The 57,449-nt window shown below is 68.4% G+C and carries 50 protein-coding genes, 2 pseudogenes and 1 riboswitch; of the genes and pseudogenes, 24 read left to right on the plus strand and 28 right to left on the minus strand.

Annotation, left to right across the window (positions count from 1 at the left end; translation table 11 throughout):
• Window positions 1-393: pseudogene (locus tag Q9R22_RS01590) on the plus strand (hypothetical protein); the annotation flags it as partial.
• Window positions 394-484: 91 nt separating this feature from the next.
• Here the strand turns inward: Q9R22_RS01590 and rraA are convergent.
• Both rraA and Q9R22_RS01600 read right to left on the minus strand, forming a co-directional pair.
• The gene (gene rraA / locus Q9R22_RS01595; protein WP_131332197.1) at window positions 485-952 is read right to left on the minus strand and encodes a ribonuclease E activity regulator RraA; all 468 of its coding nucleotides are present in this window, start codon (window positions 950-952) and stop codon (window positions 485-487) included.
• 122 nt (window positions 953-1,074) lie between these two features.
• The gene (locus Q9R22_RS01600; RefSeq protein ID WP_131332196.1) at window positions 1,075-2,544 is read right to left on the minus strand and encodes an XRE family transcriptional regulator; all 1,470 of its coding nucleotides are present in this window, start codon (window positions 2,542-2,544) and stop codon (window positions 1,075-1,077) included.
• Window positions 2,545-2,909: 365 nt separating this feature from the next.
• Here Q9R22_RS01600 and aceA point away from each other — a divergent pair, with 365 nt between their 5' ends.
• Window positions 2,910-4,196, plus strand: coding sequence for an isocitrate lyase (aceA, locus tag Q9R22_RS01605; protein WP_064846502.1), 1,287 nt, complete (start codon window positions 2,910-2,912; stop codon window positions 4,194-4,196).
• A 268-nt stretch (window positions 4,197-4,464) separates the two neighbouring features.
• Here aceA and Q9R22_RS01610 read toward each other — a convergent pair whose 3' ends face one another.
• Window positions 4,465-4,947, minus strand: a complete 483-nt coding sequence (locus Q9R22_RS01610) for a hotdog fold thioesterase (RefSeq protein WP_098053542.1) — start codon at window positions 4,945-4,947, stop codon at window positions 4,465-4,467.
• Between the two features lie 184 nt (window positions 4,948-5,131).
• On the opposite strand from Q9R22_RS01610, the gene paaZ reads away from it, so the two are divergent.
• On the plus strand, window positions 5,132-7,258 hold the full coding sequence (gene paaZ, locus Q9R22_RS01615) for a phenylacetic acid degradation bifunctional protein PaaZ (protein WP_131332195.1): 2,127 nt from the start codon (window positions 5,132-5,134) through the stop codon (window positions 7,256-7,258).
• 81 nt (window positions 7,259-7,339) lie between these two features.
• Here paaZ and Q9R22_RS01620 read toward each other — a convergent pair whose 3' ends face one another.
• The 3 genes from Q9R22_RS01620 to Q9R22_RS01630 all read right to left on the minus strand — a co-directional run bounded on the left by Q9R22_RS01620 (window position 7,340) and on the right by Q9R22_RS01630 (window position 9,946).
• Window positions 7,340-7,960, minus strand: coding sequence for a TetR/AcrR family transcriptional regulator (locus Q9R22_RS01620; RefSeq protein ID WP_131332194.1), 621 nt, complete (start codon window positions 7,958-7,960; stop codon window positions 7,340-7,342).
• Window positions 7,961-8,193: 233 nt separating this feature from the next.
• Window positions 8,194-9,531: an AMP-binding protein gene (locus Q9R22_RS01625; RefSeq protein WP_131332193.1), complete on the minus strand. Its 1,338-nt coding sequence runs from the start codon at window positions 9,529-9,531 to the stop codon at window positions 8,194-8,196.
• 4 nt (window positions 9,532-9,535) lie between these two features.
• Entirely contained in the window at window positions 9,536-9,946 is a 411-nt protein-coding gene (locus Q9R22_RS01630) for a PaaI family thioesterase (protein ID WP_131332192.1), read from the minus strand.
• A gap of 255 nt (window positions 9,947-10,201) precedes the next feature.
• Here Q9R22_RS01630 and paaA point away from each other — a divergent pair, with 255 nt between their 5' ends.
• The 9 genes and pseudogenes from paaA to Q9R22_RS01675 all read left to right on the plus strand — a co-directional run bounded on the left by paaA (window position 10,202) and on the right by Q9R22_RS01675 (window position 19,560).
• Window positions 10,202-11,239: a 1,2-phenylacetyl-CoA epoxidase subunit PaaA gene (gene paaA / locus Q9R22_RS01635; protein WP_131332191.1), complete on the plus strand. Its 1,038-nt coding sequence runs from the start codon at window positions 10,202-10,204 to the stop codon at window positions 11,237-11,239.
• Between the two features lie 2 nt (window positions 11,240-11,241).
• A complete protein-coding gene (paaB, locus tag Q9R22_RS01640; RefSeq protein ID WP_131332190.1) occupies window positions 11,242-11,538 on the plus strand; it encodes a 1,2-phenylacetyl-CoA epoxidase subunit PaaB in 297 nt (98 codons plus the stop codon).
• Window positions 11,535-12,371, plus strand: coding sequence for a 1,2-phenylacetyl-CoA epoxidase subunit PaaC (gene paaC, locus Q9R22_RS01645; RefSeq protein ID WP_206398733.1), 837 nt, complete (start codon window positions 11,535-11,537; stop codon window positions 12,369-12,371). The genes paaB and paaC overlap by 4 nt, the downstream gene beginning before the upstream one ends.
• Before the next feature lie 71 nt (window positions 12,372-12,442).
• Window positions 12,443-12,958 (plus strand): 1,2-phenylacetyl-CoA epoxidase subunit PaaD, encoded by a 516-nt coding sequence (gene paaD / locus Q9R22_RS01650; RefSeq protein ID WP_311254036.1) that lies wholly within the window; start codon window positions 12,443-12,445, stop codon window positions 12,956-12,958.
• 2 nt (window positions 12,959-12,960) lie between these two features.
• On the plus strand, window positions 12,961-14,160 hold the full coding sequence (paaE, locus tag Q9R22_RS01655) for a 1,2-phenylacetyl-CoA epoxidase subunit PaaE (RefSeq protein ID WP_311253952.1): 1,200 nt from the start codon (window positions 12,961-12,963) through the stop codon (window positions 14,158-14,160).
• A 111-nt stretch (window positions 14,161-14,271) separates the two neighbouring features.
• Window positions 14,272-15,045 (plus strand): enoyl-CoA hydratase/isomerase family protein, encoded by a 774-nt coding sequence (locus tag Q9R22_RS01660; RefSeq protein WP_311253953.1) that lies wholly within the window; start codon window positions 14,272-14,274, stop codon window positions 15,043-15,045.
• Window positions 15,046-15,223: 178 nt separating this feature from the next.
• Window positions 15,224-16,084 carry a formate/nitrite transporter family protein gene (locus Q9R22_RS01665; protein ID WP_311253954.1) on the plus strand — a complete coding sequence of 287 codons (861 nt, stop codon included), beginning with the start codon at window positions 15,224-15,226 and terminating at the stop codon, window positions 16,082-16,084.
• A 304-nt stretch (window positions 16,085-16,388) separates the two neighbouring features.
• Window positions 16,389-17,390 (plus strand): annotated as a pseudogene (locus Q9R22_RS01670) (serine hydrolase).
• Between the two features lie 172 nt (window positions 17,391-17,562).
• Window positions 17,563-19,560: a M13-type metalloendopeptidase gene (locus Q9R22_RS01675; protein WP_311253955.1), complete on the plus strand. Its 1,998-nt coding sequence runs from the start codon at window positions 17,563-17,565 to the stop codon at window positions 19,558-19,560.
• A gap of 60 nt (window positions 19,561-19,620) precedes the next feature.
• Here Q9R22_RS01675 and Q9R22_RS01680 read toward each other — a convergent pair whose 3' ends face one another.
• Window positions 19,621-20,064 (minus strand): DUF4190 domain-containing protein, encoded by a 444-nt coding sequence (locus Q9R22_RS01680; RefSeq protein WP_186317142.1) that lies wholly within the window; start codon window positions 20,062-20,064, stop codon window positions 19,621-19,623.
• 181 nt (window positions 20,065-20,245) lie between these two features.
• Here Q9R22_RS01680 and Q9R22_RS01685 point away from each other — a divergent pair, with 181 nt between their 5' ends.
• From Q9R22_RS01685 to Q9R22_RS01695, 3 genes are all read left to right on the plus strand, one after another.
• Window positions 20,246-20,638 carry a YidH family protein gene (locus Q9R22_RS01685; protein WP_064846485.1) on the plus strand — a complete coding sequence of 131 codons (393 nt, stop codon included), beginning with the start codon at window positions 20,246-20,248 and terminating at the stop codon, window positions 20,636-20,638.
• A complete protein-coding gene (locus tag Q9R22_RS01690; protein WP_311253956.1) occupies window positions 20,635-20,976 on the plus strand; it encodes a DUF202 domain-containing protein in 342 nt (113 codons plus the stop codon). The genes Q9R22_RS01685 and Q9R22_RS01690 overlap by 4 nt, the downstream gene beginning before the upstream one ends.
• 279 nt (window positions 20,977-21,255) lie before the next feature.
• The gene (locus Q9R22_RS01695) at window positions 21,256-22,644 is read left to right on the plus strand and encodes an amino acid permease (protein ID WP_311254037.1); all 1,389 of its coding nucleotides are present in this window, start codon (window positions 21,256-21,258) and stop codon (window positions 22,642-22,644) included.
• A gap of 85 nt (window positions 22,645-22,729) precedes the next feature.
• Here the strand turns inward: Q9R22_RS01695 and Q9R22_RS01700 are convergent, their stop codons facing one another.
• Window positions 22,730-24,019: an adenylosuccinate synthase gene (locus tag Q9R22_RS01700; RefSeq protein ID WP_064846482.1), complete on the minus strand. Its 1,290-nt coding sequence runs from the start codon at window positions 24,017-24,019 to the stop codon at window positions 22,730-22,732.
• A 283-nt stretch (window positions 24,020-24,302) separates the two neighbouring features.
• Here Q9R22_RS01700 and Q9R22_RS01705 point away from each other — a divergent pair, with 283 nt between their 5' ends.
• The gene (locus Q9R22_RS01705; protein WP_311253957.1) at window positions 24,303-28,163 is read left to right on the plus strand and encodes a S8 family serine peptidase; all 3,861 of its coding nucleotides are present in this window, start codon (window positions 24,303-24,305) and stop codon (window positions 28,161-28,163) included.
• Window positions 28,164-28,278: 115 nt separating this feature from the next.
• Here the strand turns inward: Q9R22_RS01705 and Q9R22_RS01710 are convergent, their stop codons facing one another.
• Window positions 28,279-29,457 carry a polysaccharide pyruvyl transferase family protein gene (locus Q9R22_RS01710; RefSeq protein WP_311253958.1) on the minus strand — a complete coding sequence of 393 codons (1,179 nt, stop codon included), beginning with the start codon at window positions 29,455-29,457 and terminating at the stop codon, window positions 28,279-28,281.
• A 206-nt stretch (window positions 29,458-29,663) separates the two neighbouring features.
• On the opposite strand from Q9R22_RS01710, the gene Q9R22_RS01715 reads away from it, so the two are divergent.
• The gene (locus tag Q9R22_RS01715; protein WP_311253959.1) at window positions 29,664-31,157 is read left to right on the plus strand and encodes an amino acid permease; all 1,494 of its coding nucleotides are present in this window, start codon (window positions 29,664-29,666) and stop codon (window positions 31,155-31,157) included.
• A gap of 94 nt (window positions 31,158-31,251) precedes the next feature.
• Here the strand turns inward: Q9R22_RS01715 and ald are convergent, their stop codons facing one another.
• The 10 genes from ald to Q9R22_RS01765 form a co-directional block, all read right to left on the minus strand.
• Entirely contained in the window at window positions 31,252-32,340 is a 1,089-nt protein-coding gene (ald, locus tag Q9R22_RS01720; RefSeq protein ID WP_311253960.1) for an alanine dehydrogenase, read from the minus strand.
• 188 nt (window positions 32,341-32,528) lie between these two features.
• On the minus strand, window positions 32,529-32,951 hold the full coding sequence (locus tag Q9R22_RS01725) for a DUF3151 domain-containing protein (RefSeq protein WP_286738724.1): 423 nt from the start codon (window positions 32,949-32,951) through the stop codon (window positions 32,529-32,531).
• A gap of 111 nt (window positions 32,952-33,062) precedes the next feature.
• Window positions 33,063-34,697: an AbgT family transporter gene (locus tag Q9R22_RS01730; RefSeq protein ID WP_311253961.1), complete on the minus strand. Its 1,635-nt coding sequence runs from the start codon at window positions 34,695-34,697 to the stop codon at window positions 33,063-33,065.
• Window positions 34,698-34,756: 59 nt separating this feature from the next.
• The gene (locus tag Q9R22_RS01735; RefSeq protein WP_311253962.1) at window positions 34,757-36,151 is read right to left on the minus strand and encodes an amidohydrolase; all 1,395 of its coding nucleotides are present in this window, start codon (window positions 36,149-36,151) and stop codon (window positions 34,757-34,759) included.
• A gap of 120 nt (window positions 36,152-36,271) precedes the next feature.
• A complete protein-coding gene (gene fbaA, locus Q9R22_RS01740; protein ID WP_311253963.1) occupies window positions 36,272-37,294 on the minus strand; it encodes a class II fructose-bisphosphate aldolase in 1,023 nt (340 codons plus the stop codon).
• Window positions 37,295-37,542: 248 nt separating this feature from the next.
• Window positions 37,543-38,916: a lipase family protein gene (locus Q9R22_RS01745; RefSeq protein WP_311253964.1), complete on the minus strand. Its 1,374-nt coding sequence runs from the start codon at window positions 38,914-38,916 to the stop codon at window positions 37,543-37,545.
• Between the two features lie 85 nt (window positions 38,917-39,001).
• The gene (locus Q9R22_RS01750; protein ID WP_035960874.1) at window positions 39,002-39,697 is read right to left on the minus strand and encodes an RNA methyltransferase; all 696 of its coding nucleotides are present in this window, start codon (window positions 39,695-39,697) and stop codon (window positions 39,002-39,004) included.
• The gene (gene pyrE / locus Q9R22_RS01755; RefSeq protein ID WP_035960876.1) at window positions 39,690-40,271 is read right to left on the minus strand and encodes an orotate phosphoribosyltransferase; all 582 of its coding nucleotides are present in this window, start codon (window positions 40,269-40,271) and stop codon (window positions 39,690-39,692) included. Before pyrE ends, Q9R22_RS01750 begins: the two co-directional genes overlap by 8 nt.
• A 30-nt stretch (window positions 40,272-40,301) precedes the next feature.
• Complete coding sequence (locus Q9R22_RS01760; RefSeq protein WP_131332174.1) at window positions 40,302-40,925, minus strand: thymidine kinase; 624 nt, start codon at window positions 40,923-40,925, stop codon at window positions 40,302-40,304.
• Between the two features lie 6 nt (window positions 40,926-40,931).
• Window positions 40,932-41,558 (minus strand): hypothetical protein, encoded by a 627-nt coding sequence (locus Q9R22_RS01765; protein ID WP_311253965.1) that lies wholly within the window; start codon window positions 41,556-41,558, stop codon window positions 40,932-40,934.
• A 474-nt stretch (window positions 41,559-42,032) separates the two neighbouring features.
• On the opposite strand from Q9R22_RS01765, the gene Q9R22_RS01770 reads away from it, so the two are divergent.
• Entirely contained in the window at window positions 42,033-42,953 is a 921-nt protein-coding gene (locus Q9R22_RS01770) for an NADP-dependent oxidoreductase (RefSeq protein WP_179861228.1), read from the plus strand.
• Between the two features lie 207 nt (window positions 42,954-43,160).
• Here the strand turns inward: Q9R22_RS01770 and Q9R22_RS01775 are convergent, their stop codons facing one another.
• A complete protein-coding gene (locus Q9R22_RS01775; RefSeq protein WP_064846471.1) occupies window positions 43,161-43,919 on the minus strand; it encodes an SDR family NAD(P)-dependent oxidoreductase in 759 nt (252 codons plus the stop codon).
• A gap of 259 nt (window positions 43,920-44,178) precedes the next feature.
• Between Q9R22_RS01775 and Q9R22_RS01780 the strand changes: the two genes are divergently transcribed.
• The gene (locus Q9R22_RS01780; RefSeq protein ID WP_311253966.1) at window positions 44,179-46,092 is read left to right on the plus strand and encodes an AMP-binding protein; all 1,914 of its coding nucleotides are present in this window, start codon (window positions 44,179-44,181) and stop codon (window positions 46,090-46,092) included.
• A 75-nt stretch (window positions 46,093-46,167) separates the two neighbouring features.
• Here the strand turns inward: Q9R22_RS01780 and Q9R22_RS01785 are convergent, their stop codons facing one another.
• Window positions 46,168-46,314, minus strand: a complete 147-nt coding sequence (locus tag Q9R22_RS01785) for a hypothetical protein (RefSeq protein WP_197493124.1) — start codon at window positions 46,312-46,314, stop codon at window positions 46,168-46,170.
• Window positions 46,315-46,540: 226 nt separating this feature from the next.
• Here Q9R22_RS01785 and Q9R22_RS01790 point away from each other — a divergent pair, with 226 nt between their 5' ends.
• Entirely contained in the window at window positions 46,541-47,620 is a 1,080-nt protein-coding gene (locus Q9R22_RS01790) for a permease (protein ID WP_311253967.1), read from the plus strand.
• 147 nt (window positions 47,621-47,767) lie between these two features.
• Here the strand turns inward: Q9R22_RS01790 and Q9R22_RS01795 are convergent, their stop codons facing one another.
• Window positions 47,768-48,337: a hypothetical protein gene (locus tag Q9R22_RS01795; protein WP_311253968.1), complete on the minus strand. Its 570-nt coding sequence runs from the start codon at window positions 48,335-48,337 to the stop codon at window positions 47,768-47,770.
• A gap of 72 nt (window positions 48,338-48,409) precedes the next feature.
• Entirely contained in the window at window positions 48,410-48,703 is a 294-nt protein-coding gene (locus Q9R22_RS01800; RefSeq protein ID WP_064846468.1) for a putative quinol monooxygenase, read from the minus strand.
• A 160-nt stretch (window positions 48,704-48,863) separates the two neighbouring features.
• On the opposite strand from Q9R22_RS01800, the gene Q9R22_RS13295 reads away from it, so the two are divergent.
• Entirely contained in the window at window positions 48,864-49,397 is a 534-nt protein-coding gene (locus tag Q9R22_RS13295; RefSeq protein WP_396415656.1) for a hypothetical protein, read from the plus strand.
• A 70-nt stretch (window positions 49,398-49,467) separates the two neighbouring features.
• Window positions 49,468-49,914 carry a hypothetical protein gene (locus Q9R22_RS01810; RefSeq protein ID WP_311253969.1) on the plus strand — a complete coding sequence of 149 codons (447 nt, stop codon included), beginning with the start codon at window positions 49,468-49,470 and terminating at the stop codon, window positions 49,912-49,914.
• Window positions 49,915-49,925: 11 nt separating this feature from the next.
• Here the strand turns inward: Q9R22_RS01810 and Q9R22_RS01815 are convergent, their stop codons facing one another.
• The 4 genes from Q9R22_RS01815 to Q9R22_RS01830 all read right to left on the minus strand — a co-directional run bounded on the left by Q9R22_RS01815 (window position 49,926) and on the right by Q9R22_RS01830 (window position 53,764).
• Complete coding sequence (locus Q9R22_RS01815; RefSeq protein WP_311253970.1) at window positions 49,926-51,614, minus strand: ABC transporter permease; 1,689 nt, start codon at window positions 51,612-51,614, stop codon at window positions 49,926-49,928.
• Between the two features lie 44 nt (window positions 51,615-51,658).
• On the minus strand, window positions 51,659-52,435 hold the full coding sequence (gene modA / locus Q9R22_RS01820; RefSeq protein ID WP_311253971.1) for a molybdate ABC transporter substrate-binding protein: 777 nt from the start codon (window positions 52,433-52,435) through the stop codon (window positions 51,659-51,661).
• A 20-nt stretch (window positions 52,436-52,455) separates the two neighbouring features.
• Entirely contained in the window at window positions 52,456-52,857 is a 402-nt protein-coding gene (locus Q9R22_RS01825; protein WP_311253972.1) for a TOBE domain-containing protein, read from the minus strand.
• 124 nt (window positions 52,858-52,981) lie between these two features.
• Window positions 52,982-53,764 carry an enoyl-CoA hydratase gene (locus Q9R22_RS01830; RefSeq protein ID WP_311253973.1) on the minus strand — a complete coding sequence of 261 codons (783 nt, stop codon included), beginning with the start codon at window positions 53,762-53,764 and terminating at the stop codon, window positions 52,982-52,984.
• A 149-nt stretch (window positions 53,765-53,913) separates the two neighbouring features.
• Here Q9R22_RS01830 and nadE point away from each other — a divergent pair, with 149 nt between their 5' ends.
• Entirely contained in the window at window positions 53,914-54,741 is an 828-nt protein-coding gene (nadE, locus tag Q9R22_RS01835) for an ammonia-dependent NAD(+) synthetase (RefSeq protein WP_311253974.1), read from the plus strand.
• A 219-nt stretch (window positions 54,742-54,960) separates the two neighbouring features.
• On the opposite strand, the gene nhaA is transcribed toward nadE, so the two are convergent.
• Complete coding sequence (gene nhaA, locus Q9R22_RS01840) at window positions 54,961-56,352, minus strand: Na+/H+ antiporter NhaA (protein WP_311253975.1); 1,392 nt, start codon at window positions 56,350-56,352, stop codon at window positions 54,961-54,963.
• A gap of 207 nt (window positions 56,353-56,559) precedes the next feature.
• On the opposite strand from nhaA, the gene Q9R22_RS01845 reads away from it, so the two are divergent.
• Window positions 56,560-56,781, plus strand: coding sequence for a hypothetical protein (locus tag Q9R22_RS01845; RefSeq protein ID WP_193519108.1), 222 nt, complete (start codon window positions 56,560-56,562; stop codon window positions 56,779-56,781).
• 517 nt (window positions 56,782-57,298) lie between these two features.
• Window positions 57,299-57,432, plus strand: a riboswitch (TPP riboswitch).
• Window positions 57,433-57,449 lie beyond the last annotated feature (17 nt).

A 57,449-nucleotide genomic window follows, 5' to 3' on the forward strand; every position in this document is an offset into this window, starting at 1 on the left:
GCCAGCTACGCCGTGTACCAGAACGGTCAGGCCGTGGGGTACGTGCCGCCCAGGGAGGGCACCACGGTGGTCTCCTTCGGCCCCGCTCCCGTGCTGGGAGCTCAGGAGTGGGATCTGCGCACCAACTCCACCGTGGACAAGTACGGCAACGTGTACCTGACGGACGGCCAGGCTGTGACCGTGCTGACCCCCACCGACAAGGGGTACGACTCCCACGACACCATGCCCGCCCAGCGGGGTACGTCCAACCACCCGTTCAACTGGGCCGATCTGGTGATCGACGCGACGGGTGAGCCCACGGTCATCCAGCACGTCACGAACGAGCAGGGCAATGACTCGGGCAAGCGGGTGAACTGGACCTGGAACGGCCAGGAGTTCGTGGCCCAGAAGTAGTCACGACACCCGGCCCCCACCGGAACGACGACGGCGAACCCCGCGGGTGCGGAAGTCGCCGTCGTATATCCGTCCAGCGGAGGTAGCGGGCTCAGCGCTCCACCAGGACCCCGTCCTCGTCCGCCCACAGGGTCCTGCCCGGGCGGAAGGTCACGCCGCCGAAGGTGACGATCACGTCCACTTCCCCGGAGTCGTTGGGTTCGGACTTGCGGGGATTCGTGCCCAGCGCCTTGATGCCGATGTCCAGGGTGCCCAGCTCCACGCGGTCCCGCACGGGGGCGTTGATGATCAGCCCGGCCCACCCGTTCTCCATGGCGGTGCGGGCCACGTTGTCCCCGAGCAGCGCGCGGTTCATGGATCCCTGCCCGTCCACCACGAGCACCGCACCCTCACCGGCGGTGGCCACGAGCTTCTTGACGTCCACGTTGGACTCGAAGCAGCGCACCGTGCGGATGGGTCCGGTGAACCGGTGGACACCACCCACCGAGATGAACTGGGTGGTCACGGACTGCAGGTCCTCGCCGTGTTCGTCATACAGGTCGGCGGTCGCGAAGCTCATGGGTCACCTTTCGTGCCTACGGATCGCCGACGACGCTCGGGGCCCGGGCACGCGGCGTCCGGACACGGACGGTCCGGGCGCGTAGGGGTGGCGCGGCGTCGTCGGCGGGAACGTGATGGAGGTTACGTGAGGTCGCCGGATGAGGCAACGGGGGCGTGTCGCTGCAGGAAGCGGTAGACCTCGGTCTCGTCCACCCCGGGGAACGCGCCGGCGGGCATGGCGGCGAGCATGTGGGACGCGGGGCGGGCGGAGGGCCAGGACTGGCCGTCCCACTGCTCGGCGAGCGCCGGGGCGGGCTGTTGGCAGCACGCGGGGTCGGGGCAGGTGGAGGTGTGGCGCACCGTGGTGGCGCGGCCCCGGAACCATTTGACGTGCTCGTACGGCACACCGAAAGAGATGGAGAATTCCCCGTTCTCGGATCCCTCCACGCGGGCCGAGCACCAGAACGTGCCGTGCGGGGTGTCGGTGTACTGGAAGTGGGACAGCAACCGGTTGGTCCCCGAGAACGCCTGCCGCGCGGAGAAGAACCGGCAGGCCCTCTGCCCCTCCACCGCGCCGCTGTGGTCGGTGGGCAACTGCAACCCGTCGTTCTGCCACGCCTTGTGGATGATCCCGGAGGAGTGCACCTTCTCGAAGTGGGTGGGGATGCCGAAGTGGTGGGTCATCAAGTTGGTCATCCGGTGTGCCGCGGTCTCGTGGGACACCGCGAACGCGTCCCGTAGGTCGTCCACGGACAACTCCCGCTGGGACTTGGCGCGCCCCAGCAGGTCCACCGCGGAGGCCTCCGGGATCATCAGGGCCGCCGCGAAGTAATTCGTCTCCACGCGCTGTTCCAGGAACTCGCCGTAGTCCGCCGGGCGGTGGTGTTCAAGCAAGTGATGCCCCACGGCCTGCAACAACACCGACCACGGCGAGCCCGCCCCGGCGGTGGCCGGCAGGTAGAACCGGCGGTTGCGCAGGTCCGTGACCGAGCGCGTGGAGTGCGGCAGGTCCGGGACCTGGTGGATCTCGAATCCCACGTGCTCCACGAGCCGCGAAATGTGGTGCTCGGACAGCGGTCCGCCCGTGTGGCGGATCGCGGCGAGCAGTTCCGCGGCCATGGTCTCGATGCGTTCGAAATAGTTGTCGATCCCCCGCATGCGCGCTCGCAACTGGGTGTTGGCGCGCCGGGCCTCCTCCGGTGTGGCCGCCTGTTCCTCGAGCCGCTGGGCGAGTTGCTGCTGCAGGGCCGCGAGCGCCTCGAGGGTCTCGGTACTCGTGCCCGGCCCCACCCGCACCGTGGGCAACCCGAGGGACGCGTACATGGGTCCGCGCTGCACGCGCTCCACCTGGATTTCCAGTTCCATGCGGCGCGACGGCGCCTTGGCCCCCAGCAGTTGCTCCACGCTCATGTCCAGCGCGGCAGCGATGGCGGACAGCGCGCTGAGCTTGGGTTCGCGCTTGCCGTTCTCGATCAGCGACAGCGCCGACGCCGCCATGCCCACGGTGCGCGCGAGCTCCTCGAGCGTGATCCGCAGTCGCTTGCGGCGGTAGCGGATCCGCCGCCCCAGCACGATCGGATCGGTCGGGTCCCCGGACTCCTCGGGTGGCACGTCGGACGACGAGCGCGCGGGGACCCGCGTGCCGGTCGCGGGGTCCGTGCGCCGCGGTATTGCCGTCCGGGCGGGCTCCGTGCCCCGCGACCGCGCAGCGCGCGCGGGTTCCGAACCATGAGCGCTCCGCGGTGCGGCGGGGCGAGGGGGAGCGCCGTCGCCGGTGCGACGGCGCCTGCGGGGTCCTGTGTCCGGGGTCATAGTCCGAGTTTAGGCAGATTTTTCTCAAACGTGAAGAAAACCAATTCTTCATCCTAAAAGCCTCTATGCGGGGAGTGCAGATCGCGGCAAAAGTGGAACACATCAAGTTACCCGTGCGGAGCTCCCACCGAGGCCGCCGGCTCGAACGATCAAAGGAGAACGAGATGAGCAACGAGAACAGCAACCTCCGCAGCGCCGAGGAACTCGCCCGGGACTGGGAGGAGAACCCCCGCTGGGCCGGCGTGACCCGTGACTACGCCCCCGAGGAGGTCCTGCGTCTGCAGGGTTCCTTTCGAGAAGAGCACACCAACGCCCGCCGCGGTGCGGAACGGCTCTGGTACCTGCTCAACTCGGAGGATTACATCAATGCTCTGGGCGCTCTGACCGGTAACCAGGCCGTCCAGCAGGTCAAGGCCGGGCTCAAGGCGATCTACCTCTCCGGTTGGCAGGTCGCCGGTGACGCGAACCTCGCGGGCCAGACCTACCCGGACCAGTCCCTCTACCCGGCGAACTCGGTTCCCCAGGTGGTGCGCCGGATCAACAACGCGCTCAAGCGTGCGGACCAGATCGAGCACGCCGAGGACGTCCACACCGTGGAGAACTGGATGGCGCCGATCGTCGCGGACGCGGAGGCCGGCTTCGGCGGACCGCTCAACGCGTTCGAGCTCATGAAGTCCATGATCGACGCCGGTGCGGCGGGCGTGCACTGGGAGGACCAGCTGGCCTCCGAGAAGAAGTGCGGTCACCTGGGCGGCAAGGTGCTGATCCCCACCCAGCAGCACATCCGCACCCTCAACGCGGCCCGCCTCGCGGCGGACGTGGAGGACGTCCCCAGCATCATCATCGCCCGCACGGATGCCGAGGCGGCCACCCTGATCACCTCGGACATCGACGAGCAGGACGCCGAGTTCATCACCGGCGAGCGCACCCCGGAGGGCTTCTACAAGGTCCGCAACGGTGTGGAGCCCTGCATCGCCCGCGCCAAGGCGTACGCCCCCTACTCGGACCTGATCTGGATGGAGACCGGCACGCCGGATCTCAAGCTGGCCCGCCAGTTCGCGGATGCTGTGCATGAGGACTTCCCGGACCAGATGCTCGCGTACAACTGCTCGCCGTCCTTCAACTGGAAGAAGCACCTGGACGACGAGACCATCGCCAAGTTCCAGCGCGAACTCTCCGCCATGGGCTACCGCTTCCAGTTCATCACCCTGGCCGGTTTCCACGCGCTGAACTACTCGATGTTCGATCTGGCCCACGGCTACGCCCGCAACCAGATGACCTCGTACGTGGAACTGCAGGAGCGCGAGTTCGCCGCCGAGGAGCGCGGTTACACCGCCACCAAGCACCAGCGCGAGGTGGGTACCGGGTACTTCGACCTGGTCTCCCAGGTGGTCAACCCCAACTCCTCCACGATCGCCCTCACGGGCTCCACCGAGAGCGCCCAGTTCTGAACCCGGCGCCCTGAAGACCCGCGGAGACCGGAGCACGGTCACTGAGGCCAAAGAACTCCGGGCATCCGGTCTCCGCGTCCACCCTGTCCGCGCGGCATGAGAGGGGACTCCTCAGCCCTCCCGCGGACCACGAACCGCCCCGACACCGTTCCCACACGGTGCCGGGGCGGTTCCGTGTGTTCCCTGCGGTGCCGGGGCGGCTCCGCGGACGACGACGCCGCGGTGCCCTTCCCGAGGGACGGGCACCGCGGCATCGTCGGACGAATGCTCAGGAGCGCTTCGCGGGCTTGAGGTAATTGGTGATCCGCACGGTGCACAGGCGCTTGCCGGTGTCGATGTGGGTGATGACCACCTCGTGGTTCGTGACGCTGCGCCCCAGGTGGATCGCCGTGGCCACGCCGCGCACCCGGCCGCTTGTAGCGGAGGCGTGGTGGGTCGCGTTGATGTCCACGCCCACGGCCACCTTGCCCATGGTGGAGCCGTGGATCACCGCGGCCCACGAGCCCAGCATCTCCCCGAGCGCCACGGACGCGCCGCCGTGCAGCAGCCCCAGGGACTGCCGGTTGCCCTCCACGGGCATGGTCGCCACCACGCGCTCGGCGGACTGCTCCTCCACCACCACGCCCATCTTCTCGTCCAGTTCACCCAACTCGATGATCCACGGCTCGTACGCCTCACCGAACTCCTCGGCGGGGGACGCGACTCGTGCGTTCTCGGCGCGGACGTCCGCGCGGGTGGGATCCTCGTGCATGCTGACTCCTCGGTGATCAGGCCCCACGCCGCGCCGGTGGGCCGCGCTGAGCGGCGCGCAGAGCGGCGTCGAACGCCGACGGCGGAGCGTGGTGACCATGGTGCCCTTGTGTGACCTAGGTTATCCTGGGCCAAATACTGACCGATCGTTCGTCTGATGGCCGCGACAGTCCGGAGGACCCCGCGTGAACACCCAGACCCAGGCATCCGAGACCCAGGAACCGCAGATCCTGCCCAGCTTCGTCGCCGGGAAGTGGTGGCGGCCGAAGGACCCGCAGAAGATCGCGGACGTGCGCAATGCCACCACCGGGGAGCTCGTGGCCCGGGTGAGCACGGACGGGATCGACACCGCGGGCGCCGTGGACCACGGACGCACCGTGGGCCAGGCCGCACTGGGGCAACTGCGCATCCACGACCGCGCCCTGATCCTCAAGCAGCTCGCGCAATACCTGGGCGAGCACAAGGAGGAGCTGTACGAGATCTCCTACGCGACCGGGGCCACGGCCAAGGACCACCTGATCGACATCGACGGTGGGATCGGGACCCTCTTCACGTTCTCGTCCAAGGGACGGCGCGAACTGCCCAACGCCAACGTGATCGTGGACGGCGCGGTGGAACAGCTCTCGCGGGACGGCTCGTTCCTGGGTGAGCACGTCTACACCCGCGTGCCCGGGGTGACCGTGCAGATCAACGCGTTCAACTTCCCCGTGTGGGGCATGCTCGAGAAGTTTGCGCCCGCATTCATCGCCGGGGTGCCCACCATCGTGAAACCCGCGACCCCCACCGGGTACGTGACCGAGGCGTGCGTGCGGCTCATGCTGGACTCCGGGCTGCTGCCGGAGGGTTCCCTGCAGCTGATCTCCGGCGCCGCGCGCGATCTGCTGGACCACCTGGACGCCCGCGACCACGTGGCCTTCACCGGCTCGGCCGCCACCGCCCAGTCGCTGCGCGCCCACACCAACGTGCAGGAGAAGGGCGTGCGTTTCACGGCGGAGACCGATTCGCTCAACGCCGCGATCATGGCCCCGGACGTCACCGAGGACTCCCCCGAGTTCGAGGCGTTCGTGAAGTCCGTGGTCCTGGAGATCACCGCCAAGGCCGGGCAGAAGTGCACCGCGATCCGCCGGGTCATCGTTCCGCAGGCGCTCAAGCCCGCCGTGATCGCCGCGCTGCGGGAGCGGGTGGCGCAGCGCGCCGTCGTCGGCGACCCGCGCGATTCCGCCACCACGGTGGGCCCGCTCGCGTCCGACGACCAGCACTTCGAGGTGCTGCGCTCCGTGCGCGCCCTGATCGACGCCGGCGCCACCGTGGAACTCGGCGGTCCCGAGGAACTCGCGTCGCTGCCGGAGCAGGGCGCCTTCTTCCCCGTCACGGTGCTCTCGTTCGACGACGTCCGCACCCCCGCCGTCCACGAGCTCGAGGCGTTCGGCCCGGTCACCTCGGTGCTGGGTTACTCGGGGGACGTCGCGGACGCTGTGGAGATCGCCGCGCTGGGCGGCGGCTCGCTCGTGGCGACCGTGTGCACTCACTCCCCCGAGCTCGCGGCGCAGTTCGCCTCCGGAATCGGTGCGTACCACGGTCGCGTGCTCTTCCTGGATCGCGACGACGCTAAAACCTCCACAGGTCACGGCTCCCCCGTTCCCCACCTGGTCCACGGCGGCCCCGGCCGCGCCGGTGGTGGGGAGGAACTCGGTGGCGTGCGCGCGGTCAAGCACTACATGCAGCGCACCGCCGTCCAGGGCTCCCCGGACCTACTGACCGGGATCACCGGCCAGTGGCACTGGGGCGCGACCGCCAACACCGTGACCCGCGAGGACGTGGAGAACGGCACTGGGGAGCACCCCTTCCGGAAGTCGCTGCAGACCCTGCGGATCGGGGACCAGTTCGTCTCAGACCTGCGCACGGTCTCACTCGAGGACATCCTGGAATTCGCGGAGAAGACCGGGGACACGTTCTACGCCCACACGGACGAGGAAGCCGCCATGGCCAACCCGTTCTTCCCCCGGCGGGTGGCCCACGGCTACCTGCTGGTCTCGTGGGCCGCAGGGCTGTTCGTGGAGCCCGCACCCGGGCCCGTTCTCGCCAACTACGGGCTGGAGAACCTGCGCTTCATCACCCCGGTGACCTACGACGACGCCATCCGCGTGACCCTGACCGCCAAGAAGATCACCCCGCGTGTCACGGACGAGTACGGCGAGGTGGCCTGGGACGCCCGCCTGACCAGCCAGAACGACGAGATCGTGGCCACCTACGACGTCCTGACCCTGGTGGCCAAGACCTGGCCCCCCGCCGAAGGCGTGGCCGCCGACTGAACCGGGGGCGGCGGCGACAGGTGCTCACTGCCCCAGCAGCAACGACGGGCCACACCCGCGGAGAGTTGAGCGGCCGGGGAACTACGCCCGCAAGCCCGAGAACACCATTTTCACGACCGTGTCCGCGAGCTGGTCCACCGTCCCGGAACGCTCCGGCTGGTACCAGTCCACGATCGAGTTGACCATGCCCAGCATCAGACGCGGCGCCGACCTGCCGGAGATGTCCGTGCGCAGTTCGCCCTCCTCCTGCGCCTGCCGCACGAGTTCCTCCACGGTGCGCGTCAGCGTACGACGCCGCTGCAGCGCCGCGAGCTCCACCTCCGAGTTGCCCCGCAACCGCAGGAGCAGGGTCACGTAGGGCATCTGGTCCACGAGCACGTGCACCGAACCGTCCAGGATCTGCTCGAGCTTGTTCACCGGCCCGCTGCCCCCCGCCAAGACCCGTTCGAACACGGCCTCCAACGCGTCGAGGGCACGGTCCAGCGCCTGCTCGAGGATCGCCTCCTTGGATTCCACGTGGTGGTAGATCGCGGACTTGGAGATCCCCAGGTGCTTGGAGAGGGTCCCCATGGAGGTGGCGTCGTAGCCGTAGCGGTTGAAGACGTCCACGCACACGGACAGCAGGGTCTCGCGGTCGTAGCCGGGACGGCCGCGCCGCGGCGCCACAGCGACGTCGGCGGAGGAGTTGAGCTCGGTGGGCATGGACGTGGCCTCGACCTTCTGGCGGGGACGGAATACCTCAGGTTACCCGGTCGTCGCTTTCTCACCGCCGGGAAGGTGGCGGGGCGGCGTCGGGCGGGAATCAGGCGACGTCGCCGGGACCCACACCCCGGGCCGACGACGCGGCGCCGCCACCCTGCCCCGTTGCCCGACACCGCGGCGGAACTCCGCGACCGACCCCGCGACGGCGCCCGCAGGCGTCGCCGCGGAGGGGCCTACTTGTCGCGGTGGTCGTAGACGCGGCGCAGCTTGCCCGAGGAACGTGCGAGGGTCCCGGGCTCGGCGATGTCGATCGTGGCGATCGAACCGATCTTCGTCTTGATGTCGTGCAGCAGCTTCTTGCCACCCTCCTGGGCCTGCTCCACGGTGGCTTCCTCGCGGCGCTCGATGTGGATGGTCATCTGGTCCATGCGGTTGGGCCGGGTGATCTCGAGCGTGAAGTGCGGGGAAAGCGCGGGGATCTTCAGCGCGAGTTCCTCGATCTGGGACGGGAAGAGGTTCACGCCGCGCAGGATGATCATGTCGTCCGAGCGCCCCGTGATCCGGCCCATGCGCCGGTGACCCGGACGCGCGGTGCCCGGCAGCAGGCGGGTGAGGTCGTGGGTTCGGTAGCGGATGATCGGCAGCGCCTGCTTGGTCAGCGCGGTGAACACGAGCTCGCCGGGGCGCCCGGTGGGCAGCACCGTGTCGTCGAACGGGTCGATGACCTCCGGGCGGAAGTGGTCCTCCCAGATGTGCGAACCGTCCTTCGTCTCGCAGGACTCGCCGGCCACGCCGGGGCCCATGACCTCGGAGAGGCCGTAGATGTCGCACGCGGAGATGTTGAACGTCTTCTCGATCTCGTGGCGCATCTCCTCGGTCCACGGCTCCGCCCCGAGTACCGCGTGCCGCAGGGAGGTCTCGCGCGGGTCGAGACCGAGCTTGCGGAAGCCGTCCGCGATGGTGAGCAGGTACGTGGGGGTGGAGAGGATGGCCTGCGGCTCGAAGTCTCGGATGAGCTGCACCTGTTTTTCCGTCTGCCCTCCGGACATCGGGATCACGGCGCATCCCAGGCGCTCCGCACCGTAGTGGGCGCCCAGCCCGCCGGTGAACAGCCCGTAGCCGTACGCGTTGTGCACCTTGTCCCCGGGCTTCATTCCCGAGAGCCGGAAGCAGCGTGCCACGAGGGCCCCCCATGTCTGCAGGTCCTCCTCCGTGTAGGCCACCACGGTGGGCTGCCCGGTGGTGCCCGACGACGCGTGGATGCGTCGGATCTCGGACATGGGCGTGGCGAAGGACGTGAACGGGTAGGCCTTGCGCAGGAATTCCTTGTCCGTGTAGGGGAACTTCGCGAGGTCCTCGAGCTCCCGGAAGTCATCCGGGTGCACCCCGTGCTCGTCGAAGAGCTCCTGGTAGGCGGGCACGTTCTCGTACGCGTAGTGCAGGGTCCAGTTCAGGCGCTCCGTCTGCAGCGCCTCGATCTGGTCCCGGCTCATCAGCTCCTCGGGATCCGGCTGAGAGGAGTCCCCGGAGGCCACGGGGTGGTACGGGCTGGGCACGGAGCACGACGTCATGGGTTCACGCTTTCTGGCGAAGGGGCACGGTGCGGCTGCGGCCGCGGAACTGGGCGACGACGTCCCCGTCCTGGGTGGAGACGGTGATGTCGCACAGGCCGCTGCGCCCGGTGGTGGCGATCTGGCGACCCTCCGCGACGAGGGTCTGGCCCGGGTGGGCCGAGCTGAGGAAGTTGATGTCCACGCCCTGAGCCACGGTCATGGAGGTGCGGTCCGGTTCCGGGTCGTTGCACGTCATGGCGAAGCACGAGTCCGCGAGCGCGAAGATCATCCCGCCGTGCACGATGCCGAAGCCGTTGAGCATCTCCTCCCGCACGGCCATGGAGATCACGCAGTGCCCGGGGTCCGCGCGCTGCACGGTGATCCCCAACCACTCGGAGGCACGGTCGCCAGTGAGGACGGGATGGTGTGGCACGGGGGCTCCTCAGATTTTCAGAACGATCGGTCAGTAGGTAACCGCGAAATGTGACGTGTGTCAACAAGTCCAGGGCTCCGCCGCGGCGTCGCCACCCCTGCACATCCATTGGCGGGTCCCCGCCTCCCGGGCGGAAATTGTGTTGACGACCACACCGGGGGCCTATATTCTGAACGAGCGGTCAGTTATTATTGTCGGCAGCGTACAGAGTTCATCCTCCGCTCCCATCTCACCCGCGAACCGAGGACACACACCATGACTGAGCAGACCACCTCTGCGGACCAGGCGGAGCCCACCGCCGAGCAGCAGCACTTCGAGCACCTCCTCAGCGAGGACTCCCGCGTGGAGCCCCGGGACTGGATGCCGGAGGCCTACCGGAAGAGCCTGACCCGCCAGGTCTCCCAGCACGCGCACTCCGAGATCATCGGCATGCAGCCGGAGGCCAACTGGATCACCCGCGCCCCGAGCCTCAAGCGCAAGGCCGTGCTGATGGCCAAGGTCCAGGACGAGGCCGGCCACGGGCTGTACCTCTACTCCGCGGCGGAGACCCTGGGCACCCCGCGCTCCGTGCTCACCGAGCAGCTGCTGAGCGGCAAGGCCAAGTACTCCTCGATCTTCAACTACCCGGCCCGCACCTGGGCGGACATGGGCGCGATCGGCTGGCTCGTGGACGGCGCCGCGATCTGCAATCAGGTGCCGCTGTGCCGCGCCTCCTACGGCCCGTACGGCCGCGCCATGGTGCGCATCTGCAAGGAGGAGTCCTTCCACCAGCGCCAGGGCTGGGAGATCCTCTACGAGCTCTCCCACGGCACCGAGGCGCAGAAGCAGATGGCCCAGGAGGCCGTGAACCGCTTCTACGGCCCCGCCCTGCAGATGTTCGGTCCCCCGGACGCCGACTCGCCCAACTCGCAGCAGTCCATGGAGTGGAACATCAAGCGCTTCTCCAACGACGAGCTGCGCCAGCGCTTCGTGGACATGATCGTCCCGCAGGCCGAGGCCCTGGGTCTGACGCTGCCGGACCCGGACCTGAAGTGGAACGAGGAGCGCGGCCACTACGACTACGGCCAGCTGGACTGGAACGAATTCATGTCCGTGATCAAGGGCTCCGGGCCGTGCAACGTCCAACGCATGAAGCGCCGTCGTGAGGCCCACGCGAACGGTGCGTGGGTGCGCGAGGCCGCGCAGGCCTACGCCGAGCGCCAGGCGCGCGAAGCAGCGGCGTCGTCCGAGGACGCGCAGGACCAGACCACCGTCATGGCGGGCCGCGGCTCCGCAGAACTGATCGGAGCCTGAGCATGAATGAGAACCAGACCGGTAATTGGCCCCTGTGGGAGGTCTTCGTGCGTTCTTCGCGCGGGCTGTCCCACGTGCACGCGGGCTCCCTGCACGCCCCGGACGCCACCATGGCCGTGCGCAACGCGCGTGACCTCTACACCCGGCGCAACGAGGGCACGAGCGTGTGGGTGGTCCCCGCGGACGCCATCACGGCCTCGGATCCGGACTCCAAGGGCGGCTACTTCGAGTCCGCGCAGGGCAAGAGCTACCGCCACGCCACGTACTACACCAAGAGCGAAGGGGTGAAGCACCTGTGAGCGCGTTCGCCTCCCACGACTCCGCCACCAAGCAGTCCGCGGGTGACGCGATCACCGCCGAGGAGATCGCGGAGACCGGCGGCAAGGCCTCGGAGGCTGTGGCCCAGTACGCTCTGCGTCTCGGCGACGACGCCCTGATGCTGTCCCAGCGCCTGGGCTGGTGGATCTCCCGGGCCCCCGAACTCGAGGAGGACATCGCGCTGGGCAACATCGCGCTGGACCTCATCGGCCACGCGCGCTTCCTGCTGACCTACGCGGGCTCCGCGTGGGGCAAGACCGAGGACGAGCTCGCGTACTTCCGCAACGAGGAGGAGTTCCGCTCCGTGCGCCTCGTGGAGCAGGAGAACGGGGACTTCGGTCAGACCATCGCGCGGCAGCTGCTGTTCTCCTTCTACCAGTACGAGCTCTACTCGGCGCTGCAGTCCTCCACGGACCAGACCCTGGCCGCGATCGCCGACAAGGCCCTCAAGGAGGTGGAGTACCACCAGGACCACGCCGCCCAGTGGATGCTGCGCCTGGGCCTCGGAACCCAGGAGTCCAAGCGGCGCATCCAGGAGGGCCTCTACTACATGTGGCCCTACCTGGACGAGCTGTTCGCGGACGAGCCCCTGCACGACGAGCTCGAGGGCATCGCCGTGCGGCCCTCCAGCCTGCGCGAGCGGACCATGGACCGCGTCACCGCTCTGCTGGCGGAGGCCGAGCTCGATGTCCCGAGCGTGGCCCAGGCCCGACTCTCCGCCGCACCGCGTGACGGCTCCTACTCCGAGTACCGCGGGTACATCCTCGCCGAGATGCAGTGGCTCGCCCGCCAGCATCCCGGCGCCACGTGGTGAGCACCGTGTTCTCCCGCGTTCCGCCCCGCTCGCTGCCGCCCACGGGCGGCGTGGCGCCCCGGGAGGTCCCCATGGGGCCGTCCCGGCGCCCGGACGATGCGCGCGACGCCGCCCTGTGGGACGTCGCCGCCACCGTGTGCGACCCCGAGATCCCCGTGCTCACGCTCGAGGACCTCGGGGTGCTGCGGGACGCCGTGGCCGGGCAGGACGAGACGGTGGTGGTGATCACCCCCACCTACTCCGGGTGCCCCGCCATGGACACCATGGCCGCAGACCTCGAGGCGGCCGTGACCGCCGCCGGCTACGAGGACGTGCGTGTGGTGCAGGTGCTGCGCCCGGCGTGGACCACCGACTGGATGTCCCCCGAGGGCCAGGCCAAGCTGCGCGAGTACGGCATCGCCCCGCCCACCGGGCGCACCGCCGCCGGGCACAACTCCGGACCGGTGCGACTGAGCCTGGCCGTGAAGTGCCCGCACTGCAGCTCCCTGGACACCCGCGAAATGACCCGTTTCGGGTCCACGTCCTGCAAGGCCCTGTGGGTCTGCAACGACTGCAAAGAACCCTTCGACTACTTCAAGGTGCACTGATCATGAGCGAAACCGCGGACACCTCCACGCTGGAGGACGCCACCGAAGCCAGCGCGGGCGGCGGCAAGCGCCGCGCCACGTTCAACACCCTCGCGGTCTCCGAGGTGCGCAAGCTGACCCCCGACTCCGTGGAGGTCACGTTCGAGGTCCCCGAGGACCTCGTGGCGGACTACAACTACCTGCCCGGGCAGTACGTGGCCATCCGCGCGCAGATCAACGGCCACGAGGTGCGCCGCTCCTACTCGATCTGCGCGGACCCCACCCCGGGTGAGATCCGTGTGGCCATCAAGAAGGACATGGGCGGCGTGTTCTCCACGTGGGCGAACGAGCAGCTCACCGCCGGGGACACCCTGGACGTGATGAACCCGCAGGGCGCGTTCACCTCCAAGGTCAACATCACCTCCATGAACGACCCCGAGAAGCTCGCCGAGCGGGAGGTGGCCAAGAAGCGCAACGTGCACCTGGTGGCGTTCGCCGCCGGGTCCGGGATCACGCCCATCATGGCGATCGCCCGCGCGCTGCTGCGCGCCTCCGACACCGCCGCGATAGACGTCATCTACGCCAACCGCTCGTCCATGGACGTGATGTTCGCGGCGGAGCTGGGCGACCTCAAGGACAAGTACCCCGCCCGCCTGGCCGTGCACCACGTGCTGTCCCGCGAGCAGCGGATCTCGCCGCTGATGTCCGGGCGGATCGACCACGACAAGCTCGAGGAGCTGCTGGACCACGTGATCCAGGTGGACTCCGCGGACGAGTGGTTCCTGTGCGGCCCGTTCGAGCTCGTGCAGCTGTGCCGGGACGTCCTCAAGGAACGCGGCGTGGACGATTCCCGCGTGCGCTTCGAGCTGTTCACCACGGGCAAGCCCACCGCACCCCAGGGACAGCAGGGCCGCCCCGTCGTGGCCGACCCCAAGGGCGAGAACTACACGATCGTCTTCAACCTGGGCGGCACCTCAGCCCAGGTGGAGTCCCCCAAGTCCGCCGCGGAGACCGTGCTCAACGCCGCACTGCGCGTGCGCCCGGACGTCCCCTTCGCGTGCGCCGGCGGGGTGTGCGGCACGTGCCGCGCCAAGGTCACCTCCGGCGAGTTCGAGATGGAGGAGAACTTCGCGCTCGAGAAGGACGAGCTGGACGCCGGGTACGTCCTCACGTGCCAGACGCGCCCCACGTCCGACCGGTTGAGTGTGGACTTCGACGCCTGAGTCCCATGCGCTCCGACGACGACGCCGCGCCGGGACCGCGCGGCGTCGTCGTCGTACCTGCCCGCTCGCCCCGCGGGGCGCACAGGAACCCCGAACCGCAAGGAGAACCCCATGATCGACCTGACGATCGAGGACGCGATCGCCCGCGTGGTGCTCGACGCGCCCAAGAAGCTCAACTCGCTGGACGAGACCGCGCTGGACGACCTCGCCGCCGCATACACCGAGGCCGAGCGGGCCGGCGTGCGAGCGCTCGCGCTGAGTGGCGAGGGGCGCGCGTTCTGCGCGGGCCGGGACATCTCCGCCGTAGACCCGGCGAGTGACGACACCGACGGCTACCTCACCGGCAAGATGCAACCGCTGCTGCAGCAGATGTCCCGGTTCCCCGCGCCCACGTTCGCCGCGGTGCAGGGCGCGTGCTTGGGCGTGGGGCTGGGGCTCGCGATCGCAACGGACGTGGTGTACGTGGCGCAGGACGCGACCATCGGATCCCCGTTCGCCAACCTGGGGGCCACGCTGGACTCGGGCGGGCACGCCCTGTTCACCGAACGACTGGGCCCCCACCGCACCCTGGACCTGATCTACACCGCCGAGCTGATGACCGGCGCTGAGGCCGTGGCGGCGGGACTGTTCTCCCGAGCCGTGCCGGCGGAGGAGCTCATGGAGTTCACCATGCAGCGGGTGTCTAAGGTGGCCCGCGGTGCCACGCAGTCCTACCTGGCGTCCAAGGAACTCGTGGCCCAGGTGCGGGACAACCGCGTGGGGTTGTGGGAGTCCATGGCAGCGGAGAACAAGGCCCAGGCGGCCCTGTGCGCCACGGAAGACTACAAGGAGGGCTTCGCGGCCTTCCAGCAGAAGCGCAAGCCGGAGTTCACGGGACGGGGCTGAGCGCTTGGGCCGCGGTGAGTAGGGACGCCGTCGGCCTTCGCTGCGCATACCTGGGCGGCCGCTCCGACGCGGTGAGTACATCTGTGCCCCGGAAAGACCACGGGAAGCGCCTGTCCGTGTTTTTTCGGGGCACAGATGTATCGCGTGATGGCTTCCCGCGTGGCCTACGCTGAGGCCCATGCCCACAGCGCGTGACAGCGAGTCCAAGCGGCGTTCCTCGGGACGCACCGCTCAGCCCCTGGAGGACGAGCTGGTCGAGGAGTTCCAGAACACCGTCCAGGAAGGCACGGATCGGCTGCACCGCACGTGGCGGGCGTTGATCATCACCGGCCTCTTCGGCGGGATCGACGTGGGCCTGGGCATCATGGCCATGCTCGCGGTCATGGATGTCACCGACTCCAAACTGCTGGCGGGCATCGCGTTCGGCGTGGGGCTGCTCGCGTTGCGCCTGGCCCACTCCGAGCTGTTCACCGAGGACTTCCTGCTCCCCATCAACGCGGTGGTCGCCGGTCACGGGACGTGGTGGTCACTCGTGCGGCTGTGGGGTGGGACCCTGCTGGCCAACCTCGTGGGTGGTTGGGTGTTCATGTGGGTGGTCGTGGCGGCGTTCCCCGACTTCGCGGACTCCCTGGTGGAGGTCGCCTCGGGGTACGTCGCGGACGGGATCGGGTTGGAGACCGTGTGCCTGGCCCTGTTGGCCGGTTCCACTATCACCCTCATGACCCGCATGCAGCAGGGTACGGACAACGACATGATGACCGCGGTGATCTCCCTGATCGGCGGCCTGTTGGTCGTGGGCCTGGGCATGCTCCACGGAGCGCTGAACTCCATCGTGATCTTCGGTGCCATGCACGCCGGTTGGGACTACTCCTACCTGGACTGGTTCGTGTGGTTCGCGTGGGTCATCCCGCTGAACATGATCGGCGGCCTGGTGATCATCTCCATACCCCGCCTCATCCGCACGTGGGAACTGCTCATGGCCGAGCGCCGCGGCGAGAGGATCTCGGACGCGTCGTCCGAGGAGGAAGAGGAAGACTGACCGTGACAAATGCTCCTCGTCGACACATGTTCGGTTTCCCGTGAAGGGTTTACCCATTTGATCAACAATCCTCTGATCGTCCTCTCGATCGCGGCCGGAAGGGTTACCCCGTCACCGAGAACTGGGTAGCCCCCGCAGGAATGGACGCCTTCGCCTGTCCGATGGGAATCCTTCCTGTACGCCCAGCAAAATCGACCATTAATTCCTCTAATGCCGGCCCTTCCGCTTCGGTGTTCCAACCATTGAGTATCCGGATCCCACCCTCGACAGGAATAAACATTTCCCGTACCCCCATGGAGAATGGTTGCCGAGAAGGGTACAGGCTGGCCATATTCACCTGATTCACCCGACACGGGAGGTAGCTCGGATTGTTGATCCGCAGGACAGCTTTCCAGGCGGTGGGGCAGGTCAAACTGTCACCGGTTCGCTCCTCACGCCCGATCCGCTACCTCCCTTCAATTACCGGACTGGGGTCAGGTTTCCAACGGCTTCCCTGTACAAGCTCGTTGTCATGGCCGCCTTCTGTCAGGCTGCGGACGATGGCCTCATCGACCCGGCTGCACCGGTCGATCTGGTGCCTGAGACCCGCGTTCCCGGGCCCACGGGGTTGTCGATATGCCTGGACCCCGTGTGCATGTCGTGTCGAGACCTGGTCGAATTGATGACGACCATCTCGGACAACACGGCTGGAAAAGCGGTGCTATGCGCCATGGGTCACGATCGTGTGGCACACACTCTGAGACACCTCGGGTTGCTGCAAACCGATATCCGGCCCTACCTTCTCGCAACCGATCTGCACACGGCCGAAGATGCCCGTGACGCCGATAATCTGGATCCCTACCTTCTGCCCGATCCCCGGGAATACGACCCCCTGCTGGTATCGAATACCACGGCCTCCGATCTCGTAGATATCCTTTCGTTCATCTGGGAGGACCGCGCAGCCACTCCCTCCCAGTGCTCGTTCATGCGGCATGTACTGGGATAACAAGCATGGGGACACCGTTTCGCTGAAGTCTTCACGTACCCGGGTGTCCAGAGCGCAGCCAAGACTGGGTCTTTGGCGGCGCTCAGCCATGAGGCTGGGGTCATTTCCCACCCCGACGAACCGCCTATCGCCGTCGCGGTCCTGACACAATCGGCCCGCAGGGAGCGGACCATTCCTCTGTCCAACACGGTGGGGGGGCAGATCGCTCGCCACTGCGTTCGTAGCTACCGCCAGGTCCTGCAGATACTCACGGATGGCGCCCATTTAGGTCATCATTGCGATACGGCGTACCGGGGGCTGCCAATCCGCCGGTACATCTGAGTCCCCAAAAGGCCGGTGGTGGCGGGTTCTGATCGCATTTCCGGGCCTCAGATGTTCTGCGCATGACTGACCGTCCCGCCCCCGGGGTCACGACGCCGTACGGTTCCGCCCTGCGGGAACAGGCCGAGCCCCGGTGTGACCCGCCCCACCGCCGCTCAGTACCGTGGGGCTCATGACCACTTCCGTGTTTGACCTCGATGCCTTCGACCGCTCGGTCCGCCCGCAGGACGACCTCTTCCGCCACGTCAACGGTTCATGGCTGAAGGAGGCCCGGATCCCGGACGACAAGGCCAGCACCGGGGCGTTCATCGAGCTGCGGGATCAGGCCGAGCAGGCGGTGCGCGACATCATCACGGGCGCAAGCGCGGAGGGCGGCGCAGCGGCGTCGAACCCGGCGGAGCAGAGCGCCGAGACCAAGATCGCGCTGCTGTACGCGTCCTTCATGGACACGGACCGGATCGAGGAGCTGGCCACCGAGCCGCTGCGCGAGGACCTGGACGCCGTGGCCGCGATCGACTCCCCGCGTGCGCTGTCCAAGTGGTTCGGTACGGCCATGCGCCGGGGGATCGGGGCGGCGCTGGACATCGACCTGGACTCGGACCCCGGGGACCCGCAGCGCAACCTCGTGTTCGTGGGCCAGTCCGGGTTGGGGCTGCCGGACGAGGAGTACTACCGCGAGGAGCAGTACGCCGAGATTCGCGAGAAGTACCTGGCGCACGTGGCGAAGATGCTCGAACTGGCCGGGTTCGAGGACGCCGCCGAACAGGCGCAGGCGGTCATGGAGCTGGAGACGCGCATCGCCGCACAGCATTGGGACAAGGTCACGGTGCGGGACCTCACCAAGATGTACAACCCCATGGGGTTCGCGGAACTCACGGACCAGGTGTCCCGCCTGGATTGGGACGCCGTGCTCGAGGGCATGGGGCTCACCCCGGAGCACCTGAGCACCGTGATCAACGCCCAGCCCAGCTTCTTCACGGGCCTGGACGAGCTGCTCACCGACGACCTGCTGGACGCGTGGAAGTCCTGGGCCCGCTGGCACGTGGTCTCCGCCCGCGCCGCGTACCTGCCGCAGGCCTTCGTGGACCAGAACTTCTCGTTCTACGGGACCGTGCTCTCCGGGACGCCGCAGTTGCGCGAACGCTGGAAGCGCGGCGTCGGGCTGGTCAACGGCGCCCTGGGTGAGGCCGTGGGCGAACTGTACGTCGCCGAGAACTTCTCACCGTCCGCCAAGGCGCGCATGGACGAGCTCGTGGCCAACCTGCTGGAGGCGTACCGCGACTCGATCGAGCACCTGGACTGGATGACGGAAGACACCCGGGCCGAGGCGCTCAAGAAGCTCTCCGGATTCACTCCCAAGATCGGCTACCCGGAGAAGTGGAAGGACTACTCGGGCCTGCTGGTGCGCGGGGACGACCTGGTGGGCAACGTAGTGCGTACCGCCCAGTTCGCGGTGGACGAGCTCGCGCGCAAGGCCGGCAAGCCGGTGGAGAAGCACGAGTGGCTCATGACCCCGCAGACGGTCAACGCGTACTACCACCCGCTGCGCAACGAGATCGTGTTCCCCGCGGCCATCCTGCAGCCCCCCTTCTTCAACGAGGACGCGGACGACGCCGTGAACTACGGGGCCATCGGCTCGGTGATCGGTCACGAGATCGGTCACGGCTTCGACGACAAGGGTTCCACGTGCGACGGCGAGGGCAAGCTGCGCAACTGGTGGACGGACGAGGACCGCGCGGCGTTCGAGCAGCGCACGGCCCGTCTCGTGGGCCAGTACGCGGCGCTGTCCCCCGCGCAGTTCGCGGACGACGACGCCGCTCCGCACGTCAACGGCGAACTCACCCTGGGTGAGAACATCGGAGACCTGGGCGGCTTGTCTATTGCCTACAAGGCATGGAAGACCGCGCAGGAGAAGAAGGACCGTCCGGACAGCGAGAGCGTCGACGGGTACACCCCCGCGCAGCGGCTGTTCATCTCCTGGGCCTACGTGTGGCAGGAGAAGTCCCGGGACGAGGCGCTAAAGACACGCATCGCCACGGATCCGCACTCCCCCGCCGAGTTCCGTGCTGTCCAGACCCCGCGCAACGTGGACGCGTTCTACGAGGCGTTCGACGTCCAGGACTCGGACGGCATGTGGCTGCCGAAGGAGGAACGCGTGGCCATCTGGTAGCGCCCCTCGAGCTACGTGGACGGAGCCCCGCCGGTCGGACCGGCGGGGCTCCTGCGCGTCTCAGACGCTCGAGCGGGATTGCTGCATGAACTCGTTCATCGCGAATCCCCAGATCGCGAAGAAGAACACGAACCACAGCACCATCAGGATCAGCAGCACCACACCGACCCAGCCCAGGACCTTGCCCGCGGTCGCCCTGCCGCCGAGTTTCTCAGCCTTCGTGGCCTGCCACAGGGCGAACGGTGCGAGGATCGGCAGGACGGTGACCCCCAGGATGCCCAGCACGAGTGACGTCTCCGAGCTGGAGCTCGCCTGCTGTTGCCGCTGGGCGTCCTCCGGTCCGGCGGGGACGTAGTGCCACTGTCCTGCGGGCTGCGCGTAGGGACGGTGGGTATCGGCCGACACAGACAGGGGCTGCGTGTCGCGGTGGTACTCGGTCCCCGGGTACCGGGTTCCTTCCTCGTGGGGCGAGGTGCCACTGCCCGGGTGGTTGCTCGTGCTCATGACCTGTTCTCCCTACGCCAGTGGTCTGCGAGTGCGACCATCTTCTCGTGCGCGGCACGAGCGGACAAGGGTGCGCCCCCCGCCCACGACGCCGCTTCCGGCCCCCGAGCGCATACCATCACCTCAGGATCCTGCTTCTGCGCCGAGAGGCGCGTACGGAGAGCCCAGACGAAGGAGAACCGTGAGCCACCCCGAAGACCCGGCCGAGCGGCGTCGTGGATCGATCAGCCACCGTGTCCTGCGCGGCGGGACGGAACCGGACCCCCGCTTCACGCTGGCAAACGAACGCACGTTCCTCGCCTGGATCCGCACGTCCCTGGCCTTCTTGGCCGGGGGCATCGCCATCGAGGCGTTCACCGGGGACATCTTCGACATCGCGGTGCGCAAGTTCCTGGCCCTGGTCCTGCTGGTGCTGGGCATGTTCCTCAGTGCCGGAGCCGCACTGCGGTGGCTGCGCGTGGAACGTTCCATGCGGCACAAGGCTCCCCTGCCCCTGCCGCTGATCGTCCCGCTCGTGGCGGTGGGGGGCGCGATCGCGTCCGGGGTGCTCGTGGTCGTGGTGCTGACCCGATGAGTTCCATCACCCCGCCGGGCGTGCGCACGCACGAAGATCCGGGACTGCAACCCGAGCGCACTGTGCTGTCCTGGGGCCGGACCATGCTGGCACTGTGCACCGCCGCGGCGATCTACCTGAAGTGGCTCCCGGCCCACGGCGCGTTCGTGCTCTCGTTGTTCGCCGTGGCGTTGTGCCTCTCCGGAGGGATCTATGCCACACAACGCATGCGTTATCGGCGGGAATCCGTGGGAATCGCCGGGGAGCGGATCACGCCGGACCTGGTGGCCGTCGCCGTGACCTCCGGGACGTGTCTGATGCTAGGCGTCCTGGGAATCACCACGGTGATCGTCTTCTGAGAATTTGTGGCCACTTCGGTGGACCCTTGCGTGGGGATCCCCACGTGTGCTGTGATGCCGCGCATAATATCCCTCAGCCGCCGCAATCCGCGCGGCGCCGGACCATCACAACTACGGGAGAACCCTGTGTCTTCATCTTCGTCCGGTGGGGGAAACATCTCGACGGCGGCCACGCCGCCCGATCCACACGCATCCCACCGCCCCGATCCACGGCCCACCGACCAGGACGTCGCGCCCGACGGCTCGCTGCGCCGCACCCTCAAGTCGCGTCACCTGACCATGATCGCGATGGGCGGTGCGATCGGCACCGGTCTGTTCGTGGCCTCCGGCAACTCCATCAACACCGCGGGTCCCGGCGGGGCGCTCGTCGCCTACGCTGCGATCGGGTTCATGGTGTTCCTGCTCATGCAGTCCCTGGGCGAGATGGCCACGCACCTGCCCGTGGCGGGCTCGTTCGAGGAGTACTCCACCCGCTACATCAGCCGCTCCTTCGGCTTCGCGATCGGGTGGAACTACTGGTACAACTGGGCGATCACCGTGGCCGCGGAACTCGTGGCGGCCGCGCTGGTGATGCGCTACTGGTTCCCGGACGTCCCCGCGTGGATCTGGTCCGCGCTGTTCCTGGTGATCCTCTTTTCCCTCAACGCCCTCAGCGCTCGCGCGTACGGCGAGAGTGAGTTCTGGTTCTCCCTGGTCAAGGTGATCACCGTGGTGATCTTCCTGGTCCTGGGTGTCCTGATGATCCTGGGCATCCTGGGCGCCCCGTCCCCCGGGTTCCACAACTGGACCGCCGGCGAGGCGCCCTTCGTCAACGGCTTCACCGGCATCATGGCCATCTTCATGGTCGCGGGGTTCTCCTTCCAGGGCACCGAGCTCGTGGGTGTCGCGGCCGGCGAGGCCGACAACCCCCACGAGACCGTTCCCAAGGCCATCCGCACGGTCTTCCTGCGCATCCTGCTCTTCTACATCGGTGCGATCGCCGTGATCGGTTTCCTGATCCCCTACACCGATCCCCACCTGCTCGCGAGCGACGTGGAGGACGTCTCCATCTCCCCGTTCACCCTGGTGTTCGAGCACGCCGGTGTCTTGGCCGCGGCGAGCGTGATGAACGCCGTGATCCTCACCGCCATCCTCTCCGCGGGCAACTCGGGCCTGTATGCCTCCACCCGTATGCTCTACGCGCTCGCGAAGGGCGGGAAGGCTCCCCGATTCCTGGCCCGGGTCAACCGCCGCGGTGTCCCGATGCTCGCACTGCTGGCCACCACGCTGATCGGCATGTTCTGCTTCCTGACCACCCTGATCGGTGAGGGTCAGGCGTACGTGTGGCTCATCAACGCCTCCGGCCTGGCCGGTTTCATCGTGTGGATGGGGATCGCGTGGAGCCACTACCGGTTCCGCAGGGCCTACGTCCTGCAGGGCGGGGATCCCAAGAACCTCACCTACCGTGCCCGGTTCTTCCCCATCGGCCCCGTGGTCGCGCTCATCATGTGTGCCGTGGTGATCCTGGGTCAGGGCTACAGCCTGATCACGTCCGGGGAGGTCAACGCCCTCGGCCTGCTGTCCTCGTACCTGGGCCTGCCCGTGTTCCTGGCCCTGTGGCTCGGGCACAAGGTCGTGACCAAGGACAAGCCCGTGGACCTGCTCACCGCAGACGTCTCGCAGCACTGATCCGACCGTGCCCCACGGATGACATGACGACGCCGCTCCAAGGCTTGGAGCGGCGTCGTCGTGTCCGCGGGTGGGGATCGGGGCGTCAGTCCGCGATCAGATCCCGCATCACGATGGTGTCGTCCCGATCCGGGCCCACACCGATCGCGGAGATCCGGCACCCGGACATCTTCTCCAACGCCTCGACGTACGCGCGGGCGTTGGCGGGGAGGTCCCCCAGGGTGCGAGCCCCGGTGATGTCCTCGGTCCAGCCCGGGAAGTTCTCGTACACGGGCTGGGCGTGGTGGAAGTCGGACTGGGTCATGGGCATCTCGTCGAAGCGCTGACCGTCCACCTCGTAGGCCACGCACACCGGGATCTCACGCAGCCCGGTGAGCACGTCCAGCTTGGTGATGAACAAGTCCGTGAAGCCGTTGATCCGCGCGGCCTGGCGGGCCATGACGGCGTCGTACCAGCCGGTGCGGCGCGGCCGGCCCGTGTTGACGCCGAACTCGCCGCCGGTCTTGCGCAGCTGCTCACCCATCTCGTCGAAGAGCTCGGTGGGGAACGGACCGGCGCCCACGCGCGTGGTGTACGCCTTCTGGATGCCGATCACCCGGGTGATGCGCGTGGGGCCCACACCCGAGCCCACGGACGCGCCGCCCGCGGTGGGGTTCGACGACGTCACGAACGGGTAGGTGCCGTGGTCCACGTCCAGGAATGTGGCCTGGCCGCCCTCCATGAGCACCACTTCGTCGCGGTCCAGGGCCTCGTTGAGCACTCGCGTGGAGTCCACGATCATGGGCGCGAGGCGCTCGGCGAAGCCCAGGAAGTACTCCGCGATCTCATCCACCTCGAACGCGCGGCGGTTGTAGAGCTTGACGAGCAGCTCGTTCTTCTGGCGCAGCGCGCCCTCGATCTTCTGCCTCAGGATGGACTCGTCCAGCACGTCCTGCACGCGGATGCCCAGGCGGCCCACCTTGTCCATGTACGTGGGACCGATCCCGCGGCCCGTGGTACCGATCGCGCGCTTGCCCAGGAACCGCTCGGTGACCTGGTCCAGCGTCTGGTGGTACGGGGCCACGAGGTGCGCGTTGGCGGAGATCCGCAGGTGGGACGTGTCCGCGCCGCGCGCCTCGAGGCCATCGATCTCCTCGAACAGGGCCTGGGGGTTGATCACCACGCCGTTGCCGATCACAGAGGTGGCGTTGGGGCTGAGGATACCCGCGGGAAGGAGCTTGAGCTCGAACTTCTCACCGCCCACCACCACGGTGTGCCCGGCGTTGTTGCCGCCGTTGGGCTTGACCACGTAGTCCACCCGGCCACCCAGGAGATCCGTGGCCTTGCCCTTGCCCTCATCGCCCCACTGGGCTCCGACGATCACGATTGCTGGCATAGCTGGCTACTCCTGCCCGGGCTTGCACCCATTCGGCACGACAACGGTTGAGGAGTACGCGCGGGGCACGTACCAACCAATTCTAACGGTGACGCCCGCCACCGCCGCCCTCGTCCGCCTACCCCGGTCACGGCGCGAATCCGGCGTCCGACACGCCACGGACATCGCGACTGGTGAGAGCACAGAATATTCTGATGAAACCTTTACTTTACGGCAGGTCGCACGCAGGCTTGGGTCATTGCGATGCACCTCACGACATCCCCCGAATGTCAAAGGACAAGACATGAACCACGAGACAAGGGCTGGTCGTGGCAGAGCCGCCAAGGCCTGCCTCACGACCGCCCTGGGCCTGGCATTGGCCCTGGTCACGGCGCTACCGGCGAGCGCCGTCGACATCACCCCGGCGCCCAAGACGGACGATTACAACACCCAGAACCCCGACCGGCTGATCGGCTCGGACCTCAAGGATGCCGAGGGCCAGGTGGCGGTCTTCGTGCAGCTGCAGGGACCGAGTGCCTTCGAGGCCACGCAACCGGAGGGCGTGCGCTCCGGGAGCCAGGACCCGGTCCAGGCCGCCGCGCGGGTGCAGGCCATCCGCAAGTCGGTGGAGAGCATGGGTTCCACCCTGGCCTCCGCCTCCGGGTCCGACCTGCTGTACACCACATCCAACGCCCTTCGCGGTGTCGCCCTCAAGGGAGATGCCGCGCAGTTGCGTGAGCTGAGCAAGCGCTCCGACGTGGTCAAGATCTCCAAGATCGTCCCCGCCTACCGCAACAACGCGGGTTCCGTGCTGGACACCAACACCCTCAACGCCTGGACCCAGACCGGCCAAACCGGTAAGGGCGTCAAGGTCGCCATCATCGACTCGGGCATCGACTACACCCACGCGGACTTCGGTGGTCCGGGCACCGTCGACGCCTACAAGAAGGCCAAGGCCTCGAACGACCTGCCGGGCAAGGACTCGGGTCTGTACGACTCCAAGAAGTTCCTCGGCGGGTACGACCTCGCGGGCGACGCCTACGACGCCCAGATTCCCACCAGCGTCCCGAAGCCGGACAACAACCCGCTGGACTGCGAGGCCGGCGGCCACGGAACGCACGTGGCGGGCACCACCGCGGGCTACGGCGTGGGCGCGGACGGCAAGACCTACAAGGGCGATTTCACCAAGCTGACGCAGGAGCAGGTCGACAAGATGCGGATCGGCCCGGGCACCGCACCCGAGGCGCAACTGATCGGACTGCGCGTCTTCGGCTGTGAGGGTTCCACCAACCTGGTCCTCGACGCCCTGGACCGTTCCCTGGACCCCAACATGGACGGGGACTTCTCGGACAAGGCGGACATCATCAACATGTCCCTCGGGTCCGACTTCGGCCCGGCCGACGACCCCCAGAACGACTTGATCGACGCGCTGTCCCGCCAGGGCATCCTCTCGGTCATCGCCGCGGGCAACGCCGGGGACGCCCACGAGATCTCCGGCTCCCCGGGCAGCGCGCGTTCCGCATTGACTGTGGCCAACTCCCAGGGCAGCACCGCCGCGCAGGACAAGGCCGAGGGCCTCTCGCCTGACAGCGCCAAGGGTGAACTGACCGGCTCCTACAGCGGGAGCTTCAACTACAGCGATGCCAAGCCCGAACAGCTCCAGGGCGACGTCGTGGTCGGCCCGCAGGACAACCGTTTCGGCTGCACTCCCTTCTCGCAGAACTTCGGCGGCAAGTGGGTCATGCTCGACTGGGAGGACAAGGCCGGCTTCCCGTGCGGCTCGAAGGTCCGCTTCGACAACGTCCAGGCCGCCGGCGGCAAGGGCGTGGTCCTGGAGTCCGACTACTCGGTGGATCCCACGAGCATCGCGGGCAACGCCGGCGTCCCGGGTCTGTTGATGAGCAAGGAATCCGTCGCCAAGATCAAGCCGGCCGCCCAGGCCGGCGGGGCCCGGGTCAAGCTAGCCCCGGAGTGGATCGGTGCCGCCAGGGCTCAGACCGGCCAGAAGGACCAGGTCAACGATTCGACCTCCCGCGGGCAGCACGGCAGCAACGGGGTCATCAAGCCCGACGTCGCCGCACCCGGCACCAACATCGGTTCCGCCGGTGTGGCCGCGGGCAACGGCGTGTCGGTCAAGACCGGCACCTCCATGGCTACCCCGCACGTGGCCGGGATCGCCGCCCTGGTGCAGCAGAAGCACCAGAACTACGACCCCCAGATGATCAAGGCCGCCATCATGAACTCGGCCGTGCACGACGTGCACGCCGCGAACGGGGCCACCTCCGCGGTGGACCGCGTGGGTTCGGGTCGTGTGGACGCACTGCGCGCCGTGAACCAGGACGTGCTGGTCTACGACAAGGCCAATCCGGCCCTGATCTCCTCGACCTTCGGGGTCACCGAGATCAAGAACGGCAAGGAGACCTTCTCCCGTGAGCTGGTCGTGGACAACACCAGCGGCGCGGCGCACACGTACCAGGTGCGCTTCGACGCTTCCACCGACGTCCCGGGCGTGAGCTTGTCCACGCCGGGATCGGTCAGTGTGGCCAAGGGCGGCAAGGCCACCGTCAAGGTGGCCGCCACCGTGGATCGCGCGCAACTGGCCAAGACCCACGACCCCTCCGAGGCCGTGACCCAGCTGGGCTTCGCCCGTCAGTTCCTGGCCTCCGAATCCGGCCGCCTGGTCCTGACGGAGAACGGCCAGGACCTGCGCGTCCCCATGTCGATCGCCCCGAAGCCGGCGGCCGACATGCGGGTGGAGAACGCCACGCTGGACCGGTGGGACAAGAACGGCACGAGCGCCGTCGCCCTCGCCGGCACCGGCCTGGACCAGGGCGGCTGGCAGTCGGCCCTGGGGGCCTTCGAGCTGGGCGCCAAGTCGGGCCGCCTGGATTCCACCAAGCTGGCCGGCGGCAACTCCCAGTTCGCCGATCTGCAGTACGTGGGCGCTTCCTCGAACCTCCCGCAGCTGAAGGCCGAGAAGAAGGACGTGAGCAAGGACGGCATGATCAACTTCGGTGTCTCCAGCTGGGGAAACGCGAGCACGATCAAGCCGGACGTCTCCACGGAGATCGCGATAGACACCACCGGCAACGGTCGCCCCGACTACATCGCGGCCCTGGGCCGGGCGGATGGTCTGGACTACCCGGTGGTGAACCTGTACGGCTACGTCAACGGTGAGCTCACGGTGATCGACAGCCAGCCGCTGAACGGTTCCTGGGGTGATGTGGACACCAACACGTTCGACACCAACGCCATGGTGATGCCGGTCAGCGCCGCGAAGCTGGGTATCGATCCCACCAAGACCGACACCAAGCTGACCTACCAGGTGACCACCTTTTCCGGGAGCATCGACGGCCCCGTGGACCGCACGGGCGTGATCGAGTACAGCCCGGTCACCCCGAAGATCTCCTTCCGCGGGGAACAGGTCAACACGTCGCTGTTCACCGACCTGCCCGGTAAGAAGCTGACCGCGCACCGCGGTTCGGAGAGCGCCAAGGGCGAGGCCCTGTTCCTGCACCTGCACAACGCCGCCGGGGACCTCTCCGGTATCCGCGCGGGTCAGGACGGCGCCAAGGCCGAGGTCAAGACTTTCCAGTCCGCGGCGAAGGCCCCCGAGACCCAGAACCCGATGTTCAAGGACGTTCCCAAGAACCACGTGTTCTACTCGGAGATCTCCTGGCTGGCCAACAAGGGCATCACCCGCGGTTGGCCGGACGGGACCTTCCGCCCCGCCCAGGCCGTGAACCGTGACCAGATGGCCGCGTTCCTCTACCGGATGGCCGGCTCACCCCAGTACACCCCTCCCACCAAGTCCCCCTTCAAGGACGTGCCCACCAGCCACGTCTTCTACAAGGAGATCGCCTGGATGAGCGAGCAGGGCATCACCAAGGGGTGGCCGGACGGGACCTTCCGCCCCACCCAGCAGATCAACCGCGACCAGATGGCCGCGTTCTTTTACCGGATGGCGGGATCCCCGGCGTACACCGCTCCGAAGGCCTCCCCCTTCAAGGACGTGCCCACCAACCGCGTCTTCTACAAGGAGATCGCCTGGATGAACGGGCAGAACAGCGCCCGTGGTTGGTCGGACGGGACCTTCCGCCCCTACGAGCCCGTGAGGCGCGATCAGATGGCGGCGTTCCTCTTCCGCTACGACCAGCAGAAGTAGTCGCTCCCAGCGGGGTTCACCACATCGGTTGATCCTCCGCAACGGCGAGGGCCCCGTGGCAGCCACAGTGTGGATGTCATGGGGCCCTCGCCGTGTCCGGGTCAGGCCTGTTGCCCTACCGGCCGTAAAGCTGCTTCGCCTCGTCCCGCTTGGCACGCACCGCCTCGGCGAAGCCCGCGGGCGCCGTCAGTTCTTCCAGGGCCACAGGCTCCGAGGTCTGCCCGGCATGGACCAGCGACCAGTTGGAGCCGACCTCGATCACGGACTGGTGCTTGACGTCGTAGTACCCGGGTTTGCCGCTGAGCGCGACACCCCTGGCCCCGTGCAGCGCCGCGACCAGGTGGTGGTGGAAACGGGTGGTCAGCCACACCTGGTGCGGCCCGAACGTGAAATCCCCGTCCCATGCGGCCTGGAACGGGATGAACCCGTCCGGGGCCACGAGATCCCGCAGCCGGTCGAAGCCCTCATGATCGTCCCCGGGGATGGCCTCGAGGTAGCGCACGGATTCCCGGGGTAGATCCCACCGCCGCACTTGCGCCCCGGCGAAGTCCAGCATCCGCTCGAAGGACCCCTCCGCCAGGGTGTCCGACTGCACGCACACCACCACCTCGCTCGGGGCGTCCGTACCTTCGGTGCGAGCGGACGACCCATCCCCCTTGTGCCCGGCCAGGAGCCCGAGGGCGCGTGCGTGGCGGGCTTCCTCCGCGAGGAGGAAAGCGTCGTCGAACCCCATGGGCACTCCGGCAGCCTGGGCGCTGGGGCGGTCCCGCACGCTGAGGTGGTCCAGGTCCGTGAGCGGGTCCCCCGCGAAGGGCATCAGCCCCTGGCCCGTGGCGAACAACCGCGCTCCCGAGACCTCCCGGACCGCGCGCATCGCCTCGACGATGTGCAGGTTCGCGGCCCAGTCCCGGTGCAGCACCCCGCCGCCCAGCAGGTGCACGGTGCTCGCTTCGCGCAGGGCGAGCAATCCCGCGTCGTACTTCGGGGACCCCAGATCCTCGATCAGGCTGCGCATCGAGCGCCCCGAGCCGTGTTCCACGTCGTGCAGAGCGCGGAAGACCGTATTGACCACATGCAGTCGTGGATGGATGCCGCGCAGCAGGGCGGTGACGGTCCCCGGTTCGCGGACGTCCAGCCACACGTCCGTGGTGGGTGCCACCTTGGCCAGGTAATTGACCCAGGTGGCCGCAATCAGCTCGTCCCCGAAATTCGGGTAGCCCGCCCATGAGATCAGATAGATCGGGGGCTTGCGAGCGGGAGGGACCCGTCGATGGCCCTTCAGAAGATTGCGCATGGATGCAGGGTACCCACAGGTCGATCCCCGGATTCAGGGGTTGCACGGTGTCCCCATCGGCGGGGCCGTTGTCGGCTCGGCGAATCACCGCGCCGAACACATCGGCCGCGACAGCCCCAGAGTAGCCCCGTCCGGTCCCGCCTGCCGTGCGCAGGATGACGGACGGCCACCACCGGTGCCCGTGCGGACGGGTAATGTTCTCTCCCATGACTGCACCCCGCCCACCCCATGACGGTCCCACCGGCGCACGCGGTTCGGCCAGCGTGATCCACGGGGGATCCCGCGAGCACTCGCCGCACGCGCCGTCGCAACCGCCACAGGGGAATTACCTCAAGCCGCGCCACCTGGTGATGATGGCGCTCGGTTCGGCCATCGGCACCGGCCTGTTCGTGGGGACGGGCGCGGCGATCCAGACCGCCGGGCCCGCCGTATTGATTTCCTACCTCGTGGCGTGTCTGCTGCTCGTGCTCGTGATGCGCGCGCTGGGCGAGATGGCCGCCGCGGATCCGTCCTCCGGCGCGTTCTCGACCTACGCGGGCAAGGCCATGGGACCCACGATCGGTCGCGCCCTCGGGTGGTTGTGGTGGGCCCAGATCGTGGTGGTCGTGGCCGCGGAGGCCACCGCCGCCGCGCAGCTCGTGACCGAGATGTGGCCCTCGCTGCCCCAATGGTTGTGGGCGTTGATCTTCATGGCCGTGTTCACGATCATCAACCTGGTGCGCGTGGGCACGTTGGGTGAGACGGAGTTCTGGTTCGCGCTGCTCAAGGTCGCCGCGGTCGTGGGGTTCCTGGTCGTGGGTGTGCTGTTGCTGATCGGTGCGCTGCCCGCTCCGAGCCCGGGGCTGTCCAACCTCACGGAGCACGGCGGGTTCATGCCCAACGGCATCACGGGGGTTGCGGCCGCACTGCTGGTGGTCGTCTTCGCGTTCGGCGGCACCGAGCTCGTGACCATCGCCGCCGCCGAGACGGAGGACCCGCAGACCAACGTGGCCCGCGCGATCCGCACCATCCTGATCCGCATCCTGATCTTCTACGTGGGCTCCGTGACCGTCATGGTGCTGGTGCTGCCGTGGAACAATGAGGGCCTCTCCTCCAGCCCGTTCGTCGCGGTCCTCACGGAGGTGGGGATCCCCGGTGCGAACGTCCTGATGAACATCGTCATCATCCTGGCGCTGCTGTCCGCGCTCAACGCGAACGTGTATGGCAGTTCGCGCATGCTCTACTCCCTCGCGCGCCGGGGATCCGCACCGCGTGGGCTCGCGGCCACCTCCTCGCGCGGGGTTCCCCGCCTCGCCGTCACGATCTCGGTGCTCTTCGGCTTCATCGCCGTGGTGCTCAACTACCTGTGGCCCGAGACGGTGCTCAACGTCATGCTCAACGTGATCGGCTCCACGTGCCTGGTGGTCTGGGCCCTGGCGCTGATCTCCCAGATCATCCTGCGCAAGCGCGCCGACCGCGCCGGGGTGTCCTCGCCGCTGAAGATGTGGGCTTTCCCGTGGCTGTCCTACTTCGCCCTGGCCCTGTTGGCCGCGATCATCATCCTGGGCCTCCTGGACACCGCCGTGCGGTTCCAGCTCATCGCCACGTTCATCCTGGTGTGCCTGATCGCGCTCGCGTGCAAGGTCTTCACGAGTTCACGCGTCCGCCCCGAGGAAACCTCCTCCACCGGCGAGGCCGACGACGTCGTACCCCGGCTCTGACCCGGCTCCACGCCGACGACGGCGTGGCCAAGCGCAGATCCCGAGTCGCTCGGACGACGGCACGCCCCGGCTCCAGGGCGCGCCGTCGGCGTCCTCAGCTCGCCGCGGGTAGGTCGGGGAAGGCCGCGGCCACGCCCGGTGAGTGCAGTTGCCCGGCACGGGTCGAGAGCCCGGCGGCCAGAGCGGCGTCGTTCTCCAGGGCGGAGTCCACACCGCGCGCCAACGCCATCACGTACGGGGACGTCGCGTGCGTGAGCGACTGGGTGGCCGTGACGGGCACGGCGCCGGGCAGGTTCGCCACGCAGTAGTGGCGAATGCCGTCCACGGCATAGACCGGGTCGTCGTACGTGGTGGGCCGGGTGGTCTCGAAGCACCCGCCCTGGTCCACGGCCACGTCCACGAGCAGCGCATGGGGCTTCACGATCGACAGGTGCTCCCGGCGCACGAGCTTGGGGGCGGAGGCGCCCGGGACCAGGACGGAACCCACGACCACGTCCGCGCGCGTCAGTTCCTCATCCAGGCGGTGGGTGTCGCTCATCAGGACCCGGGCGTGGGGGAACAGCGCGTCCAGTTGTCGCAAGCGATCGCCGTTGGCCTCGAGGATCGTGACGTCCGCGCCGGCCCCCACCGCTGCGCGGGCCGCGTGTTCACCCACGGTGCCACCGCCGATCACCAGCACGGTGGCCGGAACAACGCCGGGCACCCGACCCAGGAGGATCCCGGGGCCGCCCGCGTGGTGCTGGAGGTGGTGTGCGGCGTTGGCGATCGCCAGGCGGCCCGCGATCTCGGACATCGGGCGCAACAGGGGCAGCGTGCGTCCCACCCGAACGGTCTCATAGGCGATCCCCGTGGTGCCCCTGTCCAGCAGTGCTTCCGTCAGCGAACGGCTCGCGGCCAGGTGGAGGTACGTGAACAGCGTGAGGTCCGGGCGCAGGAAGTCGTACTCGGAGGCGATCGGCTCCTTGACCTTCACCAGCAGCTCGGCCTGCGCCCATGCGTCCTCCTGGGACGTGATCCGCGCTCCCGCCGCGCGGTAGGACTCGTCCGAGAAACCCGCGCCGTCCCCCGCGTGCTCCGCGACGAACACCTCGTGGCCTTCGGCGACCAGTGCGGTGACGATGGTGGGGGTGAGGCCCACGCGGGCCTCTTCCGGTTTGATCTCACGGGGTACGGAGATTCTCATGACGGCGCGCTCCTCTCATGGGGCACGCGTACCCGAGGAGGTGTGCTCGGGTCTGGCGATGGGCCCCGGCTGTCCTTCCATTGTGCCCCGCCTCACCCGCATCCGCACAGGGGGCCGGGGCGAATATGACCAGGTCGCCCGGTCCGTTCAGGACCGGGCGACCGGTTCATCGTCGCAGCCGGACGGGGTCAGCGGCGAGCGATCTGCTCCGCCGCCTCCGGGTCCGAATCGTTGAGGAACTTCTCGATCCGGGCGGCCTCGTCCATCTCGCCGATCTGCGCGGCGGCCTGGCCCAACGCTGCCAGCGCCCGCAGGAACCCGCGGTTGGGTTCGTGGGAGTACGGCACCGCGCCGTGCCCCTTCCATCCATGGCCGCGCAGCGAGTCCAACCCGCGGTGGTAGCCCACCCGGGCGTAGGCGTACCCCTCCAGAGTGCGGCCGTCCGCGAGCGCCTCCTCCGCGAGCATCGCCCACGGCAACTGCTCCTTGGGGAAGGCCGCCGCGAGGTCCTCGGCCACGTCACCCGCGTCGAGGCGGGCCGTCAGCTCGGGGTTCTCGTCCAGATAGGTGGGAGCCGGTTCGTCCAGCAGATTCTTGCCGAGCAGTGCCACGGTGGGTTCCTTTCCACGCCGAGTTCAAGGGTTCGTTGCCACTCTACGCAGCGCGCACGACGCCGCTCCACGCCGTTCGCGCACGACGTCGCCGAGCGCCGTCGAAGCGGTTCAGTGCGTGATCATGATGCCCACTCCCGGGCCCAACGGCAGGCCGAGGAAGTAGAAGACCATGAGAATGAGAACCCACACCACCCAGAAGGGGACTACGAACGGAATCATCCTGGCCATCACCGTCCCCAGCCCGGCAGAGGGTTCGTACTTACGGAGCATGGCGAGCAGCACGACCATGTAGGGGTTGAGAGGGGTCATCACCTGCGTCGCCGAGTCACCCACGCGGAACGCCGCCTGGATGAAGGCAGGCTCGAATCCCAGAATGCCGAACATCGGCACGAAGACTGCGGCCATCAGAGTCCACATGGAGGATCCCGAAATGATGAACAGGTTCAGGATCGAACACAGAATGATGAACCCGATGATCACGGGGAAGCCGGTAACACCTGCGTTTTCCAGACCCGATGCGCCGGTGACCGCGATCCAGGAACCGATCCCGGACCAGTTGAACAGCGCGATGAACTGCCCCAGGATGAACGCCAGGACCAGGAAGGACGTCATGTCCTTGAGGGCTGCTCCCATCATCACCGGGACGTCCTTGAATCCCCGAACGGTTCCCGCAATCCGGCCGTAGACGTAACCGCTCACGGAGAAGAACACGAAGATGATGAAGACGATGGACGCCAGCAGCGGTGATTTGGGGAGGAAGTTCCCGTCTTCGTTGCGCCATGGTGAGTTCGGCAAGAGTGTGAAGACGGTCAGTGCGACACCGATCAGCACGAACGTCACACATGCCCACAGAAGTGCCTTTTTCTCCCTAGGGGACAATCCGGCCTCGACCTGGGGTTCCCGGGATTCCGCAACGGTTTGCTCGTCCCCCACGATGCGCATGGCGCGGGTGTCGGTCATGAGCTGACCCGTCTCCGGGTTGACCTCGTCCTTGGACACCCCCGCTCGCATGACTCGCGGTTCCACCACCTTGTCGATGACGAACCCCGCCACGCAGGAGAGTACGACCGCCGCGACGATGTTGAAGTAGTAGTTGGACAGCGGGTTGGCCTCGGTGGCGTGATTCGCGAGCGCGGGCACGGTAGGGATCACGGCATTGGTGATGCCCGCGAACAGGGCATCGAGCGACGTCGGGAAGATATTGGTGGAGTAACCCGCACCGGCCGACGCGAAGCCGCCGAGCAGACCTGCCACCGGGTGACGGCCGGCTGCTTTGAACGCAAGGGCGGCCAGAGGCGGAATCACCACGAACGCGGAATCGGCCATGATCGACCCCACCACGCCCACGAAACCCACGGTGTACGGCAGCAACCAGCGGGGGGCTCCACCGATCGTGAATCGGATGGCGGCGGCCAGAAACCCGGACTTCTCCGCGATCCCGATCGCCAGCAGAATGGTGGCCACGGTGACCAACGGCGGGAACCCGATGTAGTTCTCCCCCAGGGTCGTGGTGAACCACGCGAGACCTTCCCCGGTGAACAGACCCTTGATCGCCAGGGGTTCATCCTTCCCCGGTACGTGTACGACCACGTTGCCCCAGGCCATGGCGGTGGACACGACCGCCGTGATGAGGAACAGGATGGTGAACAGGGCGAAGGGCTCGGGCAGCTTGTTGCCCACCCGCTCGATACCGGTGAGGAGTCTGTCTCCCACATTCGATCTCTTGGTCGTGGTGGCGGTCATGTGTACTCCATCGAGGTCAGTGGTCGAAAAATGTCGATGCGTGGCCCGCCGGCTCCGGTTCAGTCGAAATAGCTCTCCACGGCAATGCCGCCCCCGCCGGCGTGGAAGTCATCACGGACGTGTTGAGCCAGTGCATCATCGACCAGATAGTCGAGAGCCACCGCTGCCAGTCCGTAGGCGCCGTCGACACCCGCAGCTTCTGCCTGCGGGGTAGCTGCAGCAGCCGCGAAATCCCGGGTGTGCAGGCCCATGTCCTGGTCCGTGATGCTGATCAACGGGTGAATACCGGGAATCCGATAGCTGACGTTGCCGAAGTCCGTGGACGCGGCCAGCACCTCGGACACCGTGCCCGCCGGGTAAGGATCGCGCCCGCGGCGCCGCTGAGCGAGGACCCACCGATCGGAGAGGGGCGAATTGCCCAGCACGGGAAGGGTGGCGGGGGACGAATCCCAATCGATCTCGACATCCACCCCGGCCATCAGCGCGGCACCCTGGAGAACCTCGGTCACCCGCTGGGACAAGGCCTTCAGGGTCGCAGGGCGCTGGGAACGGACGTACAGCTGCAGGGTGGCGGCCTCGGTGATGATGTTGGGGCGTTCTCCGCCCTCGGGTAGTACGGCATGGATCCGATCGGTGGGCGGGGTCTGCTGTCTCAGCAGGCCCAGCCCCTGGTAGGCGAGCACCGCGGCGTCGAGAGCGTTGCGTCCCATGAACGGGTGCGACGACGCGTGGGCTGCCGCACCGCGATAGTGCACCGTGCACTGACGGCGACCGAGCCACACCTGGTCCACGAGATCAGCGATGTAGGAGTGCACCATGACCGCGGCGTCGATGCCCTCCAGTGCACCTGCTCTGGCCATGATCTCTTTGCCCCCTTCACCCTCCTCTGCGGGCGTTCCCAGGTAAACCACGCGGCCGGAGAACGCGGAGGGTGTGCCCCGGATGAGCTCGACGAGTGCCACGAACGCACCCAGGCCGGTCACGGCGATCACATTGTGTCCGCAGCCGTGGCCGATACCGGGCAGGGCGTCGTACTCCGACATGATCGCGATGGTGCGGTGACACGCCGGGTCGAAGTCCTCGGAGATCACCTCAGCGCAAATGGCGGTGTCCAGACCGAAAGCGGGGTTCTCCGCGGGAATGTCATGGTCCGCCAGATGATCGACGATCAGCTTGACCGCACGATGTTCCTGGAATGCGGTTTCGGGGTTCTCATGCAGTTCGTGCAGTACGTGACCGAGGGCCGTGGTCTGGCCCTCGATCGAGGATTCGAGACGCTCATGCAGCTCATCCGCTGCGCCGTCGTGGCTGGCCAAGTGATGTTTCAGCTCGTTCTTACGACGTTCCGTATCCTGCTCGAGCTGTTCGAGGTAGGCCCGGGAGGGCTCGGAATTGGCCGTCAGGTGGTGGCGGTCGCGGTCTGGGTTTTCTTCCGGCGAGTGGCTCGTTCCCATACTTGGGGAGCGTAACAAGTGATTCGAATCACCCCGGTGAGCGACCCTGTAGTGTTGCTGCCCGAGACACGACGATGCCCCGCACCACGGGGTACGGGGCACCGGAGGAGCAGGGGGAACCTACTTGATGGAGGTACCCGCGGAACCGAGGTTCTGGCACGCCTCCACCACGCGGGCGGCCATGCCGGTCTCGGCTTCGGCGCCCCACACGCGAGGGTCGTACTTCTTCTTGTTGCCGACCTCGCCGTCGACCTTGAGGACGCCGTCGTAGTTGCTGAACATGAACCCAGCCACGGGGCGCGTGAACGCGTACTGGGTGTCGGTGTCCACGTTCATCTTGATCACGCCGTAGGACACCGCGTCCGCGATCTCCTGCGCGGTGGAACCGGAGCCGCCGTGGAACACGAGGTCGAACGGGCGGTCCTTGCCGATCTTGCCACCCACCTCGTCCTGGATCTGCTTGAGCAGTTCGGGGCGCAGGCGCACGTTGCCGGGCTTGTACACGCCGTGCACGTTGCCGAAGGTTAGCGCCGTGATGTAACGGCCCTTCTCTCCGGCGCCCAGGGCCTCGATGGTCTTCATGCCGTCCTCGACGGTCGTGTAGAGCGTGTCGTTGATCTCGCCGACGACGCCGTCCTCCTCGCCGCCCACGGCCCCGATCTCCACCTCGAGGATGATCTTGGCCTTGTGGGTGCGCTCCAGCAGTTCCTGGGCGATCTTGAGGTTCTCGTCCAGATCGATCGCGGAACCGTCCCACATGTGCGACTGGAAGATGGGGTCCTCACCGCGGGCCACGGCCTTCTCCGACTCGGCCAGCAGCGGCAGCACGAAGCCCTCGAGCTTGTCCTGGGGGCAGTGGTCGGTGTGCAGCGCGATGTTGACGTCGTAGTTCTTGGCGACCTCGCGGGCGAACGCGGCCATGGCCAGCGAACCCGTGACCATGTCCTTCACGGAGGAGCCGGACCAGTACGCCGCACCACCGGTGGACGCCTGGATGATGCCGTCCGAACCCGCCTCGGCGAAACCGCGGATCGCAGCGTTGAGGGTCTGGGAGGAGGTCACGTTGATGGCCGGGTAGGCGAAGCCCTTCTCCTTGGCCCGGTCGATCATCTCGGAGTAAACGTCAGGGGTTGCGATGGGCATGAAACACTCCTTCTACTGGGTTCCCGATGCACGGCTGGACCGTGGCCTGAGGCCTGTTTCCAGTCTAGGCGACGGGTCTGCTCGTGACCCGGGACGGCACCGCAAAATTGCGGCCCGCCACGGGATGAACCGTGGCGGCCCGATCGGCTCAGAGCCGCGCCGTGGTCACGCCGCCGTGACCACGTGCGGACCCACGGGTGACCTCCTCGGTGGGTGCGCGGCGCCCGGGGGTCGTTGCCCCGTGGCGATCACAGCCGCCAGCATGAGCTGGTCTGCGGGATGCCATTGAACCGTGCGTCCAGGTAGACGAGCATCGAGGGAATGCCTTCCAGGGAGGCCCCCACATGGGTGGGCGTAGCGAGCGTCTGCATGGAGACGTTCACCCCAGAGGCGCACCATTTCTGGGCGAGCCGTCGGCCCGACTGGTAGGGCACGACGTCGTCCGCCACGGTGTGGGCGATGCGCACCGGGACACGAGGGTGGCGGCCCGCGGCACCGATGGTCTGCTCGTCCAGGTACGCCTTCAGAGCGGGGTCCCCGAGCAGCTGGGAGAAGGAGCGCCCGTCAGCCGTGAGCTTCTCGGACGGCACCAGGGCGTCGGCGAGGACGGTGCCCACCAGGCAGCTGTCCTGGGCCTTGTCATAGCGCCTCTGCCCTTCCGCATTGAGTCTGTCCCGAACCGCCACCCCGGAGTCCTCGGCCGCCCCCATCACGTAGAAGGACAGGCCGGAGAAAAGAGAGGAGTCGATGTGCTGACCCGTGAGTGTGAGGTCCGCGGGCGGCGCACCCACCCAGGCACTCTTGAGCTGCACCTCTGGGGCGTACTCAGGGGCGCTCTCCGCGGCTGCAGCCGTGGCACCGCCGCCCTGCGAGTATCCCACGGCGGCCACGGGGGTCTTAGCGTCCACTCCCTCCATGCCGAGCTGCTGCGCACCGCGCACGGCATCGAGCACGGCGTGAGCCTGGTCCACACGGTTCATGTAGGTGTGGGCGCCGTCAGTGCCCAGACCGATGTAGTCCGGGGCCACCACGTTGTAGCCGGCATTGATCAGACCGGCCAGGCTGAGGCCTTCGGAGTTCGTGCCCATGGCCATCTGACGGGACGGCGCGCACGAGTCGCCCATACCCTGGGTGCCCGAGGACAGCACCACGAGCGGCCGTGGGCCGGGCTTGCGCCACGCAGCCTTGGACTGCAGCACGGTGCCCGTGGTGGCCACGGCCTGGTTCTTGCTGTTGGTGGTCCTGTACATGATGCGCGTGGTGGACGCATTGGGCTTGATGAGCTTGACGGGGTCCAGGTAGAACGTGGACGGCTCCGAACGCACCACGCCCCCGTTGGCGGCAGGCAGCTGCGCCGGGGTGCTGTAGAAGTCCGTGTCCGTGGAGCTGCGGAGCTTCTTCAGCGCATCCTCGCGAGCAAGATCATCGCGGGTCAGCCCCTGCTCCTGGAGCTTCTGGTCCTGCTCGCTGCGCGGCAGCTCGGAGAAACCGCCATCCGGTGCGGAGCCTGCTGCGCTCTGCGCATTCGCGGGCTGCAGTCCAGCAAGCAGCAGCCCAACGCCCAGGGCGAGGGCACCCGCAGAACGCCGCAAGGACGATGGCCGTGTGGTCGAGGCAGCCATGAGCATGCGAACCTTTCATCATGTGATTCACCTCACATGACCCTACGGTAACTTCTGCCTCCTGGCTATGGTCGGCCGGCCTTTTTCACGCTCCCGCGCCCTTCGTGACGTCGGACGAGGGCGCAGGACGCTGCTCGAACACGTGGCGGCGGATCCATGCATGCATGGTCACGGCGGCGGCCGCTCCGGCGTTGATGGAGCGGGTGGAGCCGAACTGCTCGATGGCCAGCACCGCGTCCGCCTCCGCGACGAGCTCCTCGGAGACCCCCGGGCCCTCCTGACCGAACACCAGGACGCAGCGTTCGGGCAGCTCGAACGTCTCGAGCAGCTGGGAACCGGGGACGTTGTCGATCGCGAGCACCGCGAGTCCCTCGCCGCGTGCCCAGGCCGTGAACTCCGCGACACTCGCGTGGTGGCGCACGTGCTGGTAGCGGTCCGTGACCATGGCTCCGCGGCGGTTCCAGCGGCGTCGCCCGATGATGTGCACCTCACGAGCCAGGAACGCGTTGGCGGTGCGCACCACGGAGCCGATGTTGAAGTCGTGCTCCCAGTTCTCCACCGCCACGTGGAAGGCGTGGCGCCTGGAGTCCAGGTCCGCGATGATCGCGTCCATGCGCCAGTAGCGGTACTGGTCCGCAACGTTGCGGCGGTCGCCCTCGCGCAGCAGCTCGGGGTCCCAGCGCTCGCCGGCGGGCCACTCGCCCTGCCAGGGGCCCACGCCGACGACGCGGGGCGCAGCGTCGTCGTCCTGCCGAGACCCGGACGCGTCCGGCTCAGTCAAGCCCGAGCTCGTCCTTGGAGTAGGCGTACAGGCACGGGACGCCCGCGGTCTCCTCGATGCGCTCCTTGGCGCCGGTGCGGCGGTCTACGATCACGGCAACGGCCACGACGTTCGCGCCCGCCTTCTGCAGCGCCTCCACGGCGGTCAGGGCGGAACCGCCGGTGGTGGAGGTGTCCTCCACGACCACCACGTCCCGACCCACCACGCTGGGGCCCTCCACCTGACGCCCCATGCCGTAGGACTTCTGAGCCTTGCGCACCACAAAGGTGTCGACGGCGCGGCCCTGGTCCCCGGCCGTGCGCATGATCGCGTTGCCCACCGGGTCCGCGCCCATGGTGAGCCCACCGGCGGCGTCGAACGCGATCCCGGCCTCGTCCAGCAGACCGAGCATGACCTGACCCACGTACCGGGAGGCCTCGTGGTGCAGGGTCACGCGGCGCAGGTCCACGTAGTAGTCCGCTTCGATGCCGCTGGCCAGCGTGACCTTGCCCCGCACCACGGCGAGGTCCTTGATCAGTTCGCGCAGGCGCTCACGGGCGGTGGCCAGGTCCACGGGAGAGAAGTCGGTGCTCATACGGGCAGTTTACGTGTCGGGGCTAACCCCTCAGCCCAGCCTGCCGCCGGATTCTCGCAGGTAGCACGCCGCGCACAGGGACTCGTAGGTGACGGCCACGCCGTCGATGGCCACCTGGTCCCCCTCGAACACGAAGCCGTCGCCCACCTTCCGCGTGTTGAACAGGGCTTTGCGTCCGCAGCGGCAGATGGTCTTGAGTTCCTCCAAGGTGTGGGCGAGCTCCATGAGCCGCTCGGAGCCGGGGAAGGAACGGGTACGGAAGTCGGTGCGGATGCCGTAGGCCATCACGGGCACGTCCAGCAGCACGGCGATCCGTAGCAGGTCGTCCACCTGCCCGGTCTCCAGGAACTGCGCCTCGTCCACCAGCAGGCACGCCACGGGCTGGGCGTCCACGTGCTCGAGCAGGGCCTCCGGGTCATCGCCGGTGGAGTGGCGCTTGAACAGGCCCATGGCGCTCTCGCCGGGCTGGATCAGGAAGTCCACCGTGCGGCTGACACCCAGCCGGGAGAGGATCTGGTCCTCGCCCTTGGTGTCCACGTGGGGTTTGGCGAGCAGCACGCGCTGTCCGCGCTCCTCGTAGTTGTAGGCGGCCTGGAGCAGCGCCGTGGATTTCCCGGAGTTCATCGCGCCGTAGCGGAAGTAGAGCTTGGCCACGGTCGGTCAGTCTATCGCCGCCCGCAGCCACGCCTTCGACGGGCGTGGCCAGCGCTGCACGCGGCCATCCTCGGAGGTGGCCTCGACCGCGTACTCGATCTCGCCCGAGGCCGGGCCTGCGGCAGGTGGGCCGTGTACTCGCCGTTCAGTGCGGTCTCCCGCATGGGCGTGCGGGAGCTTCTCGAACGGCAGCCCCAGCGCCCGGCTGAGCGCGGGCTGGGCACGCTGGTCCACGGGCTCGGACTCGAGCGCGGCGAGGGGCTCGCGGCCCGCAGTCTCCAGGGGCGCTCCCGGCTCGTGGGCAGTGAACGGCGTGGCGTAAACGTACCGCGGGCCCACGCACCACAGCTGACCATGCTCGTCCATCACGGGGTGCGGGCCCCAGTCGCGCACCCACACGGCGTCGTCGCCCTGCGGCGCATGGACGAACGTGACCCGGTCCGGGGAGACGCCCTGGGACGCGAACCACGCGGCGGCGTCGGTCTCCGAGGCGGCGTCCGTGACGAGGACCCACAGGTGTGCGTCCAGCGCGAGGTCCCGCAACAGGGCACCCGGCAACGCCGCGGGCCAGGTGACGAAGGCCCCGAGCGCGGGCTCCCACTCGGCGACAAGTCGTTTCTTCCCAGGGTCCACCATTCCACGCCCAGGGGGTGCTGCGGCTCACCCTGCGGAGCGGGTCAGGCCGCGCACCCCTGGTCCCTGGCCTCAGCGCTCCTGCACGCGCCCGGTAGAGGCACGACGACGCCGCCCCACGGCCATAGGCCATAGGCCATAGGTCATAGGCCATAGGTCATAGGCCATAGGACCAGGAAGACGGCCACACCGCGCGAGTTGGCCCAGGCCACCCACGTGAGGCCGCCGTAGGCGCCGTGCAGCGCGGCGACGACGATCGTCTCGACCACCATGACCCCCGGCGGGGCGAGACGGCCTGCATCAGGTAGCCGCGGTCCGTGATCTCCTCGGTGGAGGACTGGACGCCATGGCGCACGTGCTGCGGCGGGGGTTGAGGGTGGCCGCCGGCACCCAGGGGCCGGTCCGGAATGACAGACCTTGCTGCGGCATGGAATAAGGTCCCCGCCCGGGGCTGTTGAGACAGACATGACCACAATGAAGGCGCAGACATATCAGCAGTACGGCGACACCTCCGTACTGGAGCTCACCGACCAGCCCATGCCCAAGGTGGGCCCCGGTGAGGTCCTGGTGAAGGTGAAGGCCGCGGGCATCAACCCGGTGGACTGGAAGGTCATGTCCGGCGGGCTGGATCCCATGATGACCGTCCAGTTCCCGGCGACCCCCGGCTGGGACGTCGCGGGCGTCGTCGTGGGCAAGGGCTTCGACACCCCCAGCGTCTCCGAGGGCGATGAGGTGATCGCCTACGCCCGCAAGGACTGGATCCACGGCGGCACGTTTGCCCAGTACGTCTCCGTCCCCGTGCGCGCACTCGCCCCCAAGCCGAAGAGTCTTTCCTGGGAACAGGCCGGAGGGCTGCCGCTCGCGGGACTCACCGCGTACCAGGTGCTCACCCGACTGGGTCTTGCGGAGGGCAAGACCGTGCTGATCCACGCAGCCTCCGGTGGTGTGGGGAGCATGGGCGTGCAGATCGCCAAGGCGTTCGGCGCGCGGGTGATCGGCACCGCATCGACCAAGAACCACGACTACGTGCGTGAGCTCGGCGCGGAGCCCGTGGAGTACGGGGACGGTCTCGTGGAGCGCGTCAAGGAGCTTGCCCCGAACGGTGTGGACATCGTCGTGGACTTCGTGGGCGGCGTGGTGGAGGACTCCGTCGCCGTGCTCGCGGACGGCGGCCAGCACGCCTCCATCGCGGACCCCGAGGTGGAGGAGCACGGCGGGAGCTACATGTGGGTCTCTCCGGACGCAGAGCAGCTCACCGAGCTCGCTCGCCTGGCCGACGACGGCAAGCTCACCGTCCGCGTGGACCGCACCTTCCCGCTCGCGCAGCTGCCGGACGCATTCACCGCCAGCCAGGAGGGCCACGCCGTGGGCAAGATCGTGCTCACGGTCGACTGATCCGCGGAACGCCCCGGGGGCGTCTCGACCTCAGCGGGGCGACTCCCGGGGGGCTTTCGCGCAGGCCTGGGCCACGGAGCTCTGACCACATCACGACGATGCCTCGTCACGGGTGGACCGTGACGAGGCATCGTCATGTGCGGGGCCGTGCGGTGTCGTCGCCCGTGGCTGCGTGGCCGGGACGGGACAGGCGCGCGGCAGCGAGGATCAACGCGGCGCCATGCGCAGGGCGCCGTCCATGCGGATGGTCTCCCCGTTGAGGTAGTCGTGCTCCACGATCATCCCCGCGAGCTGGGCGTACTCGTCCGGGCGGGCCAGGCGGTGCGGGAAGGGGACGGACTCCGCCAGGGCGCTGCGGAAATCCTCGCTCACCCGACCGAGCATGGGGGTGTCCACGATCCCGGGGGCGATCGTCATCACGCGCACCCCGCGGGAGGAGAGGTCACGCGCCGCGGCGATCGTCATCGAATGCACACCACCCTTGGACGCGGCGTACGCGGCCTGGCCGATCTGTCCCTCGAAGGCAGCCACGGAGGCGGTGTTGATGATGACGCCGCGTTGACCGGCCTCGTCCACGGGCTCCTGCGCGGTCATGACCTCCGCGGCGAGCGCGAGGACCGTGAACGTGCCCACCAGGTTGATCCGCACCACGCGCTCGAACAACGCGAGGTCGTGTACGCCGTTCTTGCCCACCACGCGCGCGGAGGTCCCGATGCCCGCGCAATTGACCACGGTGCGCAACGGCGCCACGTCCGCGGCGGTGGCCACGGCGGCCCGCACCTGCTCCTCGTCGGTGACGTCCGCGGACACGTATTGCACGCCGTCGACCGGCGCGGCGGCGTGCACGACCTGCGGCAGATCCAGGCCGATCACGCGCGCCCCACGCGCCACGAGTTCCGCGGCCGTGGCCGCCCCCAACCCGGAGGCCGCACCCGTGACGACCGCCGTCGAGTCCCTGATGTCCATGTCCGCTCCGTTCCCCGCCTCGTGGGCGGTCCAGCACGCTGTTGATGACGCCGTTCGTCGCTTTCTCCGCCCGATCGTACGGCTCCGGTGCGCGCAGGTCGACGGGACCCATGAGCCGGCAGGCCCCGGTCAGCGCGCGACCAGCGACGACGCCCCGGTGCGGTGCAGTAAATTTGAGGAACCAGCCACCCCCGGTTCGAGGCGCGAGCACCACCGGCGCGCCGGGCCGGGGATCCGCACACGTCGCAGCAAGGATCCCATGAGCGAGACCACCGCCTCAGAACACTCCGTCACGCAGCGGTTCCGCGCCGCACGGGACCAGCTGCTGCGCCTACGCACCGACCTGGACGCCGCACACCGCGAGTTCGAGTGGCCCCGGTTCGAGTATTTCAACTTCGCCCTGGACTGGTTCGACGTCCTGGGCAGCGGCGAGGAAGCGGACCGCGAGGCCCTCGCGATCGTGGAGGAGGACGACACCGAGACCCGCCGCACGTACGCGCAGCTGTCCCGGCGCTCGTCGCAGTTGGCCAGATGGTTGCGCTCGCGGGGCGTGCGCCGCGGTGACCGGGTCATCCTCATGCTCGGCAACCAGGTGGAGTTGTGGGAAACCATGCTTGCGTGCACCAAACTGGGCGCACCCATGATCCCCACGACCGTGATGCTCGGGCCCGCCGATCTGCAGGACCGCGTGGAGCGCGGCCGGGCGGCCTGGGTGGTCACGTCCCACACGAACGCCCTGAAGTTCGAGGAGGTCCCCGGGGACTTCACGATCATCGAGGTTCCCGATCAGCCCGATCACCGTCCCCGTTCCGCACCGTCGGTCTTCGCGTCCTCCGCTGGGCACGACGACGCCGCGCCGTCGCCCGCTGCTGCCGGCGACGACGCTGCGGGAGCGCCAGAAGCCGGGACTGCGGCGTCGTCGGGCGAGGGTGAAGAACCGAGCCCGCGGAAGATCGGGGAGCACCCCGTGATCGACTACCGGGACTCCTTCGCGGGTCCCGAGGAGTTCGAGGTGACCGAGCCCTCGCCCGCGGATGACCCGCTGCTGTTGTACTTCACCTCCGGGACCACGTCCCTGCCGAAACTCGTGGAGCACACCAACGTCACGTACCCCGTGGGGCATTTGTCCACGATGTACTGGATCGGGCTGGAACCCGGGGACGTGCACCTGAACGTGGCGTCGCCGGGGTGGGGCAAGCACGCGTGGTCCAACTTCTACGCACCGTTCATCGCGGGTGCCACCGTGTTCCTCTACAACTACTCGCGCTTCGACGCCGTGGCACTCATGGACCAGATGGACCGCGAGGGCGTGACGTCCTTCTGCGCACCGCCCACCGTGTGGCGCATGCTCATCCAGTCGGACCTGACCGATCTGAAGAACCCGCCGCGCAAGACGGTGTCCGCGGGTGAACCACTGAATCCGGAGATCATCGCGCGGGTCAAGGCCGCGTGGGGCACCGAGATCCGTGACGGGTACGGTCAGACCGAGTCCTCACTGCAGATCGCCAACACCCCCGGGATGCCAGTGAAACCCGGGGCCATGGGCCGTGCGCTACCCGGGTACGAGACCGTGCTGATCGACACCACGACCGGTGAGGTGAGCGAGACCGAGGGCGAACTGTGCTTGCGTCTGGACCCGCGTCCCGTGAGCCTGACACCCGGCTACCACGGAGACGCCGCGAAGACCGATGAGGCGTTCCGGGGCGGCGTCTACCACACCGGGGACGTGGTCTCGCGGGACGAGAACGGGGTCTTCACCTACGTGGGCCGCGCGGACGACGTCTTCAAAGCCTCCGACTACCGGCTCTCTCCCTTCGAGCTGGAATCCGTGGTGATCGAGCACCCCGCGGTCGTGGAAGTGGCAGTGGTGCCTTCGCCGGATCCCATCCGCCTGGCCGTTCCCAAGGCGTACGTGGTGCTCGCCGCGGGTCACGAGCCCACCGCCGAGACCGCGGAGAGCATCCTGCATCACTGCCGCGTGAACCTCGCGCCGTACAAGCGAATCCGGCGCCTCGAGTTCTTCGACCTTCCCAAGACCATCTCCGGCAAGATCCGCCGGGTGGAACTGCGCACCCGGGAAGCCCATCTGCACCCGGGCGGCCCGGAGGGCGGGACCACCGGGGAGCACACCGAGTTCTCGGACTCTGACTTCCCCTCGCTGCGCGGGAAGTAGGGGTCCGGGCAGTTCACCTCGCGCGGCACCCGACAGACCGCGCGGCAGGATGGCGCCGCAGCGGCGTCGTCGTCCTTACGTGGCGATCCGCCCCATCGCAGCGAACGCCACCATCCCGGACACGTGCAGGGTATCTTCGTCCAGCACACCGCAGGAATAGGCGTTGTTGTCCGCGACGTGGGCGGGCAGTGCGGCGGGCACGATTCCCTGACCACGGGTCACGGGAACTCCTGGAGGTGACGACTGTTGATCCACCAGCCAGCCTTCCAAAACGCTGTGACGGGTGCAACAGAGGGGCCCAGTGCGTCACTCCCACGTCACGGCGTGATGTCGGGGTCGCGCGTTCCCGGGCCTGCGCTCCGAAGCTCCGGCGCGGACGTAAGCTTGCCGGGCGTCGTCGTTCCCGGATGACGGCGCTCTGGAACCTCCTTGCTGCGAAAGGCCCGCCGTGAGCATCACCGTCACTCCCGTGGAGACCACCGACCGCTCACGCGCCCGCGTCCTGGGGTGGGTGGGACTGGGCATCACCCTGGCGATCCTCGTGGGCGGGCTGTTGTGGGCCAAGTGGCTCCCCTACGAGGCCAAGACCCAGACGCTCGCCGAAACCGGGGTGTGGAACGGGGCGGCGATCTTCGGCTCCGCGGGTGAACCGGGGTCCGCGCCGTCGTTGCGGGGTGCGATCGACTTCACCGTGGTCTACCTGAAGGCCGTATGGAAGGCCGCTCTCGTTGCCCTGCTCGTGGCCGCGGCCCTCGAATCCCTGGTCCCCCGACGCTGGTTGCTGCGGGTGCTCAGCCGCAAGACCTCGTGGGGTCAGGGGATCTCCGGGGCGCTGCTGGCACTGCCCAGCATGATGTGCACGTGCTGCACCGCGCCGGTGGCCATCGGACTGCGCCGCAGCGGTGCGCCCGCGGGGGCCACCATGGCGTACTGGCTCGCAAACCCCTTGCTCAACCCGGCCGTGCTGGTGTTCCTGGCGCTGACCATGTCCTGGCCCTTCGTGACCACGCGCGTGGCCGTGGGCATCCTGGTGGTGTTGATCGCCGCAGTGCTCGTGAGCCGCACGTTCTCGACCGTCACGGTGCAGACCCCCGAGGCCCTCCCCGCCGATCCGCAGCACTGGGGTGAGCTGGTCACCCGGTTCGGGCGAGCACTGGGCCGGTACCTGGTGGTGATCGTCCCGGAGTACGTGATCCTGGTGCTGCTGGTGGGGTTGTTCGCCGGATGGCTCTCGGACTTCACGGGTCTCGCGGACCACGCCGGGCTCTTCTCGCTGCTCATCGTGGGCCTGATCGGGGCGGCCCTGGTGATCCCCACCGGCGGCGAGATCCCGGTGATCATGGGGCTCACCGCGGCGGGCGCAAGCTACGGGGTGGCCGGGGTCCTGCTCATCACCCTGCCGGCCCTGAGCATCCCCTCGATCATCATGGTCGCCCGACATTTCGGGACCAAACAGACGCTGCTGGTCACCGGGTGGGTCGTGATCGGCGGGTTGGTGGCCGCAGCGCTACTCACCGCGCTGGTCTGAGCCGGCGGGGCAGGGCCGGTTGGTCCGGGCAACAAACCAGATACTCGAGTCGCCCGCATAGCGGTCGACGCCCCGGCCGCCCGTACATGGGCCGACGGCACGATGACCCCTGGCGCGGCGACGGCACCGGGCCGCGCGGCGTCGTCGTCAACCGGCGATCAGTGCGTAGATCCCGCCCAGGACGACGATCCCGAAACCGAAGCCCGCGAACAACTGGGCCCACGTATGGGCGCGCAGGACGCGGCGGCTCACGCACACCGCCACCGCGACGGGCAGGAACAGCAGACCCCACGGCCCCACCGCGACGGGCAGGATCACCGCAGTGCCGCCCATCATCATCCCGTGCACTGAGATCTTCCAGAACGGGCTCACGAGCGCGACCACCGCGCTCGCCGCGAGCGTGGCCATGAGCAGTCCGGTGATCTCCACGGGTCCGTGGAACGCGAGGTTGACCGCTAGGAACACGGCCACCAGCGCGAAGGTCCCCAGCATCACGGGTCGGCGGTGCTCCTTGACGCTCACGTGGTGGTCGGTGAGCACACCCCTACGCGCCAGCACCGTGACCGTGGCGAGTGAGACCCCGCAGACCGCCAGCGCCGCCATCACGCCCCACAGCAGTGCCCCGAGGCTCCTGTGCACGGTCCACGGCAGGACCACCAGCAGCGCGGCCAGCACGAGCGGCGCCTGGAAGACCTCGCTGAGGACAAGGGCCCACACGGGCCCTCGTTCAGCCGGGGCAGGATCCGGGCGCGGCGGCGTTGTCCCCTCGTAGTTGGTCACGTGTGGCGGTCAGAAGTCGAGCGTCTCGTAGGTCTTGTGCGCACGCTCCGCCAGGGCGGGGATCGCCTGGCGTGTTCCCCACTGGTCGAAGTGCTCGGAGCTCACATGGGCCGTGAACGCATCCTCGTCCGTGTACACCTCGAAGATGCGGAACACGGCAGGCTCCTCCGGGCTCTGGTACGCCTGGTAGTAGAGGTTCCCGGGCTCCTGGCGAGCGGCCGGGGAGAGGTGGGAGAGCGCGTCACGCACGGTGTCCTCCTCTCCGGGCTTCGCAGTCCAGGTGGCGCTGCAGACGAAGGCCATGGGTTGTCCTCTCTCGATGTTGACGCCGGACGGTCACCGGCCCGACTCATGCTACCGACCCGAGCTGGCGCGGTTCAGCGGGGAGGCATGCGCTGCCGTGCACCGTGGCCCGGCAAGATGTCCCCACCACGCGCTGCCCGTCCACCCGAGAGCACCGGCCATGGCAGAACCACCCGTCGTTCGCATGTTCAACGAGTACACCTTCAGCTGGCCGTTCTGGGGAGAGAACGGTCTCCCGGACCAGGAGGACTTCCCCATCCCGCTGAAACTCACCAGGGACGTCCTGGTCTGGACTCGGAACTTCGACCACGAGAGGGGCTGGCCAACGGCAGAGCAGCGGGAGGCCAGCCGCCGTGAGGGCGAACGACTCACAGGGAGGGTGCAGGATTCGGTGGGCCCAGGGGTCACCATCGACCTGGACATGTGGGAGGCACATGTCCACAAACCACGCCTGCCTCGGTGGCTGCGGATGCTCACCGGTCTCACGCCGGCGAGCTCGTGTGAGGCGCTCGTGCTGGGCCGCCGCTACGCGGAGCTGCCGAACCCCAGCCGACACGTGGGCGTGATGCTCGACGCCGCTGCGCAGCACCCCGGACGCACCGGCCGCGAGGTGCTGCAGCTCTCCGCCACCATCACGGATGCGGGCAGGGCGCGGGTGGACGAGATGCTGGAGCTCGACGCCGTGTGCCCCTGACCCTGCCGCGCGTCGAGCTGCGCAAGCGGGGGGCACCCGCGCCGGGCGCGGTCTGCTGATCGCCATCGGCGTGCTGACCGCTCTGGCCCTGGGCTTGCTCATGTGGGTCGCACGCAACGACGGCGCACCCTTGTCGGCGGCCCTGGCCGTGACCACGACCCCCCAGGGTCTGCTGCTGCCCGTGCTCGGGATCATCACGGCATGCAATGAGTGGAGCCAGCGCACCGCGCTCATCCCCTTCACGCAGGAACCCCGCAGGCTGCGCGTGGTCCTCGCCAAACTGCTCTCGGCGGCGGCGCTGGGCACCATCGCGGCGGCTCTCGCCTGGGTCCTGGCCCTCGGGGCCTTCCTGATCCTCGGCGCGTGGGTGGACGTGAACGCGGCACTCACCCCGTTCGCAGAAGGGCTGGATCTCACCGGCACGCCATGGGCGCAGGTGGACACCTCCGGGTTGTTGTGGATCGGGATCCCGTTGGTGATCGGGATCTGGCGTGTGCTCACGCGCGAGGTGAAGTAGGCGCGCCGCGCTCAGTCGGCGGTCGTGCGCGGTGCCGGATCCCGGTTGCCGGCCCGCTCCAGCCGCACCACATGGTCCGCGAGCTCGGCCACGTCCTGCGGGTCGTGCGTCACGATCATGGCGGTGCGCCCGGCGAGCACCCGCTGGAGCACCTTCCTCATCCGAGGCCGCGCGGTTACGTCCAGGGCGCTCAGGGGCTCGTCCAGCAGGATCACGCGCGGCTCTGCGGCCAGCACCCGCGCGATCGCCACGCGCTGGGCCTGCCCGCCGGACAGCTCGTCCGGCATGCGCTGGGCGAACGCCCGCGCGTCCACCTCGCGCAGCCACGCCAGGGCACGACGCCGCGCCATCGCCTTCCCCGCGCCACTCGCCCGGGGGCCGAAGGCCACGTTGTCAAGCACGTTGAGATGGGGGAACAGCAACGGTTCCTGGGCCATCAGGGCCACACCCCTGCGATGCGCCGGGACCCACATGTCCTGGGCCGTCCCACCGGCGCGCAGCACGGATTCGTCCCCCACCCGGATCTCACCGCGGTCGGGGGCCAGCAGGCCCGCGATCACGTCGAACACGGTGGACTTCCCCGCGCCATTGGGCCCGATCAGGGCCGCGGTGGTTCCCGGCTCCACCGTGAACTCGGCGGCCACACGGCGGCGGTCGTGTTCAACACGGACCATCAGTCCGGGCGCCTCCCCCGCTACGCGGGGCGTGCTCACCCCTAGGCCCGACGCGCCCCCGGGTGCAACCGCGGATGCGGCTGCGGTCCTGACCACGGCGCCATTCCGCCCGGCCCCGGCGTCCGCCGCCCCAGACCCGGCCGCGGGTCGGTCATCGACCGCATGGGCAGCGCGGCTGTCCTTCGAGGACTGCGTCGAGCCGCCGGACCGGGGCCGTGATCCCTCCGGATGGGGACCCCACTGCGGACCCGGCGCGAACCACCGGGTGAGATTGGCGCGGAAGCCGGCGCCGCGGCGTCGTCGGGAGGGAGCACTGACCCCCACGACGAGCAGAGCAACGAGCACGAGCAGCAGGGAGAGGGCCACGGCGGCGTCGGGATCGGTCTCGCGCTGCAGGTAGATCTCGAGCGGGAGCGTGCGGGTCACGCCCTGCAGGCTGCCCGCGAACGTGAGGGTGGCGCCGAACTCGCCGAGGCAGCGCGCGAAGGACAGCGCGGCCCCGGAGAGCACCGCGGGCAGCACCAGGGGCAGCGTGACCCGGAACAGGGTGCGCGTGGGGGATGCACCAAGGCCCGCCGCGACCCGTTCGTAGCGAACGCCCGCGGTGCGCAGCGTGCCCTCCAGGGAGACCACCAGGAACGGCAGGGCCACGAACGTCTGGGCGAGCACGACGGCCGCGGTGGTGAACGCGATGTCCACGCCCGCCGAGGACAGGGTGCCGCCCAGGAAACCCATGCGTCCGAAGGTGTACAGCAGCGCGATACCGCCCACCACGGGTGGCAGCACGAGCGGCAGCAGCACCAGCGAGCGCAGGAGCGTGAGGCCGCGCACGGTGGAACGGGCCAGGACCAGGGCGAGCGGGCACCCCAGCACCAGGCACAGCGCCGTGGACGCGACCGCGGTGCGAAGGCTCAACCACAGCGCGGCGAGCGAGGACTCGCTCGTGAGCAACTCCCCCAGGTGCGCCCAATCGATGCGCAGCACCATGCCGAGCAAGGGCAACAGGATGACCAACGCCCCCGCCACCGCCGGGACCAGAACCCACCGGGGGGTCGTGACGAACCCGCGCGTCACGGTGCGCCGAAGCCCGCGTCCTCCAGGACCTTCCGGCCCTCGTCACCCTGGACGAGGTCCACGAACTGCCGGGCGAGCTCCGGCTCCGCGGAATCCTTGAGGGCGACCACGGGGTAGTTGTTGACCGCCTGATCCGTGCGCGGGATCTCGACGGTCGTGACCCTGTCCTGCGCGGACTTGGCATCCGTGACGTACACGATCCCCGCGTCCGCCTGCCCGGAGGTCACCTTGCCGAGCACGTCCGTGACCGCGTTTTCCTGGCTCACGGGGTGGAGCGCGACACCGTTGGCCTTCTCGATCTCCTGCGTGGCCGCACCGCACGGTACCTCCGGGGCGCACGTGACCAGCTTGACGTCCCGGTCCACCACGTCCCGGAAGGAGGTGATGTCCGCGGGGTTGTCCTTGGGTACCGCGAGGGTGAGCACATTGGTCGCGAACACGCTCGGCTCCCCCGCGGCCAGGCCCGCGTCCGTGAGCTTCTTCATGTTCTTCTGGTCAGCGGAGGCGAATACGTCCGCGGGGGCGCCCTCGGTCAGCTGTTGCACGAGCCCGGACGAGCCTCCGTAGTTCATGCTGACCTTCACCCCCGGGTGCGCCGCCTCGAACGTGCGCGCGAGCTCGTCGAAGGAATGGGTCAGCGAGGCCGCCGCGGACACCCGCAGGGTCGTCTCCTCATCGGACGACGACGCCGCGTCCCCTCCCCCGTCCGACGCTCCCGCGCACCCGGCCAGCGCCACCGCCACCGCGCTCACCGCGCAAGCCAGGGCGCGCATGCGTGTCGCCGCGCGCCCCATCACTTGCGCCCCCCGGTCTCGACGATGACCGCGGTGGACTTCACCACGGCCGTGGCCACGGCCCCCGGTTCCAGCCCCAGGTCACGCACCGCTTCCGTGCTCATGAGCGAGACGATCCGGTGCGGGCCGCACTGCAGCTCCACCTGGGACATCACGGGATCGGAGGTCACGGCGGTCACGAGTCCCACGAGGCGGTTGCGCGCCGAACTGTTCACCCCGGCGGGATCCTGAGGGCTCACGGCGTTGTCGCGCGCGTATGCCGCGAGTTCGGCGCCGTCCACCACGGCGTACCCCGCGGAATCCTTGTGCCCGGTGAGCGTGCCCTGCTCGATCCACCGCCGGACGGTGTCGTCGCTGACGCCCACGAAGGTCGCGGCCTGGGAGATACGGAGGTGTGTCATGGGAGCAGCTTATCCGCATCTGCGTAACCACAGCCCTGTTTGAACCGCACTTGCGTGGTGTTGACCTGAAAAGCGACGACGCCGCGCGGACCGGGCCGCGCGGCGTCGTCGTCCCCTACAGGGCTCATTCGTGGGAGAACCTCGCCTTACGCTTCTCCGCGAACGCGGACATGCCCTCTTTCTGGTCCGCGGTGGAGAACAGCCCGTGGAAGACCCGCCGCTCGTGCTGGACGCCGGCCCACAACCCGGACTCGTACGCAGCATTGACGGTTTCGACCGCGTGCTGGGCCGCGGGCTTGGACATCTCCGCGATCTTTCCGGCGACCTCCAGGGCGGTGTCCATGAGCTCGTCCGCTGCGACCACGCGGGAGACCAGACCGGAACGCTCGGCTTCCTCGGCGCGCATCTGCCGTCCGGTGAGGATCATGTCCATGGCCTTGGCCTTGCCCACGGCGCGGGTGAGGCGCTGGGTGCCACCCATCCCGGGGATCACACCCAGGGCGATCTCGGGCTGACCGAACACTGCAGTGTCCGCGGCGAGGATCAGATCGCACATCATCGCGAGCTCGCACCCACCGCCGAGCGCGTAACCGGCCACCGCGGCGATCTTGGGGATGCGCAGCCGGGCGAAAGCGTCCCACCCCGCGAAGAAGTCCTCGTGGTACATATCGGACGCGGACTTGCCGGACATCTCCTTGATGTCAGCACCGGCCGCGAAGGCCTTCTCCGAACCTGCGAGGATCAGCGCGCCGATCCCCGAGTCACGGTCCAGCTCGGTCGCGGCGGCCACCACGTCCCGCATGGTCTGTTCGTTCAGCGCGTTCAGTGCCTTGGGACGGTTCAGGGTGATGACACCCACGCGTCCCTCGCGGCGGACTTCAATGGTCTCGTAGGAGTTCTCGTTCATGTGATCAGCATCTCATAGGTCCCCCGGGGGGCGGGTCCGAGCGTGGGGGTCCAGCACCGGGGCCCAGCGCCGGCCTCCGTCCTCCGGGCCACGGGACGGGCCGGCGGTAGGCCCCTGTCCCCGCGGGAACCGGCCACTAGCATGAACGCATGCGTGAATTGCAAGCACAGATCATTGCCGAGCTCGGCGTCTCTCCGCAGATCGATCCGGAGCGGGAGGCCCAACGCCGCGTCGACTTCCTGAGCGACTACCTCAAGGCCACGCACACCGCGGGGTTCGTCCTGGGGATCAGCGGCGGCGTGGACTCCACCCTGGCCGGGCGCCTGGCCCAGCTCGCGGTCGAGAAACTGCGCGAGGACGAGATCAAGGCCGAGTTCGTGGCCATGCGACTGCCTCACGGGATCCAGCACGACGAGGCCGACGCCCAGGCGGCGCTCGAATTCATTCAACCGGACCGGGTCATCACGTACGACGTCGCGCCGGCCGTCCGCGGTTTCGAGTCCGCCTACGCCGCCGCCACCGGTGAGCAGCTCAGCGACTTCACACGCGGCAACACCAAGGCCCGCGTGCGCATGACCGCGCAGTACGCGGTGGGCGGGGACCACAACCTGCTGGTGATCGGCACGGACCACGCTGCGGAGTCCATCACCGGGTTCTTCACCAAGTTCGGGGACGGCGGGGCGGACCTCCTGCCCCTGGCCGGGCTGGACAAGCGGCAGAACCGTCAGCTGCTGGAGTACCTGGGGGCGCCGGAGCAGCTGGTCGGCAAGGTCCCCACCGCGGACCTGCTCAACGACAACCCCGGCCGCACCGACGAGGACGAGCTGGGCCTGCGCTACGACGACATCGACGACTTCCTCGAGGGCAAGGACGTCCCCGAGGAGGTCGCGGAGAAGCTGGAGCAGACCTTCCTGCGCTCCCGCCACAAGCGCACCGTGCCAGTGACCCCGGCGGATGCGTGGTGGCGGGAGGGTTGAACCCGCTCCCGTTCAGCGCCGACGCCGCCGAGCGGGTTGTGCCCGGCGGCGTCACTCACTGGGGCCCCGGTGATGCGGGCCCTCAGCGCGTCGTGGAGTGCCATGGCACGGCCCCGTTCCACGCGACCCGACCTCGCGACTGACACAGTTTCGGCCCCGGGAAGCGCCCGGCACATGCCCTCCGCAACGACCACCGCAGGGGACGGAAGCCCCCGGTCCCTACGCCTCTGCGGCGTCGTTCCCGAACACCCGGGGTGACGCGCTGCGGTAGCGGCGGTTGCGGACCGCCAGCACACCGCCGGCCAGCACGGCCGCCAGGACCGAGGCGGTCAGCACGGCCACTTTGGCCTGGTCCCCTGCGGCTGCGGACGGGTCGAAGCTGAGCTCCGAGATCAGCAGAGACACCGTGAACCCGATCCCGGCCAGCAGCGCGATCCCCACCAGGTCGATCCACCGGTAGGACGGGTCCAGCTTGCGTCCGGTGAGCACGGTGGTGAGCCACGTTGCCGAGATGATGCCCAGGGGCTTGCCCAGCACGAGTCCCGCGATGATGCCGAGCGTGACGGGGGCGGCGAGCGCCGTCGTCAATCCGTCCCAGCCGCCCACCGTGACGCCCGCGGAGAAGAACGCGAAGACCGGCACCGCGAACCCGGCGGACAGGGGCCGGACGCGGTGCTCCAGGTGCTCGGCGAGCTCCACGGGCTCCCCGGAGGCCTTCCCCGCGAGAACAGGGACGGCGAAACCGAGCAGCACGCCGGCAACCGTGGCGTGGATCCCGGCCTCGTGGACCAGGGCCCACGTGATCACGGCCAGCGGCACCAAGATCACCCACGCGGCCCACGTGCGGTGCGCGAAGAAGCGGGGGAAGCGGTGTGCGAGCAGCCCGAACACGGCCAGCGGGACGAGCGCGAGCAGCAGCGGGAGCACGTGCACCTCATCCGTATAGAAGATCGCGATGATGGTGATGGCCAGCAGGTCGTCCACCACCGCGAGCGTCAGCAGAAACAGGCGGAGCGCGCTGGGCAGGTGCGAGCCCACGATCGCGAGGACGGCCACCGCGAATGCGATGTCCGTGGCGGTGGGGATCGCCCAGCCGCCCAGGGTCTCGGGGCTGCCGAGGTTAACGCCCGCGTAGATCAGAGCCGGGAGGACGACGCCGCCCACCGCCGCCGCAATCGGCACCGCTGCCTTGCCGAGGTCCCGCAGATCACCCGCGACGAACTCGCGCTTGAGCTCCAGGCCCACGAGGAAGAAGAAGATCGCGAGCAGTCCGTCCGCGGCCCAGGCGCCGAGGCTGAGGTTCAAGTGCCACGGCTCGTAACCGACCTCGAGGTCCCGCAGCGCGAAGTAGCTCTCCGCGAAGGGCGAGTTTGCCCAGACGATGGCGATGACGGCGGCGACCACCAGGAGGATGCCGGCCACGGTCTCGCGGCGCAGGACGTCCTGGAGGCGGGAGAGGACACCGCCCGAGGGGTGGTCGGGCTCGCACGGGAGCTCAGGATGGTTGAAGAAACCGGGCTCCGAGACGAAGCCGGAGGACTCTTCCCGCTCCACGGGCTCCGGCGATCCGGGCTCACGGTGGGCAGGGGTGGTCGTGTGGTGCAGGGGCATGGACTTCTCCAATGTCGACGGGCATCACGCTCATTACCGCCGACCAGACTTCCCGGCACACCAGCCAGCAAGGGTAGCAGGGCGCTTTTGCGCGGCGCACGCGGGGCGGCTTTCAAGAAGGTGGTCCCGCAGCAACCCACTCGGCTTCTCTGTCGCTGCGACCCGGGACACGAGACGATCTGGCAGTGACCTGCCTACGGTGGGGGCATGCTGAAACGGAATTCGGTGGGCTTGCTGATCCTGGGGTCCGCGATGGTGGCCCTCTTCGTGATCACCTTCATTGGAGCGCGGGAATCATGGCTGCTCATGACCCTGGAACTGCTTTTCGCCGTCATCTTTCTCACCAAGGCGGTGCAAGAACGGCGTGCAGAAGTCGCGGCACAGCGCCGTCGAGCGGCGCGCCGCCCCGCGAGCAACGGCCTGTCTTGACCGAGCTGCCACCGGCGGGACCGGTTATCCCGGACTGCGGTGCGGCTGTGGCTTGGAAACACGAGTCAACATCAGGCTGATTCCCCACAGGAACAGGACCAGCAGCGGTACGAGAATCATCATGGACGGCTCGTCCACGACTGTCACGCCGCCCACGTTCTCCCAGGTGCATGTGTGGCCCAGTGGCACCCAGCTCCACCCCGGCTCACCGTAGATCGAGCTTCCGTCGCCCAGTTCGCAGGACAGGGATCCGGAGTACACGAGTCGCTCCGCCACAAGCCCTCCGATCCAGGCGAGTACCGCTGCGAGCCACAGCACCCATCCGACGTTCCTTGCCCGCGAAGCGGCTGTTGGGTGTGACATTCACCCGTCTCCGTTCTGGCTGCCGTGCCCCTCCGCCGAGCGCGCTGCCGGTTATTTGGTCTCGCCACTTTCCTATCAGGGTTCCCTGCGACCCCATCCTTCTCGGTCAATCCGCTCACTTGATCCTCGCCAAACCTCCTTGACTACACTGACCACCAGTGACACGGGGTGCCGCCACCCTCCCCCTTCTCGCCCACCTGGCACGGAGTGGGGGACCGCAGCGGCTGAGATGACACCCGTTGAACCTGTCCAGTTAGTACTGGCGAAGGGATGTCACGGTCGCACCGCGCAGGTGGCGCACCGCT

The organism is Kocuria sp. PD6 (genome assembly GCF_031844145.1).
GTDB classification, from domain to species: Bacteria; Actinomycetota; Actinomycetes; order Actinomycetales; family Micrococcaceae; genus Kocuria; species Kocuria marina.

Bases quoted from the DNA above. Each gene is read 5' to 3' on its own strand.
- Q9R22_RS01660 (WP_311253953.1), top strand. From the start codon at position 14,272: ATGATCGACCTGACGATCGAGGACGCGATCGCCCGCGTGGTGCTCGAC.
- ald (WP_311253960.1), bottom strand. From the start codon at position 32,340: ATGAGAATCTCCGTACCCCGTGAGATCAAACCGGAAGAGGCCCGCGTG.
- Q9R22_RS01620 (WP_131332194.1), bottom strand. From the start codon at position 7,960: ATGCCCACCGAGCTCAACTCCTCCGCCGACGTCGCTGTGGCGCCGCGG.
- Q9R22_RS01800 (WP_064846468.1), bottom strand. From the start codon at position 48,703: ATGGCCTTCGTCTGCAGCGCCACCTGGACTGCGAAGCCCGGAGAGGAG.
- Q9R22_RS01665 (WP_311253954.1), top strand. From the start codon at position 15,224: ATGCCCACAGCGCGTGACAGCGAGTCCAAGCGGCGTTCCTCGGGACGC.
- Q9R22_RS01730 (WP_311253961.1), bottom strand. From the start codon at position 34,697: ATGACCGCCACCACGACCAAGAGATCGAATGTGGGAGACAGACTCCTC.
- paaD (WP_311254036.1), top strand. From the start codon at position 12,443: ATGGGGCCGTCCCGGCGCCCGGACGATGCGCGCGACGCCGCCCTGTGG.
- paaA (WP_131332191.1), top strand. From the start codon at position 10,202: ATGACTGAGCAGACCACCTCTGCGGACCAGGCGGAGCCCACCGCCGAG.
- Q9R22_RS01690 (WP_311253956.1), top strand. From the start codon at position 20,635: ATGAGTTCCATCACCCCGCCGGGCGTGCGCACGCACGAAGATCCGGGA.
- Q9R22_RS01680 (WP_186317142.1), bottom strand. From the start codon at position 20,064: ATGAGCACGAGCAACCACCCGGGCAGTGGCACCTCGCCCCACGAGGAA.
- Q9R22_RS01700 (WP_064846482.1), bottom strand. From the start codon at position 24,019: ATGCCAGCAATCGTGATCGTCGGAGCCCAGTGGGGCGATGAGGGCAAG.
- Q9R22_RS01735 (WP_311253962.1), bottom strand. From the start codon at position 36,151: ATGGGAACGAGCCACTCGCCGGAAGAAAACCCAGACCGCGACCGCCAC.
- Q9R22_RS01695 (WP_311254037.1), top strand. From the start codon at position 21,256: ATGATCGCGATGGGCGGTGCGATCGGCACCGGTCTGTTCGTGGCCTCC.
- modA (WP_311253971.1), bottom strand. From the start codon at position 52,435: ATGCGCGCCCTGGCTTGCGCGGTGAGCGCGGTGGCGGTGGCGCTGGCC.
- aceA (WP_064846502.1), top strand. From the start codon at position 2,910: ATGAGCAACGAGAACAGCAACCTCCGCAGCGCCGAGGAACTCGCCCGG.
- Q9R22_RS01825 (WP_311253972.1), bottom strand. From the start codon at position 52,857: ATGACACACCTCCGTATCTCCCAGGCCGCGACCTTCGTGGGCGTCAGC.
- nhaA (WP_311253975.1), bottom strand. From the start codon at position 56,352: ATGCCCCTGCACCACACGACCACCCCTGCCCACCGTGAGCCCGGATCG.
- Q9R22_RS01705 (WP_311253957.1), top strand. From the start codon at position 24,303: ATGAACCACGAGACAAGGGCTGGTCGTGGCAGAGCCGCCAAGGCCTGC.
- Q9R22_RS01710 (WP_311253958.1), bottom strand. From the start codon at position 29,457: ATGCGCAATCTTCTGAAGGGCCATCGACGGGTCCCTCCCGCTCGCAAG.
- Q9R22_RS13295 (WP_396415656.1), top strand. From the start codon at position 48,864: ATGGCAGAACCACCCGTCGTTCGCATGTTCAACGAGTACACCTTCAGC.
- Q9R22_RS01845 (WP_193519108.1), top strand. From the start codon at position 56,560: ATGCTGAAACGGAATTCGGTGGGCTTGCTGATCCTGGGGTCCGCGATG.
- Q9R22_RS01770 (WP_179861228.1), top strand. From the start codon at position 42,033: ATGAAGGCGCAGACATATCAGCAGTACGGCGACACCTCCGTACTGGAG.
- rraA (WP_131332197.1), bottom strand. From the start codon at position 952: ATGAGCTTCGCGACCGCCGACCTGTATGACGAACACGGCGAGGACCTG.
- pyrE (WP_035960876.1), bottom strand. From the start codon at position 40,271: ATGAGCACCGACTTCTCTCCCGTGGACCTGGCCACCGCCCGTGAGCGC.
- nadE (WP_311253974.1), top strand. From the start codon at position 53,914: ATGCGTGAATTGCAAGCACAGATCATTGCCGAGCTCGGCGTCTCTCCG.
- Q9R22_RS01715 (WP_311253959.1), top strand. From the start codon at position 29,664: ATGACTGCACCCCGCCCACCCCATGACGGTCCCACCGGCGCACGCGGT.
- Q9R22_RS01675 (WP_311253955.1), top strand. From the start codon at position 17,563: ATGACCACTTCCGTGTTTGACCTCGATGCCTTCGACCGCTCGGTCCGC.
- Q9R22_RS01745 (WP_311253964.1), bottom strand. From the start codon at position 38,916: ATGGCTGCCTCGACCACACGGCCATCGTCCTTGCGGCGTTCTGCGGGT.
- Q9R22_RS01775 (WP_064846471.1), bottom strand. From the start codon at position 43,919: ATGGACATCAGGGACTCGACGGCGGTCGTCACGGGTGCGGCCTCCGGG.
- Q9R22_RS01610 (WP_098053542.1), bottom strand. From the start codon at position 4,947: ATGCACGAGGATCCCACCCGCGCGGACGTCCGCGCCGAGAACGCACGA.
- Q9R22_RS01830 (WP_311253973.1), bottom strand. From the start codon at position 53,764: ATGAACGAGAACTCCTACGAGACCATTGAAGTCCGCCGCGAGGGACGC.
- Q9R22_RS01625 (WP_131332193.1), bottom strand. From the start codon at position 9,531: ATGACGTCGTGCTCCGTGCCCAGCCCGTACCACCCCGTGGCCTCCGGG.
- paaE (WP_311253952.1), top strand. From the start codon at position 12,961: ATGAGCGAAACCGCGGACACCTCCACGCTGGAGGACGCCACCGAAGCC.
- paaB (WP_131332190.1), top strand. From the start codon at position 11,242: ATGAATGAGAACCAGACCGGTAATTGGCCCCTGTGGGAGGTCTTCGTG.
- Q9R22_RS01780 (WP_311253966.1), top strand. From the start codon at position 44,179: ATGAGCGAGACCACCGCCTCAGAACACTCCGTCACGCAGCGGTTCCGC.
- fbaA (WP_311253963.1), bottom strand. From the start codon at position 37,294: ATGCCCATCGCAACCCCTGACGTTTACTCCGAGATGATCGACCGGGCC.